Origin of the sequence: Streptomyces sp. ME19-01-6, from assembly GCF_033793745.1 — a bacterium.
In the GTDB taxonomy this organism is placed as follows: Bacteria; Actinomycetota; Actinomycetes; order Streptomycetales; family Streptomycetaceae; genus Streptomyces.
The window spans coordinates 57,672-115,342 of the sequence record NZ_JARAXF010000033.1; the positions used below are offsets into that span (position 1 = coordinate 57,672).

Annotated in this window: 45 protein-coding genes and 4 pseudogenes (2 of these 49 cut by a window edge); 29 read left to right on the forward strand and 20 right to left on the reverse strand. The window is 73.0% G+C overall.

Annotation, left to right across the window (positions count from 1 at the left end):
* Positions 1–1,081: the 5' portion of an ATP-binding protein gene (locus PV419_RS42780; protein ID WP_319698349.1), read on the reverse strand. Its footprint begins 1,049 nt before the window's first position; the window shows 1,081 of its 2,130 coding nt (coding positions 1–1,081); its start codon is at positions 1,079–1,081; its stop codon lies off the left edge, out of view.
* 629 nt (positions 1,082–1,710) lie between these two features.
* Here PV419_RS42780 and PV419_RS42785 point away from each other — a divergent pair.
* Together PV419_RS42785 and PV419_RS42790 are read left to right on the forward strand one after the other, a co-directional pair.
* Entirely contained in the window at positions 1,711–3,999 is a 2,289-nt protein-coding gene (locus PV419_RS42785; protein ID WP_319698350.1) for an ATP-binding protein, read from the forward strand.
* A gap of 150 nt (positions 4,000–4,149) precedes the next feature.
* Entirely contained in the window at positions 4,150–6,057 is a 1,908-nt protein-coding gene (locus PV419_RS42790) for a pyridoxal phosphate-dependent aminotransferase (protein ID WP_415925503.1), read from the forward strand.
* Between the two features lie 81 nt (positions 6,058–6,138).
* Here PV419_RS42790 and PV419_RS42795 read toward each other — a convergent pair whose 3' ends face one another.
* Positions 6,139–6,555, reverse strand: a complete 417-nt coding sequence (locus PV419_RS42795; RefSeq protein WP_319698351.1) for a hypothetical protein — start codon at positions 6,553–6,555, stop codon at positions 6,139–6,141.
* Positions 6,556–6,684: 129 nt separating this feature from the next.
* Between PV419_RS42795 and PV419_RS42800 the strand changes: the two genes are divergently transcribed.
* From PV419_RS42800 to PV419_RS42815, 4 genes are all read left to right on the forward strand, one after another.
* Complete coding sequence (locus PV419_RS42800; RefSeq protein ID WP_319698353.1) at positions 6,685–7,545, forward strand: helix-turn-helix transcriptional regulator; 861 nt, start codon at positions 6,685–6,687, stop codon at positions 7,543–7,545.
* Complete coding sequence (locus PV419_RS42805) at positions 7,546–7,782, forward strand: DUF397 domain-containing protein (protein WP_319698354.1); 237 nt, start codon at positions 7,546–7,548, stop codon at positions 7,780–7,782. It abuts the gene before it with no gap.
* A gap of 48 nt (positions 7,783–7,830) precedes the next feature.
* Positions 7,831–8,640: an SAM-dependent methyltransferase gene (locus PV419_RS42810; protein ID WP_319698355.1), complete on the forward strand. Its 810-nt coding sequence runs from the start codon at positions 7,831–7,833 to the stop codon at positions 8,638–8,640.
* Between the two features lie 2,028 nt (positions 8,641–10,668).
* Positions 10,669–11,895, forward strand: coding sequence for a transglycosylase family protein (locus tag PV419_RS42815; RefSeq protein WP_319698356.1), 1,227 nt, complete (start codon positions 10,669–10,671; stop codon positions 11,893–11,895).
* 210 nt (positions 11,896–12,105) lie between these two features.
* On the opposite strand, the gene PV419_RS42820 is transcribed toward PV419_RS42815, so the two are convergent.
* Entirely contained in the window at positions 12,106–12,849 is a 744-nt protein-coding gene (locus PV419_RS42820; RefSeq protein WP_319698358.1) for a DUF429 domain-containing protein, read from the reverse strand.
* A gap of 92 nt (positions 12,850–12,941) precedes the next feature.
* On the opposite strand from PV419_RS42820, the gene PV419_RS42825 reads away from it, so the two are divergent.
* Positions 12,942–13,547 (forward strand): DUF4291 domain-containing protein, encoded by a 606-nt coding sequence (locus tag PV419_RS42825; RefSeq protein ID WP_319698360.1) that lies wholly within the window; start codon positions 12,942–12,944, stop codon positions 13,545–13,547.
* A 151-nt stretch (positions 13,548–13,698) separates the two neighbouring features.
* Here PV419_RS42825 and PV419_RS42830 read toward each other — a convergent pair whose 3' ends face one another.
* From PV419_RS42830 to PV419_RS42840, 3 genes are all read right to left on the reverse strand, one after another.
* Complete coding sequence (locus tag PV419_RS42830) at positions 13,699–15,510, reverse strand: ABC transporter ATP-binding protein (RefSeq protein ID WP_319698362.1); 1,812 nt, start codon at positions 15,508–15,510, stop codon at positions 13,699–13,701.
* Positions 15,507–17,225 (reverse strand): ABC transporter ATP-binding protein, encoded by a 1,719-nt coding sequence (locus PV419_RS42835; protein WP_319698364.1) that lies wholly within the window; start codon positions 17,223–17,225, stop codon positions 15,507–15,509. Before PV419_RS42835 ends, PV419_RS42830 begins: the two co-directional genes overlap by 4 nt.
* Positions 17,226–17,370: 145 nt before the next feature.
* Positions 17,371–17,961: an XRE family transcriptional regulator gene (locus PV419_RS42840; protein WP_319698366.1), complete on the reverse strand. Its 591-nt coding sequence runs from the start codon at positions 17,959–17,961 to the stop codon at positions 17,371–17,373.
* Between the two features lie 50 nt (positions 17,962–18,011).
* Between PV419_RS42840 and PV419_RS42845 the strand changes: the two genes are divergently transcribed.
* Positions 18,012–18,572: a GNAT family N-acetyltransferase gene (locus PV419_RS42845; protein WP_319698368.1), complete on the forward strand. Its 561-nt coding sequence runs from the start codon at positions 18,012–18,014 to the stop codon at positions 18,570–18,572.
* Here the strand turns inward: PV419_RS42845 and PV419_RS42850 are convergent.
* Positions 18,499–19,071 carry a VOC family protein gene (locus tag PV419_RS42850; RefSeq protein WP_319698370.1) on the reverse strand — a complete coding sequence of 191 codons (573 nt, stop codon included), beginning with the start codon at positions 19,069–19,071 and terminating at the stop codon, positions 18,499–18,501. The genes PV419_RS42845 and PV419_RS42850 overlap by 74 nt on opposite strands.
* Here PV419_RS42850 and PV419_RS42855 point away from each other — a divergent pair.
* Positions 19,052–19,225, forward strand: coding sequence for a hypothetical protein (locus tag PV419_RS42855; RefSeq protein ID WP_319698371.1), 174 nt, complete (start codon positions 19,052–19,054; stop codon positions 19,223–19,225). The two genes, PV419_RS42850 and PV419_RS42855, sit on opposite strands and share 20 nt — an antisense overlap.
* Positions 19,226–19,288: 63 nt before the next feature.
* On the opposite strand, the gene PV419_RS42860 is transcribed toward PV419_RS42855, so the two are convergent.
* On the reverse strand, positions 19,289–20,851 hold the full coding sequence (locus PV419_RS42860) for an SMI1/KNR4 family protein (protein WP_319698373.1): 1,563 nt from the start codon (positions 20,849–20,851) through the stop codon (positions 19,289–19,291).
* A gap of 158 nt (positions 20,852–21,009) precedes the next feature.
* Here PV419_RS42860 and PV419_RS42865 point away from each other — a divergent pair, with 158 nt between their 5' ends.
* Positions 21,010–21,426, forward strand: a complete 417-nt coding sequence (locus PV419_RS42865; protein ID WP_319698376.1) for a YchJ family protein — start codon at positions 21,010–21,012, stop codon at positions 21,424–21,426.
* 21 nt (positions 21,427–21,447) lie between these two features.
* On the opposite strand, the gene PV419_RS42870 is transcribed toward PV419_RS42865, so the two are convergent.
* Positions 21,448–22,029 (reverse strand): helix-turn-helix domain-containing protein, encoded by a 582-nt coding sequence (locus tag PV419_RS42870; protein WP_319698378.1) that lies wholly within the window; start codon positions 22,027–22,029, stop codon positions 21,448–21,450.
* Between the two features lie 11 nt (positions 22,030–22,040).
* Positions 22,041–22,343 carry a hypothetical protein gene (locus tag PV419_RS42875; protein WP_319698380.1) on the reverse strand — a complete coding sequence of 101 codons (303 nt, stop codon included), beginning with the start codon at positions 22,341–22,343 and terminating at the stop codon, positions 22,041–22,043.
* Positions 22,344–22,594: 251 nt separating this feature from the next.
* Here PV419_RS42875 and PV419_RS42880 point away from each other — a divergent pair, with 251 nt between their 5' ends.
* Together PV419_RS42880 and PV419_RS42885 are read left to right on the forward strand one after the other, a co-directional pair.
* Entirely contained in the window at positions 22,595–23,137 is a 543-nt protein-coding gene (locus PV419_RS42880; protein ID WP_319698382.1) for a hypothetical protein, read from the forward strand.
* 133 nt (positions 23,138–23,270) lie between these two features.
* Positions 23,271–26,816 (forward strand): phosphodiester glycosidase family protein, encoded by a 3,546-nt coding sequence (locus PV419_RS42885; RefSeq protein WP_319698384.1) that lies wholly within the window; start codon positions 23,271–23,273, stop codon positions 26,814–26,816.
* A gap of 540 nt (positions 26,817–27,356) precedes the next feature.
* Here the strand turns inward: PV419_RS42885 and PV419_RS42890 are convergent.
* Positions 27,357–27,896: a tyrosine-type recombinase/integrase gene (locus tag PV419_RS42890; protein WP_319698385.1), complete on the reverse strand. Its 540-nt coding sequence runs from the start codon at positions 27,894–27,896 to the stop codon at positions 27,357–27,359.
* A gap of 156 nt (positions 27,897–28,052) precedes the next feature.
* Positions 28,053–29,003 (reverse strand): helix-turn-helix domain-containing protein, encoded by a 951-nt coding sequence (locus PV419_RS42895; RefSeq protein ID WP_319698387.1) that lies wholly within the window; start codon positions 29,001–29,003, stop codon positions 28,053–28,055.
* A gap of 70 nt (positions 29,004–29,073) precedes the next feature.
* Between PV419_RS42895 and PV419_RS42900 the strand changes: the two genes are divergently transcribed.
* A complete protein-coding gene (locus PV419_RS42900; protein ID WP_319698389.1) occupies positions 29,074–29,397 on the forward strand; it encodes a cupin domain-containing protein in 324 nt (107 codons plus the stop codon).
* A gap of 215 nt (positions 29,398–29,612) precedes the next feature.
* Positions 29,613–29,981, forward strand: a pseudogene (locus PV419_RS53570) (hypothetical protein); the annotation flags it as partial.
* 107 nt (positions 29,982–30,088) lie between these two features.
* Here the strand turns inward: PV419_RS53570 and PV419_RS42910 are convergent.
* Positions 30,089–30,988, reverse strand: coding sequence for an MBL fold metallo-hydrolase (locus tag PV419_RS42910; RefSeq protein ID WP_319698393.1), 900 nt, complete (start codon positions 30,986–30,988; stop codon positions 30,089–30,091).
* Here PV419_RS42910 and PV419_RS53575 point away from each other — a divergent pair.
* Positions 30,986–31,156: pseudogene (locus tag PV419_RS53575) on the forward strand (ISKra4 family transposase); the annotation flags it as partial. The gene PV419_RS42910 and the pseudogene PV419_RS53575 overlap by 3 nt on opposite strands.
* A gap of 372 nt (positions 31,157–31,528) precedes the next feature.
* Positions 31,529–32,032, forward strand: coding sequence for a metallophosphoesterase (locus tag PV419_RS42915; RefSeq protein WP_319698395.1), 504 nt, complete (start codon positions 31,529–31,531; stop codon positions 32,030–32,032).
* A 19-nt stretch (positions 32,033–32,051) separates the two neighbouring features.
* On the opposite strand, the gene PV419_RS42920 is transcribed toward PV419_RS42915, so the two are convergent.
* From PV419_RS42920 to PV419_RS42930, 3 genes and pseudogenes are all read right to left on the reverse strand, one after another.
* Positions 32,052–34,022: an amino acid transporter gene (locus PV419_RS42920; RefSeq protein ID WP_319698397.1), complete on the reverse strand. Its 1,971-nt coding sequence runs from the start codon at positions 34,020–34,022 to the stop codon at positions 32,052–32,054.
* 583 nt (positions 34,023–34,605) lie between these two features.
* Positions 34,606–34,911: pseudogene (locus PV419_RS42925) on the reverse strand (DUF2264 domain-containing protein); the annotation flags it as partial.
* Positions 34,912–35,074: 163 nt separating this feature from the next.
* On the reverse strand, positions 35,075–35,257 hold the full coding sequence (locus PV419_RS42930) for a hypothetical protein (protein WP_415925504.1): 183 nt from the start codon (positions 35,255–35,257) through the stop codon (positions 35,075–35,077).
* A gap of 102 nt (positions 35,258–35,359) precedes the next feature.
* On the opposite strand from PV419_RS42930, the pseudogene PV419_RS42935 reads away from it, so the two are divergent.
* From PV419_RS42935 to PV419_RS42945, 3 genes and pseudogenes are all read left to right on the forward strand, one after another.
* Positions 35,360–35,545: pseudogene (locus PV419_RS42935) on the forward strand (IS200/IS605 family accessory protein TnpB-related protein); the annotation flags it as partial.
* Between the two features lie 295 nt (positions 35,546–35,840).
* Positions 35,841–36,335, forward strand: coding sequence for a hypothetical protein (locus tag PV419_RS42940; protein WP_319698399.1), 495 nt, complete (start codon positions 35,841–35,843; stop codon positions 36,333–36,335).
* A gap of 58 nt (positions 36,336–36,393) precedes the next feature.
* Entirely contained in the window at positions 36,394–36,945 is a 552-nt protein-coding gene (locus PV419_RS42945; RefSeq protein ID WP_319698430.1) for a methylated-DNA--[protein]-cysteine S-methyltransferase, read from the forward strand.
* Between the two features lie 16 nt (positions 36,946–36,961).
* Here the strand turns inward: PV419_RS42945 and PV419_RS42950 are convergent, their stop codons facing one another.
* Positions 36,962–38,983: an NAD-binding protein gene (locus PV419_RS42950; protein ID WP_319698401.1), complete on the reverse strand. Its 2,022-nt coding sequence runs from the start codon at positions 38,981–38,983 to the stop codon at positions 36,962–36,964.
* 432 nt (positions 38,984–39,415) lie between these two features.
* On the opposite strand from PV419_RS42950, the gene PV419_RS42955 reads away from it, so the two are divergent.
* From PV419_RS42955 to PV419_RS42965, 3 genes are read left to right on the forward strand one after another with little or no spacing between them, the layout of a single operon-like run.
* The gene (locus tag PV419_RS42955) at positions 39,416–40,828 is read left to right on the forward strand and encodes a family 2B encapsulin nanocompartment shell protein (RefSeq protein ID WP_319698402.1); all 1,413 of its coding nucleotides are present in this window, start codon (positions 39,416–39,418) and stop codon (positions 40,826–40,828) included.
* Entirely contained in the window at positions 40,792–42,099 is a 1,308-nt protein-coding gene (locus PV419_RS42960) for a family 2 encapsulin nanocompartment cargo protein terpene cyclase (RefSeq protein WP_415925507.1), read from the forward strand. The genes PV419_RS42955 and PV419_RS42960 overlap by 37 nt, the downstream gene beginning before the upstream one ends.
* Before the next feature lie 5 nt (positions 42,100–42,104).
* On the forward strand, positions 42,105–43,010 hold the full coding sequence (locus tag PV419_RS42965; protein WP_319698405.1) for a geranyl diphosphate 2-C-methyltransferase: 906 nt from the start codon (positions 42,105–42,107) through the stop codon (positions 43,008–43,010).
* A 52-nt stretch (positions 43,011–43,062) separates the two neighbouring features.
* Here the strand turns inward: PV419_RS42965 and PV419_RS42970 are convergent, their stop codons facing one another.
* Positions 43,063–44,424, reverse strand: coding sequence for an MFS transporter (locus PV419_RS42970; protein WP_319698406.1), 1,362 nt, complete (start codon positions 44,422–44,424; stop codon positions 43,063–43,065).
* Positions 44,425–44,503: 79 nt separating this feature from the next.
* A complete protein-coding gene (locus PV419_RS42975; protein WP_319698432.1) occupies positions 44,504–45,667 on the reverse strand; it encodes an XdhC/CoxI family protein in 1,164 nt (387 codons plus the stop codon).
* A 60-nt stretch (positions 45,668–45,727) separates the two neighbouring features.
* Here PV419_RS42975 and PV419_RS42980 point away from each other — a divergent pair, with 60 nt between their 5' ends.
* The 7 genes from PV419_RS42980 to PV419_RS43010 all read left to right on the forward strand — a co-directional run bounded on the left by PV419_RS42980 (position 45,728) and on the right by PV419_RS43010 (position 54,900).
* Positions 45,728–46,306 carry a (2Fe-2S)-binding protein gene (locus PV419_RS42980; RefSeq protein ID WP_319698408.1) on the forward strand — a complete coding sequence of 193 codons (579 nt, stop codon included), beginning with the start codon at positions 45,728–45,730 and terminating at the stop codon, positions 46,304–46,306.
* Positions 46,303–47,304 carry a xanthine dehydrogenase family protein subunit M gene (locus tag PV419_RS42985; protein WP_319698410.1) on the forward strand — a complete coding sequence of 334 codons (1,002 nt, stop codon included), beginning with the start codon at positions 46,303–46,305 and terminating at the stop codon, positions 47,302–47,304. The genes PV419_RS42980 and PV419_RS42985 overlap by 4 nt, the downstream gene beginning before the upstream one ends.
* Complete coding sequence (locus PV419_RS42990; RefSeq protein ID WP_319698411.1) at positions 47,301–49,445, forward strand: xanthine dehydrogenase family protein molybdopterin-binding subunit; 2,145 nt, start codon at positions 47,301–47,303, stop codon at positions 49,443–49,445. The genes PV419_RS42985 and PV419_RS42990 overlap by 4 nt, the downstream gene beginning before the upstream one ends.
* Positions 49,446–49,455: 10 nt before the next feature.
* A complete protein-coding gene (locus PV419_RS42995) occupies positions 49,456–50,088 on the forward strand; it encodes a TetR/AcrR family transcriptional regulator (RefSeq protein ID WP_319698412.1) in 633 nt (210 codons plus the stop codon).
* A 144-nt stretch (positions 50,089–50,232) separates the two neighbouring features.
* Positions 50,233–52,611, forward strand: a complete 2,379-nt coding sequence (locus PV419_RS43000) for a glycosyltransferase (RefSeq protein ID WP_319698413.1) — start codon at positions 50,233–50,235, stop codon at positions 52,609–52,611.
* Entirely contained in the window at positions 52,608–53,849 is a 1,242-nt protein-coding gene (locus PV419_RS43005) for an acyltransferase (protein WP_319698415.1), read from the forward strand. Before PV419_RS43000 ends, PV419_RS43005 begins: the two co-directional genes overlap by 4 nt.
* Before the next feature lie 145 nt (positions 53,850–53,994).
* Positions 53,995–54,900 (forward strand): siderophore-interacting protein, encoded by a 906-nt coding sequence (locus PV419_RS43010; RefSeq protein ID WP_319698417.1) that lies wholly within the window; start codon positions 53,995–53,997, stop codon positions 54,898–54,900.
* Positions 54,901–54,957: 57 nt separating this feature from the next.
* Here the strand turns inward: PV419_RS43010 and PV419_RS43015 are convergent, their stop codons facing one another.
* Positions 54,958–57,671 carry the 3' portion of an AfsR/SARP family transcriptional regulator gene (locus PV419_RS43015; protein ID WP_319698419.1) on the reverse strand. It continues 841 nt past the right edge of the window, so 2,714 of the gene's 3,555 nt are visible here — the last part of the coding sequence; the start codon falls outside the window, past its right edge; its stop codon occupies positions 54,958–54,960.

A 57,671-nucleotide genomic window follows, 5' to 3' on the forward strand; every position in this document is an offset into this window, starting at 1 on the left:
CGCGGTGGCGCCGCCGCAACTCCGCGGCCTGCCCGTATCCGGCCAGCCGCGCCCGGCCGTACTTCCGGATCGTCTCCAGCAGCCGGTAGCGGACCTCGTCGCCCCGCTCCTCCCGCACCAGAATCGACTTGTCGACCAGCCCGGTCACCAGGTCGAGCACGTCCAGGCGGTCGACGCCGTCACCGGAGCAGACCCGCTCCGCCGCCCGCAGGCCGAAGTCCCCGGCGAACACCGACACCCGGGCCCACAGGGTCCGCTCACCCGGAGAGCACAGGTCGAAGCTCCAGTCGACGGCCGCGCCCAGGGTCTCGTGGCGGGAGCGGGCCGCGGCGGCTTCCTCCGCCGCCGGCTCCCCTGCCGCCGACTCCCCCGCCGCGGGCTCCAGCCACTGGTCCAACTGGTCCAGCACCTGCTCGGGGCTGAGGGTACGCAGCCCGACCGCGGCCAGTTCGATGGCCAGCGGGAGGCCGTCCAGCCGCCCGCACAGCAGGGCCACGGCGTCGCCGTTGTGCGCGTCGAGGGTGAACGCGGGCGACACCCGCGCCGCGCGGGCCACGAAGAGCTGCACCGCCGGGTAGCGGGCCAGCGCCTCGGGGCTGTACCGCCGGTGCGGTTCGGGCACGGGCAGCGAGGGCACCCACAGGACCGCCTCCCCCTCCACCCGCAGCGGCTCACGGCTGGTGGCCAGCACGCACAGCCGGGGAGCCCGCCGCAGCAGGCGGTCGGCGAGCAGCGCGCAGGGCTCCACCAGATGCTCGCAGTTGTCGAGGACCAGCAGCGCACGCTTGCCGCTCAGATGATCGCCCAGCACCTCCACCGCGGGCCGCGCCGCCTGGCCCCGCAGCCCCACCGCGCTCGCGACGGTCTGCGGGAGCAGGCTCGGGTCCTCCAGCGGGGCGAGCTCGGCCGTCCACACACCATCCGGGAAGTCGCCGCGCACCAGCTCGGCCACGCTCAGCGCCAGCCGGCTCTTGCCCACTCCCGCGACGCCGGTGAGAGTGAGCAGCCGTGTCCGCCCGAGCAGCCTCCGGGCCCCGGACAGCTCGTTCGCCCGCCCCACCAAACGGCTCAAATGGTTCATTGATGCCATTCTTCCCATTTCACGCCATTTTCACGCAATATTCCCGGGTCCTGCGCGCTCCGGAAAGCCCAGGGCATAGCGCCTCTGATCAGCTAAGTAATCCTGTGTGTCCGCAAGTTGTGGGATCGGCTGGATCATCTCCCACCGTGGTGGGGTGGCGTAGGCGTGCAGGTGGAAGCCCGCGCCCAGGCGGCAGCGTGATCGGGCAGGCCACCCACGTCCAGTCCGCATACGACGAGCGCAGGGTCGGGGCGGGTGGGCAGCTGCAGCCGCAGCAGCGCCCGGCCGGGATCATCGTTGCGCTGTCTCCCCCTCACCGAGCGGAAGCCTCCGGCTCACCGGCGCCCCCTCGCCGCAGCCGTGATGCTGTCATCCGATCAACGACATGACTGCGGAAAGGCCACGCATTCGATCCACGCACCCACATACGACCGACGACACATCGCCGCGCATCACTGCAGATGCCCGAGGGAAAAGTGAGAGCCTGGAAGTGTCGGCCCGGTCGGCACGCTCGACGGCGTCCGCGGCCCGTCGGCCGGGATTGGCTCGAGGCATCCATGAGCGCGGTGGCATCAGGCACCTCGAACGGTCGGCACACCGGAAGGCTGCCGGCCGAGGTGACGAGTTTTGTGGGACGTCGGCACGAAACGGCCGAGGTCAAGCGGCTGCTGTCCGCCTCCCGGCTGGTGACCTTGACCGGGGTGGGCGGGGTCGGCAAGACCCGGCTGGCGCTGCGGGTGGCCGAGGACGCGCGCCGGGCGTTCCCGGACGGGGTGTGGCTGGTCGAGCTGGCCGCGCTGGCCGACCCCGGGCTGCTGACACAGAGCGTCAGCGAGGCGCTGGAGCTGCGGGACCACTCCTCCCGGCCCCCGGTCGAGGCCCTGGTGGACCATCTGCGGGACAAACAGGCGCTGATCCTGCTGGACAACTGCGAGCAGCTGGTGGAGGCGTGCGCGCTGCTCACCGGCCGACTGCTGCGCGAGGCCCCCCGGCTGCGCGTCCTGGCCACCAGCCGGCAGGCGCTGGGCACGGCCGGCGAGCAGACGCTGCCCGTCCCGGCGCTGGCGCTGCCGGACGCCGCGGGCCCCCGGCTGTCCCTCGCCGCCCTGGCGCAGTGCGACGCGGTGCGGCTGTTCGAGGAGCGGGCCGGTGCCATCCTGCCCGGGTTCGCCGTCACCGAGGCCACCCGGGACGCGGTGGAGCGGGTCTGCCGTCAGCTGGACGGCATTCCGCTGGGCATCGAGCTGGCGGCGGCGCGGCTGCGGGCGCTGTCCGTGCAGCAGCTGCTCGACCGGCTGGACGACCGGTTCCGGCTGCTCACCACCGGCTCGCGGACGGTCCTGCCGCGCCATCAGACGCTGCGGGCGCTGGTCGACTGGAGCTATGACCTGTGCACCGACAAGGAGCAGCTGCTGTGGGCCCGGGTCTCGGTGTTCGCCGGGAGCCTGGACCTGGAGGCGGCCGAGGCGGTGTGCGGCGGCGACGGCATCGGCCGCGAGGAGGTCCTGGACCTGGTGGCCGGGCTGGTGGACAAGTCGGTGCTGATCCGGGAGGACCACCCGGAGGCGGTGCGCTACCGGATGCTGGACACGCTGTGCCACTACGGCCGGGAGCGGCTCGCCGCGGCCGGGGAGGAGGCGGTGCGGCTGCGCCGCCACCGGGACTACTACCAGCGGCTGGCGGCCACGGCGCGCGCGGAGCTGTTCGGCCCCTCGCAGGTGCCGTGGTTCGACCGGCTCCAGCGGGAGTACGCCAATCTGCGCGCCGCGCTGGAGTACAGCTTCACCGAGCCCGGGCAGGCCCCGGCCGGGCTCGGCATGGCGACCGACCTGCTCTACCACTGGATCACCAGCTACTACCTCGCCGAGGGGCGCGGCTGGCTGGACCGCGGTCTGGCCCTGTGCCCCGAGCCGACCGAGGTGCGCGCCCGGGCGCTGTGGACCGACAGCTGGCTGGCCATCATCCAGTCCGACATCGACGCGGCCGCCGCCATGCTCGAGGAGTGCCGGGCGCTCGGCGGCCGGCTGCGGCAGGACGCACTCCTCGGCTATGTCGCGCTCTACTCCGGGATGATCGCCATGTGCCGGGGCGACACCGAGTCGGCGATCGGGCTGTACGAGGAGGCCGTGGCGCACCATCGCGCCGCCGGCGACCCCGTGGGGACGGTGCTCGCGCTCATCCGGCTCTCCCTGGCCCACTCCTTCCTGGGCGACTCGCCACGCGCCATCGCGGTGGGCGAGGAGTCGCTGGCGGTGTGCGACGCGCACGAGGAGGGCTGGCACCGGGCGTACACGACGATGGCGCTCGGCGTCGAGGTGTGGCGCCAGGGCGACCACGAGCGAGCGGCCGCCCTGGAGGGCGAGAGCCTGACCTTCAACCGCTCGCTGGACGACCCGCTGGGGGTCGGGGTCAACCTGGAGGTGCTGGCCTGGATCTCGGCCTCGCAGAGCCGGTACGAGCGGGCCGCCAGGCTGCTGGGCGCCCTGCGGAACATCTGGCAGACCATCGGCGCCCCGCTGTCCGGGTACGGCCACCTCGTCCGCTACCACGAGGCCTGCGAGGCGGACGCCCGCCGGTCCCTGGGCAAGCAGGCGTTCCAGGCGGCCGTGAAGGAGGGTGCCCGGCTCTCCTACGACGAGGCGCTGACCTTCGCGCTCCAGGACCAGCTGCCCACCCGGGCCCCGGCCGGAGAGTGCGAGCAGCCCTCGCCGCTGACGCCACGGGAGACCGAGATCGCGCGACTGGTGGCGCAGGGGTTGAGCAACAAGGAGATCGCGGCCGCGCTGGTGATCGCCCAGCGCACCGCCGAGGGCCATATCGAGCGCATTCTGAGCAAACTCGGGTTCAACTCCCGGGCCCAGGTGGCAGTCTGGGTCGCCGGACAGAACCGGCCCGAACAGGATGTTGAGGCGGAATGATAACCGCCCACTTGTTCCCCTGTCCCGAACTCCTCAAACACCCCACGAAAATCCTCAGTAGACCAACCTTTGAGGGATCATGCAGCAGGCTCTGGAGACAGAGCAGCAACGGTCGTGTTCGCACGGCCCCGTGACCGAGGAGGTCCTGCTGTGACTGTTGCCGCAGTCGGCAATTCCGGTAATGCCATGGAGCTCTTCCGTGGCACCAACCACAGCCCGTCCTATTTCTCGCTCTCCCGCGCGGGAGTGGGCCAGGACGTCGTCGACTTCTGCATCCCCTGCAACCCGTACTTCCCCACGCCCGCCATGTTCGCGGTGCTGGCGGTCCGGCTGCGGGACATCCTCACGTACTACCCGAGCTCGGCGGACACCATCACCGCCGAGCTGGCCAGCCTGCTCGGGCTGCAGCCGCAGACCATGGCGATGGGCAACGGCTCGACCGAGCTCATCACCTGGATCGACCACCTGATGGTCAAGGAGAGCCTGGCGGTGCCGATCCCCACCTTCGGCCGGTGGACTGACCAGCCGATGGAGACCGGCAAGCGCGTCGACATGTTCCAGCTCCCGGAGATGGACGGCTTCCGGCTCGACCCGGACGCCTTCGTCTCCTTCGTGAGGTCCCGGGGTTCGCGGGTCGCGGTGATCTGCAACCCGAACAACCCCGACGGCGGATTGCTGCCCCGGCACGCCGTCGTCGCCATGATGGACGCCCTCGCCGACCTCGATCTGGTCGTCATCGACGAGTCCTTTCTGGAGTTCGCCGACGCCGAGGCCTATCCGAGCGTCGTGGACGAGGCGGTGCTGCGGCCCAATGTCATCGTGCTGCGCAGCCTCGGCAAGAACTTCGGCCTGCACGGCGTCCGTTTCGGCTATCTGGTCGCCAATCCGGCGCTGGCCGTCCAGATACGCTCCCGGTTACCGAAATGGAACCTCAACTCCTTCGCCGAGGTCATCGTCTTCATGCTGAAGCGATACCAGCCGGAGTACGCGCAGAGTCTGCGCATGCTCAGCCGTGACCGGCAGGAGATGACCGCGTCGCTGGCCAACCTGCCCGGGCTGACGGTCTATCCCTCCCAGGGCAACTTCGTCTTCGTCAAGCTCCCGGAGGGCGCCGACGGCGCCCAGGTGCGCGACCGGCTGCTGTCCGAACACGGCGTACTGGTCCGCGAATGCGGCAACAAGCTGGGCAGCAGCAGCCAGTTCATGCGGCTGGTGGTGCGCTCCCAGCCGGATGTGCAGCGGCTGCTGACCGGGCTGAGCACGGTGCTGTACGGCACGGCCTGGTACGCCCCGCAGCCCTCCCTGGAGCAGCAACCGTCCTACGCGCTGGAGCAGCAGCCCTCGTACGCCCTGCCGCAGCAGGCGCCCCTGCCGCAGCAGCCCTCGTACGCCCTGCCGCAGCAGGCGCCGTACGCGCTGGAGCAGCAACCTCCGTACGCGCTGCCGGAGCAGCTCTCGTACTACGCCCTGCCGCAGCCGCAGTCCGAGCTCCAGCAGTTGCTCCAGTCCGCCCAGCAGCAACAGCAACAGCAACAGCAACAGCAACCGGCCCTGTACCCCGCCGCCCCGCTCCAGACGGCGCAGGGCACCTATGGCGTGTACGCGGCGCAGCAGGCGACGCCCGCGGCCTATCCGCAGTTCCAGGCGCAGCCGATGGCCGAGCTGACCCCCGCCGCGTACACCCCCGCCGGTCAGATGCCGCCCTTCCAGGCCCAGCAGACGACGGGCGCCTACGCCCGGCTGCAGGCCATGCAGCAGGCCCTGCAGCAGTCACCGCAGCCGAGTGCGCCGCAGCCCGCGCAGCCCGCTCAATCCGCAGCACAGCAGCCCTCAGGCGGCCGGATGACGGTCTACGCGCCGGACCCGGCCGCCGTCGGGACGGGCATGTCGACGGACGACACCCTCATCTACATGCCGACAGTCGTCACCGACTCCGTCCCCGGCCCGGCGCCGGCCGCGGCACGTCCGTCCATCGACAGCGACGACCCGCCCGGCGGGGGCGCCCTGCGCCGCTATCCGCGCCCCGCCGCGTATCTGCAGACCGACAACGGTTCATGACGGCGGGCAGGGGCCCCGGGGTCCGTCCACGGACGGGCCCCGGCCGGGCGAGACGCAGCTCCTGACGGGGCCGACGGGACGTTACGGCCCGGCCTGGCCCGGCCAGGCCGGGGAGATTCCGGCGACCGCGCATACGGCGATGTGCAGCACCAGCGGGTGGGTGTACGGCACGGTGCCGTCGGGCCGGTGGATCAGCCGGGGCGTCTCGGCCGCCGGATCCGACCGCCCCCGCGCATCGGTCACCACCGCGCCGACCGAGTACAGGGCGATCGCGGGCCAGTTGAGCCCACAGTCCGACCGCGGCGGGACGATCCACCACCACCGGCCGACGGCGGAGTAGACACAGCCCGCCCTGGGCAGCAGCTCCATGACTCGACGTCCATGCCGCTCCGGCAGGGCGATGGCGTCGTATCCGGCGTCGGCGGACAGCGTGGGCGGCAGCTCCAGGCGCTGTCGACAGCCGGGCCTGGGCGGCGCCGCGGGAGTTGACGGGATCACGACGCCACTATGCGTAACGCCTTGTGCACTTGGCAAGAGGCACTCTGAAAAGTGCAGAGTCGCAAGTGCAGTGTGTCCGCTCCATTCAGGGCATGACACACTTCGGGCATCAGCTGCGGGAGGTTAGAAGTGAGTGAACCGCGGTCCGCCCCGACCGTGGGCCAGGTCGTCCTCGGCAAGCGCCTGCGGGATCTGCGCGAGAGAGCCGGTCTCAAGCGCGAGCAGGCCGCCAAGGTGCTGCATGTGGCACCCGCCACCATCCGCAGGATGGAGACCGCCGAGGTCGCCCTCAAGATCCCGTACGTACGGATGCTGCTGGACGCCTACGGCGTCACCGGCGGCGAGGCCGAGGCGTTCATCGCCCTGACCGAGGAGGCCAACCGGCCCGGCTGGTGGCAGCGGTTCCACGACATCCTGCCCGACTGGTTCAGCGTGCACGTCAGCCTGGAGGGCGCGGCCGCGGTCATCCGCGCGTACGAGCCGCACTTCGTCCCCGGCCTGCTGCAGACCGAGGACTACGCCCGGGCCATCATGCGCACCGGCGCCGTCGGCCAGATCGACGCCGAGGAGTCCGAGCGGCATGTCGCCCTGCGCATGGAGCGCCAGGGACTGCTCACCCGCGAGGACGCCCCGCATCTGTGGGTGGTGCTGGACGAGACCGTGCTGCGCCGCCCCGTCGGCACCCCCGAGGTGATGCGGCGGCAGATCGACCGGCTGCTGACGGCCACCGAGCGGCCGAACGTCACCCTGCAGATCGCGGAGTTCTCGTCGGGACACCACCCGGGCACCTACGGGCCCTTCGTCCTCTTTCGCTTCGCTGTCCCCGAACTGCCGGACATGGTCTACGTCGAGTACCTGACCGGCGCCGTCTACCTCGACGAACGTGTCGAGGTGGCCTCCCACCTGGAGGTCCTGGACCGCATGGCGGCCCAGGCGGCAACCGCACGACGCACAAAGGAAATCCTCCGCGATTTCCGCAAGGAGCTCTGAATGGATCGCATTTACAACGGCATGCGCGCGGCCGACCTCGGCACCGAGGGCTGGCACAAGCCGTGGAGCGGCGGCAACGGCGGCAACTGCGTCGAGGCCAGGAAACTGGACGACGGCCGGGTCGCGCTCCGTCAGTCCACCGATCCGGAGGGCCCGGCGCTGATCTACACCCGCAGCGAGATCATCGCCTTTATCCAGGGCGCCAAGGCCGGCAAGGCCGACTTCCTGGTCTCCTGACGCGCCCGCACCCCCCGAACCACCGCGCCGACCCCCATGGAGCGCTTCATGTCAGCACCCGGGCCCGAGCCCACCAGAATCGACACCAGCAGGCCCCATCCGGCCCGCGTCTACGACTACATACTCGGCGGCAAGAACAACTACCCCGTCGATGAACAACTGGCCGTACAGGTCCTCGACATCGACCCCACCATCAGGAACTCCGCCAAGGTCAACCGGCTGTTCATGCACCGCGCCACCGAGTGGCTCGCCCGCGCCGGCACCCGCCAGTTCCTCGACATCGGCACCGGGATTCCCACCGAGCCCAACCTCCACCAGGTCGCCCAGCGGACCGCCCCCGACTCCCGCGTCATCTACACGGACAACGACCCCATCGTGCTGCGCCACGCCGAGGCCCTGCTGCGCAGCACCCCGGAGGGGGCCACCCACTACCTCGAAGCGGATGTGCGCGAGCCCGGGAAGATCATCGAGCTGGCCGCCGAGGTGCTCGACCTGAGCCGACCGGTCGCCCTCTCCCTCATCTCGCTCATGCACTTCATCCCGGACGAGGACGGCGCCTACGACCTGGTGCACGGCCTGATGGACGCGCTCGCCCCGGGCAGCCACCTGGTGTTCTCCCACGCCACCTCCGACGGCAGCGAGGAGGAGGCGGAGCGGGTCGTGGCCCTGTACCGCGAGGGTGGCGTGACCCTGCGGCCACGCACCCGGGCGGAGGTGGCGAGGTTCTTCCACGGCCTGGAGCCCGTCGGCCCGGCGCCGGTCCTGGTCTCGCACTGGCAGCCGGACGCCGCGGAGGAGGAACTCGCCCCCGACGGCCCGCCGGTCACCGTCTACGCGGGCCTGGCGCGCAAGCCCTGAGCCCGGCCGACAGCGGTCCCGAACGCCGACACCGCCCGCCGCCTTCCCGCGGCAGCGGGCGCCCGGATCAGCGGGTGCTGTCCGGTGTTCGACGGGCGGTCGGCGGCATGCGACGGCTCGGCGTGCGCCCCTCGGTCGGGCGTCCGGCGGCATGACGTACGCATGGATACGACACAGCACGTACGGCGGCGAGCGGCGGCAACCTCCGCGCAGCGTAGGCGCGGTGTGCTCCCCGGGCGGTGCGAGCCCGGCCGCGGGCCCTGACCGCTCACCGGCGGACGAGGCCCCGGCTAAAGAGGGACTGATGCCCTCCCAGGTCCCGACCGGACGGCGGGGAGAGTTGCTTATTCACAAGCCGCCGCGGCGGGCGGTCTGCGAAGGAAGTCGATGTGATTGACATGGTATGCGCGGCGGCGGGCCTCCCGCTATACGTGGACCGCCTTGTTCTCCGCCAGTTCCGGCCCTCGGCGGCGACCGCCTTTTCGGGAGAAGCACGGCGGTGCGGCGGATCTTTCCCTATCCCGCCCCTCGTCCCGTCCCTCGCGGGCGGCATCGTTTTGCGGCTCCGGCACGCACCACGGGCTCCGCCCCGGGGCCGCGGACTCGGCCGGAGCCTCGCACGGCAGAGCGGATATCGCCACGGCCGAGAAGGGACGGTTCACGCAAGGTCGATTTCACGGCCCGGACGTGTAGCGGCGGGCTCCGCCTCCGTCCCGGGCCCGGCCCGGAGGCCGAACGCCGCGCGGTGAGCCGCAAATCCATCCGGCCGGTAAGGAACCCGTCAGCCGCAAGGCACCATCCCACCTCCCGGCCGGGGCACAGTCCGCACAACGGGGAGCCGTAAATCGATACGGATGAGAAGGGACGCCTCGCACGCGGGGCACCGACGACGCCGATATAAGGTCTCGCCGCACAGTCGGCGCTACGCCTCGGGCCTGGGCCGGGGGCGGGAACTGTGCACGGCGTCCCCACACGACGCGCAGCGCACCCGAACCCCCAGGAAGGAGCGGGTCCCGGGCGGCGTCCCGTATGGCTCGTCGCCCACGGGGAGGCGCCGTCCCGGGCCCCGGACCGGGGCGGTGGCCTCCGCACGACGGCGCCACACGGGCTACCGCCCGCAAGGGGCGGCTCACGGGCCGCGTCGATAGCCGCTATACGACCCGCCTCGTCCGACAAGCTCCGCTCCGGGACCTGGTCCTGCGATCGAACCCCGCGCCAGGGACCGCAAATCCATCAGGCCGGGGCGGAACGGGCCACCGTCGGGCCCGGATCCCGATATGCGGTGCGCCGCGACTCGACGACGACCCGTCGAAACAAGAGCGACGTCCCTTCACGCGTGGGGCGTCGGCCGAGGGCCGCGGCCGGGGCGAACGCGCAGGCCCCCGCCGCTACCGGCCGCATGACGCATCCGCACTTCTTCTCCCCTTCTCCTCTCGTTCTTCTCTCTCCCGCTTCCCTCCCCCTTCTCTCCCTCGCTCCAACGGGTGGGCCCGGCCGCACGGTCGCGCATTTCCCCTCCCCTCCCGGCCGGATCTCCACGGCGGGAGCGGGGGGAGCGGCCCCGCGCGGGGGGCCGCGGATTCCGGGCGGCGGCGGAGTGCCGGCCCGGCGCCGCCCGGTCGCCCCCGCACCGCCCGTATTTCCTCCCGCACCGCGACCTGCGGTACCGATGGGGCGGGTAAACCAATCCCGCGGATTACCCGGCCGCCCGCGCCGGGAAAGAATCATTTCCCGGCCCGGCCCGGACGCCGCCGGGCCTCGGCCCCGGCGCGGGGCGGGGCGCGGCGAGGGCCCGCGGCGTCCAGGCCGCCGCCCGCGCCGTGCCGAGCCGTGCGCCCCCCGTCCTCCACGCGCCTTGCCGTGCACGGCTGAGGGGGCATCAGCTTCCCCGGGGGTGGCGTTCGACGGCGCGCGGCGGTCCGTGAGGCCCCCTGCGCCTTGTGACCTGCGCCGCCCGGCTGCGGTACTCGTACAGCCCGCCGGGGTCGCCGGTGGGCGAGTCGAACGCTCGTGGAGAGGAACAGGCCCATGGCCCAACGAGGAAGTCACCGCCGTTCCGCACCGACCAGCCGGATCTCGCCCCTGTGTGCCGCCCTCACCGCGGGCAGCGTGGGCCTCGTCCTGCCGTTCCTGGGCGCCGATGTGGCCACCGCGGCCCCCTCGGACACCTGGGACAAGGTCGCCGAGTGCGAGAGCGGCGGCGACTGGGACATCAACACCGGCAACGGATACTACGGCGGGCTGCAGTTCTCCCAGCACACCTGGGAGGCCTACGGCGGCACCAAGTACGCCGCCCGGGCCGACCTGGCGACCCGGACCCAGCAGATCTCCGTGGCCGAGGCGGTGCTGCGCCGCCAGGGCCCGGGCGCCTGGCCGGTCTGCTCCGTACGGGGGCGGCTGACCCGCGAGAGCCGGCCCGCGGCCGGCGCGAGCCGCGGAGGCTCCCACAAGTCCGCGGGATCCGGCCACTCCACAGGGTCAGGCCACTCCGCGGGAACCCGCCACCGCACCCCTGCCCCGCGGCGGCACACCACCGGCTCCGGGCCGTACCGGGTGACTCCCGGGGACACGCTGTCGCACATCGCGCTGCGCGAGTCCGTGGGCGGCGGCTGGAAGGCGCTCTACCGCGCCAACCGGCGCACCATCGGCCCCGACCCGGACAAGATCTATCCCGGCCAGCGGCTCGCCCTCCCCTCCCGCACCGGCAAGGCGCGCACGGCGGCGGCGCACGGGAAGCAGCCGCATGCGAAGCAGCCGCGCTCCGCGCGAAGTAGCCACCAACGGGCCGGCAAGGCACGGGCCACGACATCCGGCACCACGGCCCACGGTGCCCGGCGGCCCGCCGCCCAGCGCCGCCAGGTGACCCCGGTCGGCGGCCCGGTCGGCACGTCCTACGGCGTCCGCGGCCCGCGCTGGGCCAGCGGCCACCACACCGGGGTGGACTTCGTGGTGCCCGTCGGCACCGGGGTGCGCGCGGCCTCAGCGGGCGTCGTGGTGACCGCGGGCTGGGGCGGCTCCTACGGCTACGAGGTGGTGATCCGCCACTCCGACGGCCTCTACACCCAGTACGCGCACCTGTCCTCGCTGGCGGTGCGCCCCGGCCAGACGGTGGACGCCGGCCTGCGGATCGCCCGCTCCGGCGCCACCGGCAACGCCACAGGACCGCACCTCCACTTCGAGGTGCGCACCGGCCCGCGCTACGGCTCGGACGTCGACCCCGTCGCGTATCTGCGCTCGCACGGAGTCACCGTCTGACGCCTGGCGGGACCGGCGAACGGGAGGCCGCCCGGAGGAGGGGGCCGGGCGGCCCCTGTTTTTCGAGGCTCGTTCGCCCCCAGCTACCGCTGGGAGGTGCCCCCGCCGGGGCGTCTCAGCCCCCGCGCTTCGCCCCGTACCGGGTCCGGTCGGCATCGGAGGACGCCGACCGGATCCGACCCGCGATCCCACCAGAACCACCCGGCCCGGTCAGTACCAAATGGCCACCGGGAGCCCGTCACGCGCCGTCTCAGGCGGGTCGGGCAGGCTCACCGCCGTGCCGAGGGCGATCCGGTGCGCGCTCCAGGCCGCCGCCGCGGCGTCCAGGACGTCGTCGGGCGGGACCCGGCCCGCCGGGCCGAGCTCATCGGCCACGGCGATGCCCTGCTCGCCGAGCAGCCGTCGCCGCTGGGCCTGGCCGTTCCAGCTCTTCTTGCTCCAGGCCACCGGACGGCCGCCGTTCATGGCCGCGAAGGAGACTTCCGGGTGCACCTCGTACAGGCGCCGCTCGCCACCCTCGCGGCAGGCGTTGGCCTCCCGCAGCTTCGTCACCAGGCCCCAGGACTGGCGGGACAGCCCCGAGCCCGTGAGACGCCGGCAGCGCTCGTTGGCCGCGTCGTAATCGGACTCCTCCCACACCAGGCGCGGCGGTATCGGGAAGACCCGCGAGCGGTGCGGGGCCACCCGGCCGAGCGCCAGCTCGTCCGCGCGGCGCCGTCCCGCCTCCAGCAGCCCCAGCGGCATGTCGACCGCCACCACGGCGTCGGCCCCGGCGAGGCGGCGTACCCGCGCCAGCAGCGCCCCCAGCGCCGGATCCATGTCGGCGCCCGCGAACCGGCCGTCGCGCAAGGTCACCGCCACCCAGCCGGCCGGGCAGGCGTCCACCCCCACGACATGCGGGGCCCCGCCTCCGGCGGCAGAAGAGGCGTCGGACACGTCGTTTTCGGAACCCATGCACCGTATCTGACCACGCGGCCCGGCCGCGCCGCCCGGCATTGCCGTAATTCGCTGGCAGCCGACGGCCCGCCCCCGCCACCCTGGTGGCCATGCAAGAACCGCGCCATCAGATCCGCGCGCTCCACACGGAGTCCACGGTCACCGTCTACCAGGCATACGCTCCGCACCTCGGCCTCCCCGCCGCCCGCGACGGCCGCTTCCCGGCCGCCTGGAAGCGGGACCGGATGACCTGGATCAAGCCATCGTTCCTGTGGATGATGTACCGCTGCGGCTGGGGCGCCAAGGAGGGGCAGGGGACCGTCCTGGCCGTCGAGATCACCCGCGACGGTTTCGAGTGGGCGCTCGGCCGGTCGTGTCTGTCGCACTACGAACACGGGCTCCACCCCGACCAGGCCGCCTGGAAGCGGGCGTTGCAGGCCGCCCCCGCGCGCGTCCAGTGGGACCCCGAGCGCGATCTGCGGCTGCGGCCGCTCCCGTACCGCTCGCTGCAGCTCGGTCTCTCGGGCGAGGCGGCGCGCCGTTACGCGGACGAGTGGACGGTCTCGATCACCGATGTGACCCCGCTGGCGCACGAGATCCACGCCCTGGTGCGCCGGGACGAGCTCGACGCGGCGGCGAAGCTGCTGCCGGAGGAGCGCCCGTACCCGGCCGGGGACGAACTGCTGGGCCATCTGCGCGCGCCCGTGGCGTGCTGAGCGAGGAGAGACGGCTGGCGGGCGCGCGGTTCCCGCGGTGGGCGCATCTGCGCGTGGAGCGGTTTCCGCCACGAGCGCGGCCCGGAGCGAAGCGGCTGAGCGTGGCGCCGACGCGCCACCCGCCCGCTCCGGGCAGCGCCCGGCCTTCCCGCTAGCCCGCTGTCCCCTTGTCCCCGGCTTCCGGGGTTCTCGAGGTTTCCGGGGTTGCCGGGCTGTCCCTGGTTCCCAGGGTTTCGAGGCCGTCCCCTGTCTCCAGGGTCGGCAGGGTTTCCCGCGACCGCAGCCGCCGCATCTCCGGGCAGCTCTCCAGCAGTTCGTCCAGCGTCCCGCGGCCGGCCACCCGGCCCCGGTCCAGGACGACGACCTGGTCGGCCCGGGCCAGCACGGCGGGCCGGTGGGAGACGACCAGCAGGGTGGCGACACCGGTGATCCGCTCCCACAGCAGTTGTTCGGTCTCCACGTCCAGCGCCGAGGACAGGTCGTCCACCACCAGCAGGTCGGGTGAGCGGACCAGGGCGCGGGCGACCGTCACGCGCTGGGCCTGGCCGCCGGACAGCCGCATGCCCCGGGGGCCGACCATCGTGTCCAGGCCGTCGGGCAGCGCGGCCAGGTCGCGGTCGAACACCGCGGGCCCCACCGCCTGCTCGATGCGCTCGGGATCCCAGCCGAGCAGCAGGTTCTCCCGCAGCGTGGCGGAGAACAGCCGCGGCACCTGGCCGACGTAGGCGACCCGGCCGGGCACCAGGAAGGCGCCGGGGTCGGCCACCGGAGTGCCGTTCCAGTGGATCGTGCCGGCCACCGGTGGTTCCAGCCCGAGCAGGGTGCGCAGCAGGGTCGTCTTGCCCGAGCCGACCGCTCCGGTGATCACGGTGAGGGTGCCCCGTTCGATCTCCAGGTCCACCCCGTGCAGGCCGTGCCGGGCGGCCAGCCCCCGCGCCTGAAGTGTTGTCAGCGGGTCGTCGTGGGCCGCCGGGACCGCGGCGGGGTAGTCCCGGTGGAACCAGACGCCGGTGTCGCGGGACACGCTGTCGCCGGAGCCGGTCAGCCGGGTCAGCCGTTCGGTGGAGACGGCCGCCTGGGGCATCCGGGCGAGGATCGAACCGACGGTCCGCGGCAGCGCGGTGAGCCAGCCGATGTACGTGGTGAACAGTGCCAGGTCGCCCGCGGTGAACTCGCCGCGGCGCATGGCCGGGGCGGCCAGCAGCAGCACCAGGCCGACGCCGATCTCGACGCTCGCGCCGGTGGCGGTGGTCACCAGGTCGGTGGCGAGCCGGTCCTTGACCGCCGCGTCACGGCGCAGCCGGTTGTGCGTCCGCAGCCGCTCCAGCGCCGCTTTCTCGGCCCCGGCGGTCTTGATGGCGAGCACGCCGGTGAAGATCTCGCCGAGGTGGCCGGTGACGGCGGCGCCGCGCGCGGCGGCCTGCCGGTGCAGCCGCCCGGTCAGACGGTTCAGCAGGCGGCTCGCCGCCCCGATCGCGAGCGCGGGCACGATCAGGGCCAGCGTGGCGGCCGGGTGGATGGACACCATGATCGCCAGCGCGGCGGTGCTGAAGAGCGCGGCTCCGGCCAGGGGCACCGACTCGTCCACCAACTCCACGACGTCGGCCGCGTCGTCGCGCAGCCGGGCCAGAGCCTCACCGGACGAATGCGGTACCCGCCCTCTACCCCTCAGGATGGAGCGCAGCACATTGCCCCGCAGCAGGGCCGCCGCCGCGCTCCACCAGTAGTCGCCGTACGTCCAGGCGATGACGATGGTCAGGCCGCGGACCAGCTCCGCCCCCACGAAGGCCGCGCACAGCAGCAGGGGCACTCGGCCCACGGTGAGGTGGTCGAACATCCGCTGCAGGATCAGCCCGCCGACGAGCGGCAGGGCGCTGGCCGGCATCCACAGCAGGCCGCCGATGAGGTAGCGGCGCAGATCGAAGCGGACCAGGGTGGCGGTCACCGCCGCGAGGGGGCTCATCGGCTCACCCCCGCGAGCATCCGCGCGAACCGGCTGGCGGGGTCGGCGAGAAGCTCCTCCCGCCTGCCGTGTTCGACGACCTCTCCGTCGGACAGGACCGCGATCCGGTCCACGCGGGACAGCGATTCGAGCCGGTGCGCGATGAGCACCCCGGTCCTGCCGGTGAGCAGCCGGGCCGTGCTGCGGCCGATATGGCGCTCGGTGGCCGGGTCGAGCCGGCTGGACACCTCGTCGAGCACCACGAGCCCGGGGTCGGCGAGCAGGGCCCGGGCGAAGGCCAGAAGCTGTGCCTGGCCCGCGGAGACCTTGCCGAGCGGGGCGTCGAGATCCCAGGCGGGGAGCCCCACTTCGGCCAGGACGGCCCTCAGCCGGCCGTCGTCGTATCCGGGGCGGAACAGGGTGAGGTTGTCCCGGACGTCGGCGGCGAACAGCTGCACGTCCTGGGTGACCACGGCGACCCTGTCGCGGAGCGAGGCGGTGTCCACCTCGCTCAGGTCCAGGCCGCCGACCCGGACGGCGCCCGCCGTCGGGTGGTACAGCCGGGCCACCAGGCGGGCGATGGTGGTCTTGCCGCTGCCGCTGCGGCCGACCAGGCCGAGCGTCTCCCCCGGGGCGAGGGTGAGGGTGATGCCGCGCAGCACCTGCTCGCCGTCTTCGCGGTCGTACGCGAAGTCGACGCCGTCCAGCTCCAGCCGCAGCGGCCCGCTCGCGGGCAGCTCCTTGGCGGGGGCCAGGAGGGTCAGTGTGCGGCGCTCGGCCAGCAGGTCGCCGATGCGGACCACTCCGGCGAGGGCGGTCTGGTAGTGGCGCAGTTGGTCGATCAGCCGCTCGAACGGGGTGCGGACCATCAGCGTGTACTGGAACAGCAGCACCGCGGTGCCGATGCTGAGGGTGCCCGACAGGCCCGCCATGAGCGCCGTGCCGGTAGCGAACGCCACGCTGGTGGCGGCCAGGACGGCGCTGCCCACCGCGCTGGCGCGCCGTCCGGTGCGCCACAGGACGGCGCTGGCCTGGTGGAAGCGGCGGACGGTGTGCTCGCCTGCCCCGTTGGCGCGCAGGTCCTCGGCTCCGGCGAGCCGTTCCTCCAGGAAGCCGAAGAGCGCGGCACCGGCCGCCCGGGCGCGGGTGGCGGAGGGTACGGCCAGGCGCTGGGCGTGGACCATGCCGAGGCCGATCAGCGCGCAGTAGGCCAGCAGGGCCACGCCGATGCGCGGGTCGACCGCGCACACCACAGCGATCACGCCGCACAGCAGCAGCACCCCGGCCACGACGTCCAGCAGGAACGCCACGACGAAGTCGGCGATGGCGGACACATCGCCGTCCACCCGCTCGATCAGCTCGCCGGGTGTGTGCCGGCCGTGGAAGGCCAGGTCCAGGCCGAGCGTGTGCTCGGCCAGGTGTTCGCGCAGCCGGTTGGTGCCGTCCCAGGCCGCCTTGCCGGCCAGCCAGGCGGTGACGGTACGGGCGCCCTGCCCGGCGACGGCCAGGGCGAGGTAGGCCAGCGCGGTGAGGGTGAGCGTGCGGGTGTCGTCGCCGGCACTCGCGCCGTCGACGAGCCGACGGGTGAACTGGGGTGCCGCCAGCGGCAGGGCGGTGGCGGCGGTGATGGTCAGGGCCAGGAGTGCGGCGGCGCCGCGGCCCGGCAGGAGGAAGCGGAGAACGTGCCTACCGGAGGTCGTCCTCCTTGCGGCGGGCAGGGTCGATGAGGTCGACAAACGTCATGTCCTTCGCGCGGATGGCGGGGGTGGGGTGAGTGGACATGAACGTGTGCCTCATCGGGCCTCCTCGTACGGCGGGTCTGCCGACGGTGAGTAGAGCAGGGGGCTCACCGGGCGGGCAACCGATTTTCGCCGGGCAGCGTCAGGGTGCGCCGTTCCGCCGGGGCTGGGCCGCGCGGGGCCGCATGATGAGCGCGGCGACCAGGTAAACGCACGGCACGCGCGCGGGGTTGGCGTAGGCGTGGGTGACGTCGGCGGCGAAGTACACCGAGTCTCCGGCGTCGAGGTCCATCGTCCTGCTCGCGAGGGTCAGCCGCAGGGTCCCCGACTCCACCACGACGAACTCATGGGAGCCCGGGGCGTACGCGGGGAACCGGCCCGCGTCGCAGCCGGGCGGCAGTGTGGTGCGAATCCACTCGAAGTTCACGCCGGGCACCACGGGGGTGAGGACGGTCCGCCGCCACCCTCCGGGCTCCTCGACGGTGTCCTGGTCGGCCGCCCGGCGCACGATGACGCGGCTGTCCTCGGGCTCGGCGACCAGCTCGGCGAGCGGCACGCCGAGGCCGTCGGCGATGCGGGCGAGGACGAGGACGGTGGGCGCCTTCTCGCCGCGCTCGACGGAGGACAGCATGCTCACGCTCACCTCAGCCGTCCCGGCCAGCTGCTGAAGGGTCAGGCCTCGCTCGTGCCGCAGTCCCTGGATGCGGGTGCCCAAGGTCAGGAGATCCAGCATTCCTCTATAATAACAACTGATTCCTCTATAGCGAAAAGAGCGCCGCGACCATGACACCCCCGAAAGCGACCATCCGCCCCGCGGTCCACGCCGACCTGAAGGCCGTGTCCGACATCTACGCGCACTACGTCCACCACACCGTGGCCACCTTCGACGAGACCCCCCGCTCCGCCGCCGACTGGGGGCAGTGGCTGGACGATCTCACCGGCCGCGGCCTGCCCTTCCTGGTCGCCGAAGTCTCCGGCGCCGTGGCCGGGTTCGCGTACGCCGGGCCGTGGCGGCCCAAGCCCGCCTACCAGTACGCGGTGGAGGACACGATCTACCTCGCCCCCGACGCCACCGGCCGGGGCCTGGGCACCGCCCTGCTCAGCCCCCTGATCACGGAGGCCACCCGGGCCGGGCGACGACAGATGATCGCGGTCATCGCGGACACCGGCAGCGACGCCTCCGCCGCCCTGCACCGCCGGTTCGGCTTCGCCGACGCGGGTCGGCTCACCGCCGTGGGCCACAAGCACGGCCGCTGGATCGACACCCTGCTCATGCAACGGCCCCTGTCGGAGCCGGGACCCGATCACGAGCGCGGCCTGCCGCCCGCAGAGCGACGGCGATGAAGAGAAGCTGCTCGGGAATCCGGAACCACAACGGCGTGGCCGGATCCGTGTGCGGCGCCTTGAGCGGGGCCGGCAGCATGGCGGCGTATCGGTCGGTGATCGCGTCGAACTCGGCGTCGTCGGCCACCATCAGCACGGCGGCGAGGCCGCGCGCGCCGTTCGGGTGGCCGAGATAGCGCGGCTGGTGCACATACGCGCGGGTGAGGTGCTGGGCGATCCCCCCATAGCCCTCCGGGGTCGAGCGGGGGTCGATGTGCACGGCGCGAGCCCGGACGGTACGGAGCCCCTGCTCGGTGTCGATGTCGCGCTCCAGCTCCAGCACGCCCGAGGTGCGCAGCCCGGCGCCGGTCAGTCGGCGGTCGGCGGCTTCGGCGTTGTCGGTGTCGAGGTTGAGCAGTCTGAAGCCCTCGTACTCGTCGGCCATCGCCTTGGTGTGCCAGGGGTCGGGGGCGGATTCGTCGACGATGCCGAGCAGTTCGATGTACGACCCGCCGAACAACGCGCAGCGGTTGGCCGGGCACCGGAGCCTCGCCGGGCCGCCCGCCCAGCAGGTGCCGCGTCTCACCGACCGCGTCGGCTCCCTGGAGGGGGTCGACCGCATGGAGACGGCCATGATCACCTCCTACGCCAAGCGCGCCGCCCCGGCGCTGTGAGGGCCGCCGCCGTTTGTGGTGAGTATGAGACGGCGACACGCCGACGGTACGGCTCCTCGCTGACTACTGCCTGGTGAGAGTGGCGTGGGTACGGAGCGCGTCCTCGGTGTTCAGGCCGAGACGGGCCGACCAGGTCAGCGCCTCGTCGAGGGTGGCGTCCTCGTCGGCCAGGCGGGCGGCGGCGAGGGTGGGCGGTGCCTTGCCCTCGTCCAGCAGCGCGGTCCATTGCCGCGCTGTGAGGGCGAGGTAGCGCAGGTCGGGCAGGTCGGCCAGGACGGTCAGGTCACGGACATCCGCCCGGGAGAGGTCCAGGCAGCGCAGGTTCGGGATGGTGCGCAGCGGGGCGATGTCGACCGGGGCGGCGCTGTCCAGATCCAGGGAGGTGAGGCGGCGGTGGCCTTCGAGCGGGGTCAGGTCGCCGCCGTCCAGGGTGACGCGCGCGGACTCGACGGGCAGCGCGCGCATCGGCGTCAGGTCGGCGGTGGCGGAGCGGTTGAGGTGCAGCAGCCGCAGGTTCGGGGCTGCGGTGAGTGGAGTGAGATCGACCGGGCCGGCGGCGTCGTTGATGTGGATGGCCTGCAGGGCGGGCGGGATCTCGTCGGGGATCTCGCCGACGATCCTCTCGGGGCCGAGACGGCGGGCGGGCTCCAGCAGGGTGATGTACTCGCCGTCCTGCTCGTAGGCTCCCTGCTCCAACTGGATCAGGTGGTCACCGAGCAGCGAGGTTATCGAATCGGCGACGTAGGCCGGGCCGGCGTCGTAGTCACGGCCGATGCGGATGACCTGACCGAATCGGCCGTTCCGGGCCGGGGCAAGGTCCACCGCCAGGTAGTTGCCGTCCTCGCCGGTGGCGAACGGCAACCAGGCCGGGTGCCCACCGCAGCGCCGGACGGTGTCGGACGGGTCAGTGTCGAAGACGACCGAGTGCCAGGCCAACTCCCAGCTGTGCCGGGCCGGTTCGCTCCGTTCGGCGTGGACGGCGACCAGGTCCTTCAGCGCCATCCAGCCCTTGTCCCCGAGCAGGTAGCGGTGCTCGTGGTCGAGGGCGTCGCCGTCGGCGACCGAGTACAGCGCCCGCAGGTCGGCGGGCAGGGGCCGGCCGACGCGGCGCTCGGCCTCGTCGAGTGCGGCGGCGGACGCGGGCGGCGGCAGTTGCTCGGGCCGCCCCAGGATCGCGGCGCGCCGCTCCATGTACGCGCGGAACCGCGCCACCGCCAGCTCAGGATCGCCCTCCGGGGCGGCCGCGCCCTCCTCCTGCTCGAAACCGGGCTGGGGCAGCCGGTAGCCGGGGTCCAGAACGACCTGGAAACCGCCGCCCCGTCCGCGCAGGCTGGTGATCGCATCCGCGGTGGCGACCAGCCGGAACTCCCCGGACGGCCGGCACTCGATCTCCAGGGTGGTGCGCTCCCAGCCCCGGACCTTCCGCAGCGCCTCCGCCAGCCTGCCCAGCTCCCTGAAGGGGCTGCGCACCGGGTTGCGCCACAGGGGCGCTCCGGGGACGGCGTAGCCGCCGGACACCGAAACGCCGCCCCGGCCCGCCGTGCTGGCCAGTATCGCCCGCGTCCAGCCCGCCGGCGCACTCGCGACGATCTCCTCGGCGATCCGCCCCGCGGCGCGCTCAACCATGTCGTGCTCCCGTCCTGCCGGTCCTGCCGGTCATCATCGCAGCGACCGGTGACAGTACGGCCCGGCCATGACTTCTCGGCCCTCGCGTACCGCGCGATCGGCCGCTTGGCGCCGTGCCCCGGGGCCGGCAGGAGAGCGCGCCCCGTCACAATAGGCGCATGTCCCGACGCGCACGACGCCCGCAGCCGCCCCGCCCGGCGCCCTGCCCCTGCGGGCTGCCCGCAGCCTACGACGACTGCTGCGGCAGGCTGCACCGCGGCCAGGCCCGAGCCACCACCGCCGAACAACTGATGCGCTCCCGGTACAGCGCCTTCATCCGCCGAGACGAGAGGTACCTGCTGCGCAGCTGGCACCCCGACACCAGGCCGCCCGGCGTCGACTTCGACCCCGCGCTGCGCTGGCGGGGCCTGGACGTCCTCGCCACGACCGAGGGCAGCGCGTTCCACACCACCGGCACCGTCGAGTTCCGCGCCCACTACACCGAGCGCGGCCGCGCCGGCGCGCTCCATGAGAACAGCCGCTTCGTGCGCCACGACGGGGACTGGGTCTACGTCGACGGCATCATCGGCGCCTGAGCCGCGGCCCGGCGAAAGTCGTCATGGACACCGCGGAAAGACCGAGTCCCTGAAATCGCTGGGCGACGTCCCGTAAGCCGCGCGAAAAGCACGGCTGAAGTCCGCGGGGTGCCGGAATCCCCACCGGAGGGCGGTGTCGCCTATCGTCCGGTGCCTCAGCCGCGGGTCGGTGAGGTCGGTCCGGCACCGCTCCAGGCGGCGGCGTCGAATCGTGGCGCTCACCGTCTCGGGCTGCGTCCGGAACAACTGATGGAGCGTGCGCACGGAGATGTGGTGGTACGCGGCGATCGCGGCCGGCCGCAGTTCGGGATCGCCCAGGTCGCGCTCGATGAACGCGTTGACGCGTACGAGGAACACCTGCTCGCGGGTCTCCACGGGCAGGGCGTCACCGACGTCGAGCAGGCCCGCCAAGAAGGCAGCAGCCAGATCGGCACCGATGCTGCCCATACGGTGGAGTTCCGCGAGGCTGCTATGGGCAGCGCTGTCCTGGAAACCGGACAGGAAGTGGCCGAGCAGCACCCCCGCGGCAGATCGCGCGACGAGAGATCTGCTCAGCAGCTGATCCGTTTTGTCGAACGGCAGCGGCAGAGAGGTTCTGGGCAACTGCATCAGGGTCACTCGATGCCGGCGGCCGTTCTCCCGGGGGAAGTCGGCTCCCGTTGGATCGTGCCGCCCCGCACCAGGAACAGGAAGCAGTTCTCCGGGCCGTGACGCCGGGTCTGGGCAGGTCCACGACGGGCCGACAACGGTGAGAAGGCAAAGGTCGCCACCCGGGTGCCGGGCAGGTCGACAGCGGCGACGCTCCCGCGGAAACCGTCCTCCTGCTCGCTGGTCAGCGCCACGGACATGACGTCGCTCTCCATCATGTGCCACCACCAATCGAGCCGGTCCCGCGGTGGCACTTCATCGGTGGACACCGACACCAGTGGCCCCGGTGCGCCCGGCCGCGACTCCCCTCCAGTCGACATGTGCACACAGAGATGATCCCGACCGGGACAAGGCCGCGTACAGGCGGTTGTCGGTCAAAGCGCCCGGCCCCCGGGAACGGCCTGCCCCACCCGCGCGGTATGCCAACAAAGACTGCGCGGAGTGCCAACGCCTGCGGAGCCGGTCGGCGCCAGGCTCGCCTCGCACCGGATCGTTCTTCTCCACGATCAAGGGGACCACTGTGCGTTTCCAGTTCCATGGAGCTGTACGGCGTGCCGTCACCGCCGCCGCCTCACTGGCTCTGTGCGCGGGCGGCCTGGTGGTGAGCAGCGCGGGAACCGCCCACGCCGCCGCCATCTGCGCCGGCACGAAGATCGGCACGCTGGAGTTCTACACCGGCTACACCTACCTGTACTACAGCAGCGCCACGGGTAAGAACTGCGCCTACACCGTACCGAAGTCGGGCAGCGGGACCCGGCAGTTCATGCAGGTGACCCTCTTCCGGGCCAGTGACAACGTCGGGGTGTGGGACGACGGCTACTACACCCAGTACGCGGGCCCGGTATACCTGGACGCCCGTGGCACCTGCGTCTCCTTCAACGGCCAGGTCGCTTCGTCGGCCGGCAACTCCGGCTGGGGGCACTGCGGCGCCGTCGCGGCTGCCACCGACGCCGGCGCCCTGGTCCTGGCGGGGGCTGGCATGGTGGCCACCTCGGCAACCGCGCACGCCGCCTCGTTGATCGGCAACCAGTCGGCGACGCGAGGCCCCGGCCACTGCGGCTGACAGACCCGGGGCGATGGGCGGCGATGTTTCCCAGGATGTTGCCGACGACTTCTGGCGCACGGTCAACTCCCCCCGGAATGCTGGGGCGCTGTGCGTGTGATCCACGCGAAGCCGAGGGTTTTCTGGAGTTGCCGTGCCCCCTGTCGCTCTCGCCAGACCCGTGGCGGTACTGGCCGCGGTGTCCGCCCTGTTGCTGGGCGCCGCCGGTCAGGCCGTCGCTGACAGCACCCCCTCCCCCGCTCCCGAGCCGCTGCCCCGGTCCTCCGCCGAGATGCTGCGGCCCATCGCGCCACCCGCCGCCAGTGGGCGCGGTGACGCTTCGGTGCGGTCCGTCGTCGACGGCGACGGCATCGAGACCGCCCGCAGCTCGCGGCCGGTCGCCCCCGGGGTGAAGCTGACCTCGTACGACCGGCTGGAGTCCGACAAGTGGCTGCGGGTCGACTCGCTGTCGGTGGACCTGGGGAGCGGCACGAGGGTCGACTACCTCTACCCGGGCGAGGTCGCCGCCCGCGAGCCGGTCTCCGAGCTCGCCGCCGAGCACGACCCGGGGCCGGGCCGCCGTACGGTCGCCGCCATCAACGGCGACTTCTTCGACATCAACCAGACCGGCGCGCCCGAGGGGACCGGCATCAGCGCGGGCCGCGTGGTCAGTTCGGCCTCGGCCGGCGCTTCCGGGGGCCGCGCGGTCGGCATCGGGCCGGCCGACGCGGGCCGGGTCCTCCAGCTGTACTTCGACGGCACGCTCACCCTCCCCGACGGCCCGCACCCGCTCGCCGCCCTCAACTCGGCCAATGTGCCTGCCGGGGGCATCGGCGCGTACACCGCCCAGTGGGGGGAGGCGGACCGCGCCCAAACCGTCGACTCGGCCGGGGCGGGGCGCACCGCCGAAGTCTCGGTCGTGGACGGCAAGGTCACCTCCGTGGCCACCAGGCCCGGCAAGGGGGCGATACCCCCCGGCACCACCGTGCTGATCGGCCGGGACGCCGGAGCCGACGCGCTGGCGGGCCTCGCCGTCGGCGACGCGGTCTCGTGGGAGTACCGCCCGCGCCCCGACAGCGGCGAGGCGCCGGAGGTGGCCGTCAGCGGCCGGGAACTGCTCGTCGTGGACGGCAAGGCGGTCGGCCACGACGGCGAGGGCAACAACACCGCCGCCCCGCGCACCGCGGTCGGCTTCTCCCGCGACGGCCGTACGATGCAGGTCCTCACCGTGGACGGGCGGCAGGCCGACAGCGGCGGCGTCACGCTCACCGAACTCGGCGTGATGATGAAGGATGCGGGCGCCTACAGCGCGCTCAATCTCGACGGCGGCGGCTCCTCCACGCTGGTGGCCCGAGCGCCCGGCAGCGACACGGCTCGGGTGGAGAACAGCCCGTCCGACGGCAGCGAGCGCACCGTCCCCAACGGCCTGGCCTTCACCGCCCCCGACGGCAGCGGCCGGCTCAAGGGCTTCTGGGTGGAGACCGCGGCCGCCCCCAGGGCGGCGCCCACCGTCGACCCGGTCAAGGGCGGCCACCCCGAGCGGGTCTTCCCGGGGCTGACCCGGCGGCTGACCGCCGCCGGATTCGACGAGACGTACGGGCCCGCCGAAGGCGCTCCGGCCTGGCGCTCGGCCGACCCCCGCATCGGGCGGGTGAGCGCCGACGGCACCTTCACCGCCCGGCACAGCGGCGACGCGAAGGTCTCGGCCCGCCGCGGAGCCGCGAAGGGCGACATCGAGCTGACCGTCCTCGACGACCTGGACCGGATCCAGCCCACCACCCGGCTGATCGGCCTCAAGGACGCCGAGGCCACCGGCCGCTTCGGGGTGGTGGGCCTGGACGCGCACGGCACCAGCGCGCCGGTCGAACCGTCCGACGTCCGGCTCGACTACGACCACGACCTCTTCGACATCACCCCCAACCAGGACTCGGGGGACTTCACCGTCAAGGCGCACGGCGGGCAGGGCGCGGGCCAGATCAAAATCACCGTGGCGGGCACCACCACCCGGCTCGCGGTCACCGTCGGGCTGGCCGAGCAGCAGGAGGCCGCCTTCGACGACGCCGCGCAGTGGAAGTTCAGCCAGGCCCGCGCCTCCGGCTCACTCGCCGCCACTCCCGAGGGCCACAGCGGCACCGGGCTTGAGCTGACCTACGACTTCACCCAGTCCACCGCCACCCGCGCCGCGTACGTCAGCCCGCCGCAGCAGATCGCCGTCGAAGGCCAGCCGCAGTCGTTCGGGCTATGGATCAAGGGTGACGGCAAGGGGGCGTGGCCCACGCTCCACCTCAAGGACGCGGCGGGCTCCGACCAGTTGCTGCGCGGCCCGTACGTCACCTGGACCGGCTGGCGGCACGTCGACTTCACCGTCCCGGCCGGCGTCTCGTATCCGCTGAAGGTGGGCCGCTTCTATCTCGCCGAGACCGGCGCCACCCGCCAGTACACCGGCCGCATCACCATCGACGACCTCACCGCGCAGGTCCCGCCCGCCGTGGACCTGCCCGCGCAGACGGCGTACCCGGACCCGCTGATCACCACCGCCGCGCGCGCCGAGGGCCGGGACTGGCGGTTCGCGGTGATGTCGGACGCCCAGTTCGTGGCCCGCGACCCGGACAGCGCGATCGTCGCCCAGGCCCGCCGCACCCTGCGCGAGATCAAGGCGGCGCGCCCCGACTTCCTGGTCATCAACGGGGATCTGGTCGACGAGGGCTCCCCCGCCGACCTCGCCTTCGCCCGGAAGGTCCTCACCGAGGAACTGGGCGACGCCGTGCCCTGGTACTACGTGCCGGGCAACCATGAGGTGATGGGCGGGAAGATCGACAACTTCAAGGCCGAATTCGGCCCCGCGCACCGCGTCTTCGACCACCGCGGCACCCGCTTCATCACCTTGGACACCTCCAGCCTGAGCCTGCGCGGCGGCGGCTTCGACCAGATCCGGGAGTTGCGCGCCCAGCTCGACGCGGCGGCGAAGGACCCGGAGGTCGGCTCGGTGATGGTGATCGAGCACGTGCCCCCGCGCGACCCCACCCCACAGCAGGGCAGCCAGCTCGGCGACCGCAAGGAGGCGGCGCTGCTGGAGGGCTGGCTCGCCCAGTTCCGCCGTACGACCGGCAAGGGCGCGGCGTTCATCGGCGGCCATGTGGGCGCCTTCCACGCCTCGAGGGTCGACGGCGTGCCGTACCTGATCAACGGCAACTCGGGCAAGAACCCGGCCACCCCGCCCGACCAGGGCGGCTTCACCGGCTGGTCCATGGTCGGCGTCGACCAGGTCTCGCAGCACCAGCAGGCCCGCGCCCGGCAGGCCCCATGGGCCGGCGGACCCGACTGGGTGTCCGTACAGACCCGGCCGCATGTCGAAGGCGCTGCCGGGCTGACGGTGACCGCCCCGGCCGAACTGCCCGCCGGGCAGGACGCCGCGGTCACCGCGACCGTGCTCCAGGGCGAGGGCGCCACCCCCCGCCGGGTGCCGGTCGGCTTCCCGGTGAGCGCGGACTGGACCGGATCGCCGAACCTCTTCGTCGGCGACCCGGACGACGCCCGGCACCGGCCGCGCTACGTCGCCGCGTACGACCCGACGACGGGCCGGCTCACCGCATTGCGCCCGGGGTCCGCGACCCTCTCGGTGACGGTGAACGGGGCGGTGGCGAAGGCGAGCTTCACCGTCACGGCCCGCGCCGCCGGGGGAGCCGCCGCTGCGGCTTGACCCGCGGGGGTAAGAGGTGAGGGCCCGCGGGGGCTGCCCGAAGGGGCGATCCCCCTGCGGCCCCTCCCCAACGGGGCCGGCCCCACCCCCCGTGTCCCGGCTGGCTGTCCACAGGCCCACACGCGATCGGGAACCCCACGCCATGGTGCGGCATGACGATCAGCAGCGAGGCCCTGAGAAGCGTGCGTGCCCTGGCCGCCAGGCAGGACTGGGAGGTGACGACCGCACAGCTCCGTGAAGCCGGTGCCCAACGGGGTCGGGCGAGACGCCCGGGGACCCCCGCTTTGTGCCCGGGTCCGAGCCGTCCTGCTCACCTGCGGCCCGCGCGCCATGGCGGCGGGCCCCACGGCCGCCCGGCCGCGACCGCCCCCGCCCGCACCTGCGCGGACTTCCTCCTCCAGCTCCAACGGGCCGAGGCGGTGAGCGTGCTGGACTCCTCCCTTCCCCCCGAGGGTGGCCGTGTCCTCCGCATCGACGTGGGCTGGCCGGCCCAGATGCCAAGCCCCCCGGCAGCGCCCTGCGCGGGGTGCACGGTCACCGTCAGAGCCAGACGCGGCGGAGCTGTTCGAAACGGGTGGGCAGCGGGGGGCGCCGGGCGGCGTAGGTGGCGTTGGTGCGGTGGACGAAGCGGCGCCAGGACAGCACCAGGCCCTGGCGGGTGATGGGCAGCCCGGCGGCGACGGTGACCCCGTTGTCATGGGTGTGGTGCACCGTCAGCAACAGCGCCCTCGGCACCGTCCCCTCCAACTCAGCGCACAGCTCCTGACGCACCCGCAGCCACCGCCGCAGCACGATGACCGTGCTCGGATCCAGGCCGTGCCGGCGCGGGACGCGGTGCTTGCCGTGCTCGATGGTCACCCAGCCCGCGTCCAGGTTCAGCGCGTCGGTGGTGCAGCGCAGCAGGTCCCCGTACCGGGCGCCGGTGGCCCGGGCCAGCCCGACCACCACGGCCAGCCGCACCGTCTCCGGCCGCGTCCCCTGCTCCAGCGCCTGCACCGACAGCAGCCGCCACACCCACTCCGCCTCCGCGGCCGACACCACCGGCCGCGGATACCGGTCGCCCGCCGTCTCCCCCGCCATCTGCGCCCGCCTCTCCGGACCCGGCTCGGGCCGCTTGGCACACTATTTCTCACACCTTACTTCCCACTCCCGACAGCGGACATGCCGTCAGGCCGCGCAGCCCCCTGATCGCACGTGGAGGGCCCCTCAGGCGCCTGGCCACGAGTCTGTGCCATGTCAGTGGCAGCCGAAGGAGCGCCGGTAGGCGGCCGGTGTGGTGCGCACCATGGCGTGGAAGCGTCTGCGGAGGTTGGCGGCCGAGGACAGGCCGACTCTGACCGCGATCGTCTCCACGGGGAGATCCGTTTCCTCCAGAAGGGCCTGGGCCGCCATGACGCGCTGCTGGAGCAGCCATCGGCCAGGGCTGACGCCGAGTTGACCGGCGAACCTGCGAGCGAGTGTGCGCGGCGCGATCTTGGCCTGTGCGGCGAGGTCGTCGACGGTGAGGGGTTCGTGCAGCCGTTCGGTGGCCCAGTCGAGGATCGGGGCCAGAGATTGTGGTGGGCGGTCGGCGGGGGCCGCTGTGCTGTACTGCAGTTGCCCGCCCTCGCGGTGCGGGGGCATGACCATGTGCCGGGCGATGTGCGCGGCGAAGGCAGCGCCGTGGTCGGCGCGGGCCAAGTGTAGGCACAGGTCGATGCCGGCGGCGGTGCCCGCGCTGGTGGCGATGTCGTCCAGGTCGATATACAAGGTGTCGGGCTCGACCCGCACGTCGGGGAAACGGCCCGCGAGCTCGCCGGCGAGCCGCCAGTGGGTGGTTGCCCTGCGGTGATCCAGCAGCCCGGCCTCGGCCAGCAGAAAGGTGCCGGAGCAGATCGCGACAATGCGGGCGCCGCGCCGGTGGGCTTGCTGGACCGCATCGATCACGGCGGGCGGGGCGGCCCCCTCACGGCGTTGCCAACCGGGGATTACCACCGTGTCCGCCGCGTTGAGTGCCGTGAGATCCTCGCTCACCAGCATGTCGTATCCCGCCAGGGTCGGCACGGCTCCCGGCTGCTCGGTGCACACCGCGAACTCGTAACGTCGCGGCAGGCCAGGGCGGCGCACGCCGAAGACCTCGGCCGCGCACGCCAGCTCGAACGTGGACTGCGGCGGCAGGACCAGCGCGACAACCCGGTGAACACTCATGGCAGAAAAGTACCTGCGGGCGTCAATCCAGACACTGGCCGGAGAGGAAGTCCGCCGCCACGATGGGGTCATGACGCAAGATTCGAGTGATGTCCAGATCATGCACGTCGACGAGGCCGAACCCGTTGAGGTCGTCCCCGGGATCATCCGGCGGCGGCTGCCGGCCACCGAGTGGGCCCGCGGTTGGATGTACGACTTCGCGCCGGGAACCGAATGGCCCGAGGTGGATGTACACGAGGGCGAGGAACGCTATTACGTGATCTCAGGCGAGTTCATCGACCGGGGGCAGCGGCTCGGGCCGGGCAGCTATGTCGTGTTCGCGCCGGGCAGTACGCATCGCCCGCGTACGGAGAACGGCGCGCGCATGCTGGGCATCAGCATCCTCACCCCGTAGCCGGTTCGTCATGACGCGCCAGCCGGAGGGCGCCGGCGCAGCACCGGCGCTCCGTACGGCGGGAACGCGCAGACCGGCCGTGCATGCCGCCGCCGGGCCACGGCCACCACGTCCATCCGACGGCGACCGGCGTGCAGTGACCCGTCGAGTCCGCGCAGTAACCTCGCGACAGCGCCTTCCGTTCCCTCTACCGCCCCTTCAGGGAGAGCAGCACGGTGAGGTGCGAGAACTTGGAAGAGCGCTACGAGTCCGAGGCCGGCGATCGGCGCCGACAGGCCGCCGATCTGAGCACATCGCCACCTACTACGCGCTGGAGAGCCGCCTTGGCATTCGGTCTCGATCGGCGGTCGGGTCCGTCAGGAGGGGCGCGCGGGCGCCATCATGGACACCGCCGGTCGGCGGCCGTTGGGCTGAACCTCGAAGCTGAGCTTCGCGTCCTGCCCGGCCTCCACCAGGCGTTCGGCGAGATCTGGGGTCCGCGCAACGTCGCCGACAAGGTCAAGGACGTCAAGATCTTCCGCAATCGGGAGGTCGGCGTGCTGCACCTGCACGCGGACCGGATGTGGCTCCAGTCCGGAGGCGGCTGCCGCCTCACGGTCTTCAGTCCCGTCGACGACGAGACCGCCGAGAAACGGGAGCGTCTGCATGCCCTCGCGGCCCGACCCGCGCCGAACGGCTCGGACGGCCGCGGTCACGCCGAGATGAACGGCTCCGTCAGATGCGGCGTCGCCAGGTGCAGCGTGGCGTCGGTTTCGCGGCCGAGCATGCGCTCCCTTGAGTGCCTGGCCGCCTCGGGGTCGATTTCGTGCGAGTAGGCGAGCTCGGGGTGGAGCAGTTGGAGCGCGTGCACCAGGAGGTCGCCGGTGACGAGCGCCGGCTCGCGCCCGTCGGCGACCAGCACGCTCTGGTGCCCGGGCGTGTGACCGGGCGTGGCGACCGCGCGCCCGGCGCGCAGTGGCGTGTCCCCGTCGAGGAGCCGGAGCCGACCGGCCGCCTCGAGCGGGTCGGTGAGGGACTCGCGAAGCTGCGGGTTGAGCGCGTCGAGGGCGTCGAACTCGGCCCGCTGGAGCAGGTACTCGGCGTTCGGGAAAAAGGGTCGGTGACCGCTGGTCGCGCCGCCGGGCGAACGGGCGCCGCCCACCGCTCCGCCGGTCGAAGCGTTGCCGCCCACCGCGCCGCCCGCTGAGGGAACGGCCGCCTCGGTCACGACCGCCCACCCGACGTGGTCGGTGTGCAGATGCGTGAGCACCACGGTGTCGACCTCGGCCGGGTCGATGCCCGCGGCGGCGAGCGACTCGGGGAGCGCACCAGGCACGGGCGCCCACGAGCCGGCCGGGCCGTCCGCCGGACCGATCCCGGCGTCCACGACGGTGAGGCCCTTGTCGCCGCGGATCGCGTACGCGCGGAACTGGAGCCGCCAGCGGCCCTCGGCGTCGACCGCGCCCGGGTCGTAGCGATCGGCCTCGGCCCAGTGAGCGGCCGTGGCCTCGGGGAATGCCTCGGCGCGCGGGGAGAAGAACGGGCCCTCGCCGTCGGCGAGGGCGATGATCTCGGTCGAGCCGATCCGGAGGCGGGGAACGCTGAGGGACACGGCCGCGATCCTGCCATGCCTTGCTCGTTGCCGCCTGTTCGCGGTGTTGGGCAGGCCGCCGCCGCGATCGAGCGACGGTGCGGGAAGTTGCGGGGCAAGCGCCGCCTCAAAGAACTGGTGGTCGGCTCCGCCGTCGACACCGCCGCCTCCTACGCGGCGAAGACCCCGGCCACCGGATAGAGGTGTAGCGCACCGGCGGAGCGGCCGCCCGCAGGTCCGAGGGATACTCCTTCGCCGCCCAGAGCCCGCCACCCGGCGACCAGCTCTCCGACACATCCGCGAACAGCTTGCGCGGTGACTGGAGCTGCGGACCCGAAGAACGTCCCCCCGCCGCCCGCGCTCTCCTCGCCGTCTCCGTCGTCCTCGGCAACCAGGTCGTCCAGCAAGGACCGCGTCTTCGCCGACAGGCGGCCCACGGTGGAAGCGCAGAACCGTTCCCGCGAGCCGGTCACGCGACAGTTCCACCCCGCACATCTCAACGGCCAGCCACTTGGCGAGCTGATCCCGTGGCTTCGGATACAGGGCCGGTATGGTCGCCGGGTGCGGCTGCTGCTGATGTCCGACACCCATGTCCCGCTGCGCGCCAAGCAACTCCCCGAGGAGCTGCTGGCGCAGGTGGCGCGCGCCGATGTGGTGATCCACGCCGGGGACTGGGTCGACACCGCCACCCTTGACCTGCTGGAGGCGCGCTCCCGGCGGCTGATCGGGGTGTACGGCAACAACGACGGCCCGCCGCTGCGGGCGCGGCTGCCGGAGGTGGCGTACGCGGAGCTGGACGGGGTGCGGTTCGGGGTGGTGCACGAGACGGGGCCGTCCCGGGGGCGGGAGACCCGCTGCGCCGCGCGCTTCCCCGAGCTGGACGTCCTGGTGTTCGGCCACAGCCACATCCCATGGGACTCGGTGGCCGAGGACCGGCTGCGGCTGATCAACCCCGGCTCCCCCACCGACCGGCGCCGGCAGCCCTCCTGCACCTATATGACGGCCGAGGTCTCGTCGGGGCGGCTGACCGGCGTGGAGCTCCACCGGCTGCCGCCCCGCGGATGACGTCCTAACCCGCGGCCGCTCAGCCCACGTGCACATGCGGGCGCCGGCCGCGGTCCGGCTCGGCCTCGCGGAGCACCTCTCTGGTGACGGGCGCGACCTCTCCCTGCCCGAAGAGGAAGAACCGCAGGAAGTGGGCGAGGGGGTTGCCCTCGGTCCACTCGAAGTAGATGTGCGGCCGCTGGCCCGTCAGATCCCGTACGTGCAACAGCACCCCGGCGAGCGCGTTGGGGATGGAGGAGCTGACCACCGTCAGCACACGGAAGCGCCCGTGCAGCACCTCCCCGCACACCCGCAGCTCCGCCTCGAACTCCGACGGGTCCGAGACGGTGACCTCGACGAAGATGAGGTCTTCCTCGAGCGGCAGGTCGTTGTCGTACCTGATCTGGCGGAGCTTGTCGCGGTACTCGGCCACGTCGCGGCGGTCCGGCTCGTTCGCGATGAACCGGATGGTGCGGTGGGCCATGTCGCGGACGAACCGGTCGGCCATGGGGTCGAGGTCCACCTGGGTGACCCTCAGTTCGAAGGCGCGGGCGACCCGGGACATCAACGAGAGCCCGATGATGCCCGCGATGAAGCAGGCGCCGATCTTCACGCCGTCCGGCCGCTCCACGACATTCGCCGCCGTGGTGTACACGAAGACCGCCGCGATGGTGGCGAAGGCGGCGGTCCAGCGGCGCTGCCGGGCCTTGCGCGCGGCGATGGTGACGGCGATGGCGGCGGAGGCGATGAGCACCAGCACCCCGGTGGCGTACGCGCCGCCCTGTGCGTCGACATCGGCGTCGAAGATCCAGGTCACCAGGAACGCGATGAGGATGAAGACCAGCACCATGGGCCGCACCGCGCGGGCCCAGTGCGGCGCCATGCCGTACCGCGGCAGATAGCGGGGCATCAGGTTGAGCAGCCCTGCCAGGGCCGAGGCGCCGGCGAACCAGAGGATGACGATGGTGGAGACGTCGTAGACGCTGCCGAAGCCGTTGCCCAGGTACTCATGGGCCAGATAGGCCAGGGCGCGGCCGCTTGCGGCCCCGCCGGGCTCGAACTCCCGGTGCGGGATGAGCAGCGTGGTGATGAAGCTGGTGGCGATCAGGAAGACGCTCATGATCAGCGCGGCCGTGGTCAGCAGCTTCTTGGTCCTGTGGATCCGCCCGGCCGGGCGCTCCTCGGTGTCGCCGGGGTCCCCTTCGACATGCGGCATGACGGCCACGCCGGTCTCGAAACCGGACAGGCCCAGCGCCAGCTTGGGGAAGACGATCAGCGCAACACCGATCATCACCAGCGGGTTGCCGTGCTCGGTGGTCAGCGCCCGGGTCCAGTCCGCGACCACGTGCGGCTCGGTGAGCACCCGCTCCAGACCCACCACCACGACGATGAGGTTCAGCGTCAGATAGATGCCGACCAGCACCACCGCCAGCCCGATGGCCTCCGTGAAGCCCTTGAGGAACACGGCGCCGAGCAGGGCGATCAGCACGAGTGTGACGGCCACTTCGTGGCCGTGCAGGGCGCCGCCGACGTTGGGGTTCTCGACCAGGTGGGCGGTGGCGTCGGCCGCCGAGAGGGTGATGGTGATCAGGAAGTCGGTCGCCGCGAACCCCAGCAGGACCAGAACGAACAGCTTGCCCTGCCAGAACGACAGCAGCCGCTCCAGCATCGCGATCGAGCCCTGGCCGTGCGGGCTCTCCTCGGCCACCCGCCGGTACACCGGCAGCGCGCCGGCGACGGTGACCAGCACGAGCACGAGCGTGGCCACAGGGGAGAGCGCGCCCGCCGCCAGGGCGGCGATGCCCGGCTGGTAGCCCAGGGTGGAGAAGTAGTCCACACCGGTCAGACACATGACCTTCCACCAGGGCCGCCCCGGGTGTTCGACCGGCAGCTGGGCGTGCGGGCCGGGCTGCTGCTTGGCCAGGTCGGCCAGGCCCTCGAGCATCCAGGTGCGCAGACGCCGCCGCATCCCTCCCCCGGCGTCGTGGCCCGCACGGGCGGAGCTGGCCATCACGTACTCCTGTCGAACCATGGGGTCGAACCGGCCGCTTCGGCAGACGGCCAGGTCAGCGTACGCAACAGTCGGGTCCAAGCCGGTTATGGCACACCGCGCGCGGCCGGGTGCGGCGCGCCGGGTGTCATGCGGTCTCCTCCGTCACCCGCGGCACGTCCCCGTCCGGGCCGCCGCCGAAGTCCACCACGGTGGTGCCTCCGTCCGGCCAGCGGGCCGTGACGGGCTCCCCGCTCACCTCCGCGGTGACGAGCCCGGTCAGGGGCGGGGCTTCGGGGTCGGCGGTGAGCGAGGCGAGGGCGGCGAAGACGGTGCCGGACTCCCTCGCCGACGGTGCCGGTGAGTTCGGGGACCAGGCCCAGGGCCCGTACGCGGTGCCCTGCGGGGCCCTGCGCACGGCGGAGCTCCGCCAGCCGTGCAGGGGCAGCAGCCGGCCGGTCACCGCGGCCCCCGCCAGGCATGTCTCCCCCGCCGGGCCGGCCCCGTCCGCCTGCTCGGCGGCGGTGCCCGGCGGGACGGCGACGGCCCAGCCGCTGTGGTGGACCGCCGTGCCGGCGGGGACGTTCACCGTGCGGTGCACTCGCAGCCCCAGCGGGTAGCGGGGCAGAAAGCTGTACGGGTCGGCTCCGCCGGCGCCCGCGACGCGCAGGGCGGCCAGCAGGAACGTGCGGGCGAATCCTTCGAGGCCGTCGGGGCGCACACCGGATCTCGACGGCGGCCCGGGCAGGTCGATCAGGCCGTGGCCGGGGGTGGCGTACCGCAGGGCGGCGCGCAACATCCCGTCGGCAGCGGCCTCCCAGTGGGCGCGGCTCAGCCCGGTGTGCGGGCTGAGCGCGCGGTCGTCGGCGGGGAGCGGAAAGGGGAGCGGCGCGGTGGGTGTGATGGGCATGGCGGGCGGGGTCTCCTCCTCGCGTCTGTGCTGGCTGGCCCGGTGTCCGGCCTCGGGCGTCAGATGTCCGGCGTCACACCTCAGGCCGAGCGGTCGAGGATCTCCGGGCGTACCGGATGGGCGAACGCCGGGCGGTCGACGCGCGGGCAGCCCCAGCCGGTGATCAGCAGTTCGGCGGTGGCGAGGGCGTGCTGGGCGGCCGGGTGGTGAAGTCGTCGAGGACGAGTCCCGGGTCGAGGGCGGTCAGCCGGGCCGGCCGGGCCGGCGCCGCAGCGTCGAGCACCTGCTGCGCGGTCCTGGAGGCCATGGCCAGGACGGCGCGCGGACGAGGGTGCGGTGGGATCACTTGACGCTCCCTGCGGACGCCTCCAGGACCTCGTTCGGTACGTAGCCGCTGATGAGCAGGCGGGCGAGGCGTGACCTTCGCCGGTGATGGTCGTGGGGGGAGGTGGCGGCGCCGTTCGTGGTGCCCGGCCCCTCGGGGGTCGCGATCCGTACCCGGCTCAAGGACCTGACCGCCGAGGACGAGAGGGTGCTGAGCCTGGTCGGCGATCTGCTCGGTTCGCTCGCCTCCCGTGATCTGAAGGTGCGGTGCGCGGCCGGGCTGGAGCATGACGGTGAGCAGTGGGCCGAGGGTGAAGCGGGAGTCTTGTCCCACCGCCCGTTTCCGCCGTCCGCGCCGGTCACGTACAACCGGTTGCGCCCGGCGTGATCGACTTTCTCAGAACCCGGCCATGGTAGCGATCATTCGATCAGTACCGAGGGGCCCCCGGGTGAGACCGGCGGCTGAAGGAAAAACAACGAGGTGTTGAACGGGCCATTGAACGGGAGGCAGCCGTGGCACGTACCACCCTTCGTGCGCCGGTGCGCGGCGCACGACGCCGACCTGACAGCGGCCCAACAGCTGCCCGACGCTTGGAGACCCGATCGTGAACGAGCCGGCCACCCCTCCCGTACAAGCTCTCCCGGGCGGAGAAGCGGAACTCCGCCTCGTACTCCATCTGTCCTGGGAGGACATCGCCAGGCTCGGCCAGGAGGCCGGCCGGCTGGCCGCCCAGTTGCAGCGACCGGTGAGCCTCGACGAGGCCGTGAGCCACCGGCTGCGTGGGCGGCCGCCGGCCGCCGCCCACGCCAAGCCCGCCCCGGACCGCGGCCAGCCGCTCGCCGCCCACGCCCCGGCCCACGCCCCGGCCGCCGCCGCGCCCCTGACGGGCCGCTCCCCCGGCGAGCAGGCCCGGCAGGCGATCGAGAAGATCAACGGCTCCGTCCAGCCCTACCAGGGCGGCGCCGAGACCACGGGTGCACCGCCCGGCCCGGCCCCCGAGGCGATCCCCAGCGACGCCCGGGGCATCCTGGAGCGCCCCACCCGCCCGCCGTCCCCCGTCAACGGCATCAGCGACCACGGTCAGTTGCGAGGCGCCTGACGACACCCGGCCGGGACCGGGTGTCGGCGGTGCCCAGTAGGGTCGTTGGGTGAACGTGATGTGGGTGACCGTGGAGACGCCGCTCCCCACCGGGCCGATGCGGGTCGGCGTGACCGACCGGGGTGTGGTGGCGGCGGCCTACACCCCGCAGGGCGCGGCCGGTTTGCCCGCGGGGGCGCTGATACCCAAGGCCTCCGGCGACCGCAGGGCGGTGGCGGTGGTCGGCCGCTTCGCCGACTACTTCGCCGGGCGGCGGCGGGAGTTGGCACTGCCGCTGGACTGGAGGCTTACGTCCGGGGCCCAGCAGGCCGTGCTGCGCACGCTCCAGCAAACGGTCGGTTTCGGCCACACCATTACCTATGGCGAACTCGCCGAGCGCAGCGAGGCGTTCGCGGCGGCGGACCCGGAACAGCGGGCGCTCGCCGCGCGCACGGTGGGTTCGATCATGGGCTCCAACCCGATCTCGCTGCTGGTGCCGTGCCACCGCGTGGTGGCCGCCGACGGTATCGGCGGGTTCGGCGGCGGGGAGGCGGGGCTCGCGGTCAAGCGGTGGCTGCTGACCCTGGAGGGATCCCTGGCCCCCACGCTGGACTGGGCGGGCCCGTCCTGACCCCATAGGCCCTGTCTCAGGCCGGGCCCGGGGAGGCGGGGCGCACGACGGGTTCCCTCCGGCTGGACACCGGCCCGCGCCCGAGGAGTTCGCCCAGGCCCTGCCGGGTCGCGGCCAGCACCACGCGGTCCTGGGGCCGCAGGACGTACTCCGGCGGCAGGTCCCACACAAGGCCCCGCTGCCGCCCGCTGCCGTCGTCCGGGGGCGCCACGGCCAGATCGCGGAGCCGGCCGCCGGCGTCCGCGGTGTCCAGGGCGACCACCCGCCAGGCGCCCGGTCGGAACGCCTCGGCGACGGTGCGGTCCTCCAGTTGCGGGTGGCCCGCGACCGGCAGCGCGGCGAAGAGCAGGACCCGCCGCTCGACCGGTACCGCGCCGAGGATCTGGCGCCCCATCATGGCGCCCGCGAAGGCCGGGGCCGCCAGGGTGGACACGCTGCGGCTACGGGTCAGCGCCTGCGGGTGCGCGGCCCGCAGGGTGCGGTAGACGGCGGTGGCGAAGCGGTCGTCGTACAGCCGCATGGCCACCCGCAGGCCGGGGTCGATCGAGCGGGCGTACAGCGCGGCCTCCAGGTTGGTGGTGTCGGAGCTGGTGACCGCGAGCAGCGCGTGTGCCCGGTCTATCTTGGCGGCCTCCAGCACGCCCTCCTCCGTGACGTCCCCGAGGACGGTGGGCACCCTCAGCCGGCGGGCCAGCGGAATACCGCGGGCCTGGGGGTCCTCCTCGACACACACCACGGGGATGTCCAGCTCCCGCAGCCGGGCCAGTACCCGGGTGCCGACCTTGCCGAGGCCGAGCAGCACGACATGCCCGGACAGCCCCCGGGGCGGCCGGCGCAGGGCGGAAGCGGTCCGGAAGGTGCCGAGCCCCTCCAGCGTGGCGGCCACCAGGACGGGCAGCAGCATCAGTCCGACCAGCCCGGACAGCAGTTGCAGAATCTGCCGGGCGAGCGGCTGGCCGAGCGCGGGGTCGCCGGTGCCGAGGATGTCCAGCAGCGTCAGATAGGCGGCGCGCAGCGGATGTTCCCCGGTGATCTGCCAGGACGCGACGGCGAGGGCCAGCAGCGCCGCGGCGAACCCCACGACGGTCCGCCGCAGCCGCCGGGAGAACAGCGAGCCGAGCGGCACTCCCCGGCCGCCGAGCCGGCGCGGGGGCAGCGCGGGTCCGGTGTGTGAGACGGCCTCCAGCACCACCGTACGGCGCCCGGTCGCGGCGGCCACGGCCTGGTCGTCGGGCAGCATGCGCGGCCCTTCGGCCCCGCTGCTGTCCGAACCCTCCAGGCCCGCCGGGTCGTTGGTGGTCGAGGAGAGCAGGGCGAGGGTGCACAGCCCCGGGTCGGCGATCTCGTCGCGGCCGGGCGGGGTGTGGATGGCGGCCCGCAGCAGCACCCCGTCGGCCTGGATCACCTTGCTGGTGCCCGCGACGGCGGTGGCCGCGAGCGCGGGCGCGGCGGTGTCGGCGTCCGACAGGACGGTGGTCGAGGCGTCCGGCGCCGTCGCGCCCTGCCCCGGGTCGGCGACCGCCGCGGCCTGGTCGAGCAGTTCCCGCAGATGCTCGCCGAGCTTGCGGTTGTAGAGGCGGATCACCAGCCGCAGCCGGGGGTTGAGACGGCGGGCGCGCAGCGCGGCGTGGATGTTGGTCTCGTCGTCGTCGTAGACCAGCGCGAGGGCGGCGGCCCGGTCCACTCCGGCCTCGGTGAGCACCTCGTCGTCCGGCTCGGCCGCCTCCAGGACGCGTATGCCCGCGCCCGAAGGCGCGGTGACGGGCTCCGGCGGGGACAGCGACGGGCGGCCGACGGCCGCCGTCACCCGCCCGAAGAGCGCCGCGGCCCGCGCCCGGCCGCGCCCGGCCCCCGGCGCCACGGTCCGCGCCGGGAGTGGCTCCCAGGCGGAGGGCGTGGCGGGGATGACGACGGTCACCCGCTCCCCGTAGACGTCCTTGAGTTCGGCGGCGAGGCGGTGGGCGAGCGCGTCGTCGCCGCAGACGACCATGTGCGGGCCGGACGGCTCCGCCGGCGGCTGCTGAGGCAGGGTGGGCATGCTGAGTAGAGCCTCCTGGGCCGCTCGGCGGTTCCGGCCGGACACGCGGGGGATGACATGGCCGCGACCCGTCCGTTGATCATCAAGGTACCCGCTGGCCGGGGGAGAACCGAGCCTTGAAAAAAAGCCGGGTTAATCGAATGGACGTGCCGCTGTCGAAAAGAGGAGCGAGCGCAACAGGCCATCGCATGCCGACTGAGCGTGGCCGAATGCCATCGGCCACCCGGGCAAACATCGTGCGGGGTCAGATCATCTTATCGAGTTAATGCCAACGGCTTCCCAGGGTCAGCTGGGCACACCGGTCGTTACTGTTCCCCGGGATCTGAACAAATCCCCGGATGTTTGCTCCCTCCTTTCCTCTTTCCCGGTGACGCGTTTCCCGGTGACGCGCACGCACGCCGGCCACCGCCCTTACGAAGGAGAGTTCGCCCGATGACTGTTGACACCAGCCCGGAAGCACAGCCGGAGCCGCCTCGGCAGTCCAGCCTGAGCACGGCGGCTGCCCGTAACCTCGCCACCACGACCAAGTCCGCCCCGCAGATGCAGGGGATCACCTCTCGCTGGCTGCTGCGGACGCTCCCCTGGGTGGAGGCCAAGGGCGGCACCTACCGGGTGAACCGTCGGCTGAGCTACACGGTCGGCGACGGGCGCGTGGAGTTCGTTCAGGATGGTGCCGACGTCCGGGTGATCCCCCGCGAGCTGGGCGAACTGGCCCTGCTGCGCGACTTCGAGGACGTGGAGGTGCTGACCGCGATCGCCGGCCGGTGCGTCCAGCGTGACTTCCGCGCCGGCGAAGTGCTGGTCGAGCACGGCACGCCCGCCGAGCAGCTCCATCTGATCGCCCACGGCCGCATCAGCCAGACCTCCGTCGGCAAGTACGGCGATGAGGTCGCCGTCGCCGTACTTGCCGACGGCGACCGGTTCGGTGAGCACGCCCTGTTGGACGGGGACGGCCGGTGGGACTACACCGCCACCGCCGAGACCGCCGGCACCCTGCTCACCCTGTCCCGCGCCGACTTCGCCGCCGTGCTGTCCGCGACGCCGAGCCTCCAGGCCCATATCGAGCAGTTCAGCTCGCGTCTCCTCCAGCGGCAGACCCGTCACGGCGAGGCCGAGATCGCGATGTCCGCCGGCCACACCGGCGAGCCCGAGCTGCCCGGGACGTTCGTCGACTACGAACTGAAACCGCGCGAGTACGAACTCTCCGCAGCGCAGACCGTTCTGCGGGTCCACACGAGGGTCGCCGACCTCTACAACGGGCCGATGAACCAGACCGAGGAGCAGCTCAGGCTCGTCATCGAGGCGCTGCGCGAGCGCCAGGAGCACGAGCTGATCAACAACCGGGAGTTCGGTCTGCTCCACAACGCCGACTTCAAGCAGCGCATCCAGACCCACTCCGGCCCGCCCACCCCGGACGACCTCGACGAGCTGCTCTGCCGCCGCCGCGGCTCCAAGTTCTACCTCGCCCACCCCAGGACGATCGCCGCGATCGGACATGAGTTCAACGCCCGCGGGCTCTACCCGAACCACGTCGACCTCGGCGGGCAGCAGGTCCCGGCCTGGCGCGGCGTCCCCATCCTGCCCTGCAACAAGATCCCCATCACCAAGGAGAACACCAGCTCGATCCTCGTCATGCGCACCGGCGAGGACAACCAGGGCGTCGTCGGTCTGCGCCAGACCGGTCTGCCGGATGAGTACGAGCCGGGCCTGTCGGTGCGTTTCATGGGCATCGACGAAAAATCGATCATCTCCTACCTCGTCACCACCTACTACTCCGCCGCCATCCTTGTGCCGGACGCGCTCGGCGTATTGGAGAACGTGCAGATCGGCCACAGGCACAACTAGTCAACCCGCCCTGCACCTGCCCGGCTGCCGCGACAGCCCGGGCCCTCCGGGCCGGCCGAGCGTGCCCGGGATCCGGGACAGCCACCCACCCCACCAAGGAGCCATGGATGCCCGCCCCTGAGCTTCCCCCTCCGCAGTCGAGCTTGCCTGCGGCTGCTTCCCAGGTCGAGGCGCCGAGCACCGTCCTGGAACGGATCCTGCGGGGCCCCAGTGGCCTGGGCACGGCGAGCCTGCACCTGGCCCGGCGCGAGGAGCCGCCGACGCCGCCGGAGCCGTCGGCGGCTCCGGCGGAAGGCAATCCGGTCCCGGGCCTCTACCACCACCCGGTGCCGGAGCCCGACCCCGCGCGGGTGGAGGAGGTCAGCCGCAGGATCAAGGCCTGGGCGTTGGACGAGGTCGACCTGTACCCCGAGGACTGGGAGGACCAGTTCGACGGCTTCTCCGTGGGGCGCTACATGGTCGCCTGCCATCCGGACGCTCCCACCGTCGACCACCTGATGCTCGCCACGCGTCTGATGGTCGCCGAGAACGCGGTGGACGACTGCTACTGCGAGGACCACGGAGGCTCGCCCATCGGCCTCGGCGGACGCCTTCTGCTGGCACACACCGCCCTCGACCCCCTGCATACGACAAAGGAGTACCAACCGCGGTGGGCGGAGTCGCTCCATTCGGACGCGCCTCGACGCGCCTACCGCTCCGCCATGGAGTACTTCCTCCAAGCGGCCGGCCCCTCCCAGGCCGACCGGTTCCGGCATGACATGGCCCGTCTGCACATGGGGTACCTCGCCGAGGCAGCCTGGGCCCAGACGGACCACGTCCCCGAGGTGTGGGAGTACCTGGCCATGCGCCAGTTCAACAACTTCCGTCCCTGCCCCACCATCACCGACACCGTCGGCGGCTATGAACTGCCCGCGGACCTGCACGCTCAGCCCGCCATGCAGCGGGTCATCGCGCTCGCCGGGAACGCCACCACCATCGTGAACGACCTGTACTCGTACACCAAGGAACTCGCCGGCCCCGGTCGGCATCTGAACCTGCCCGTGGTGATCGCCGAACGTGAGGGCACCTCCGATCGCGAGGCGTATCTGAAGGCGGTCGAGGTCCACAACGAGCTCATGCACGACTTCGAGGCCGAAGCCGCGGCCCTGGCAGCCGGCTGCCCCGTCCCGAGCGTGCAGCGCTTTGTGCGGGGCGTGGCCGCGTGGGTCGACGGCAACCACTACTGGCACCAGACCAACACCTACCGCTACAGCCTGCCCGACTTCTGGTAAGAGGAATGGACTTATCCGTGACCAGCGCCGATCTCACCACCGTCGCCACCTCGACCACGCCCTCCATGTTCATCCCCGCCCCGATGACGCCCTACCAGGGGGACATCGCCCGCTACTGGGACGGCGAGGCCAGGCCCGTGAACCTGCGTCTCGGCGATGTCGACGGCCTTTACCATCACCACTACGGCATCGGCGACGTCGACCACGCCGCCCTCGGCGACGCCGACGACAGCGAATACGAGAAGAAGCTGATCGCCGAGCTCCACCGCCTGGAGTCGGCGCAGGCCGAACTCCTCCTGGACCACCTCGGCCCCATTGGGCGCGACGACACGCTCGTGGACGCCGGGTGCGGCCGCGGCGGCTCGATGGTCATGGCCCACCAGCGCTTCGGGTGCAAGGTCGAGGGCGTCACGCTGTCGGCCAAGCAGGCCGACTTCGCCAACCAGCGTGCCCGCGAACTCGGCATCGAGGACCACGTCCACGCCCGCGTCTGCAACATGCTCGGTACACCCTTCGAGACCGGGCAGGCCGCGGCCTCGTGGAACAACGAGTCGAGCATGTACGTCGACCTGCACGACCTCTTCGCCGAGCACTCCCGCATCCTCGCGGTCGGCGGCCGCTACGTGACCATCACCGGCTGCTGGAACCCGCGTTACGGCCAGCCCTCGAAGTGGGTCTCCCAGATCAACGCGCACTTCGAGTGCAACATCCACTCCCGCCGGGAGTACCTGCGCGCCATGGCCGACAATCGACTCGTACCGCAGGCCGTCATCGACCTCACTCCCGCGACCCTGCCCTACTGGGCGCTGCGGGCCACGTCCTCACTGGTCACCGGCATCGAGGAAGCGTTCATCAACTCCTACCAGGACGGCTCCTTCCAGTACGTCCTGATCGCAGCCGACCGCGTCTGACCGCCTGCCGACGGAAAGGGCCGGGCCCGTCCCTGACGGGTCCGGCGTGTCCTCAGCCGGTGTAGCGCCGGAAGGAGGGGACCGCGGCGGTCAGGGCGAGCATGGTCACGGCGACCAGCAGGCCGCCCGCGGTCACCGCCGCCCGGGGGCCGAACAGCGAACCGGCCGTGCCGTGCAGCAGGTCGGCCAGGCGCGGGCCGCCGGCCACCACGACCGTGAAGATGCCCTGCATCCGGCCGCGCATGTCGTCGGTGGCGACCGACTGCAGGATCGCCCCGCGGAAGACCATGGAGACCATGTCGGCGACCCCCGCCACGGCCAGGAAGGCCGCCGCCCACCACAGTTGGCCGCTCAGCCCGAACCCGGTGATGGCCAGCCCCCAGACCACCACGGCGGCGCTGACCATCAGCCCGTGCCGGCGGGCCCGCGAGAAGGTCCCCGACAGCAGCCCGCCGACCACCGCCCCGATGGGTATGGCCGCGAACAGCAGCCCGAGCGCGAACCCTTCGCCCCAGGGCGCGTAGGTGCTCGACGCCAGCTGCGGGAAGAGCGCCCGCGGCATGCCGAAGACCATCGCGACGATGTCCGCGAGGAAGGACAGCAGCAGCACCCGTTGGGCCACGATGTAACGGAACCCGTCGGCCACCTCCCGCCCGCCGGCCCGCCGCCGGCCGCGCGCCTTGCCCTCGTTGGCCGCGTTGCCCCCGTCCAGCGGGGGCAGCGCGGGCAGCCGCCACACGGCCCACAGGGTGACGCACAGCGCGACGGCGTCGATCAGATACAGCGTGGACAGGCCGATGAGCGGGATCAGCGCCCCCGCCAGCAGCGGCCCCAGCACCATGCCGGTCTGCGCGACGGTGGACTGCAGGGCGCCCGCGGCGGGCAGTTCCTCGGCGGGGACGAGCCGGGCGATCGAGGCACTGCGCGCCGGGAAGTTGATGCCGAACAGGCCCTGCTGGGCGGCGAGCAGCACCATCAGCAGCCCCACCGAGTGGATCCCGGCGGCGGACTGCGCCCAGAACAGCACCGAGATGACGGCGATGCCCACGCCTGTGACGAGCATCAGGGTCCGCCGGTCCACCCGGTCGGCGACCGCGCCGCCCCACAGCGCGAAGACCACCAGCGGCAGCAGCCCCGCGAAGCTCGCGTAGCCGACCCAGGCCGAGGAGCCGGTGAGGTCGTAGACCTGCTTGGGCACGGCCACCGCGGTGAGCTGGCTGCCGATCGTGGTGATGGAGGTGGACGCCCACAGGCGGCGGAACGGACGGTGCCGCAGGGGCCGCACGTCCATCACCCACCGCCGCCACCCCTTCCGGGCCGGCCCCTTCTCACCCGGCCCGTTCCCGCCCGGCCCGGCGGGGCGGCTCTCCTGCGCCTGGCCGGAGTCCTCCTCGGTGTTTCTCGCGGTCTCCACGGCTGACTCGATTCCCCTTACACCCATCTCCGGAAACGGACCCATTGTGGCCCCTCCCGGCCCGCGCCGTACGGCCGTCTCAGCCTCCGGCCGCCGGATGGATCTTCCCGGTGCGCGAGGTCAGCCGGGTGCCGCTGCCGCCCCAGCGGTCGGCGACGATCTCGGCGGCGATGCTGACCGCGGTCTCCTCGGGGGTCCGGGCGCCCAGGTCGAGGCCGATGGGCGAGGCCAGGCGGGCCAGGCGGTCCTCGCCGAGGCCGCGCTCACGCAGGCGGCGCAGCCGGTCCTCGTGGGTGCGGCGGGAGCCCATGGCGCCGATGTAGCCGAGCGGGAGGCGCAGGGCGACCTCGAGCAGCGGCACGTCGAACTTGGGGTCGTGGGTGAGGACGCAGACCACGGTCCGCTCGTCCAGCCGGCCCGCCTCCGCCTCGGCCCGCAGATAGCGGTGCGGCCAGTCGGTCACGACCTCGTGCGCCTCGGGGAAGCGGCGCCGGGTGGCGAAGACGGGGCGGGCGTCGCAGACGGTGACGCGGTAGCCGAGGAAGCCGCCGATGCGGGCCAGTGCCGCGGCGAAGTCGACGGCGCCGAAGACCAGCAGCCTGGGCGGCGCGGCATGGGCGGATACGAACAGGGTGAGCTCCGCGCCGAGGCGCCGGCCGTCGTAGCCGTGGCGCAGGGTGCCGGTGCGCCCGCCGGCCAGCATGCCGCGCGCGGCCTCGGCGGCCGCCGCGTCCAGCCGCTCGGAGCCGAGCGACCCGGTGGTGGAGTCGGGCCGGACCACCAGGCGACGGCCCAGCCTGGCCTCGGGGTCGGGGCCCTCCACGGCGACGCAGGTCACCTCGGCCACCGGCGCCCCGGCCCGGATCGCCGCGGCCACCTCGCCGAACTCGGGAAAGCCGGTGGGGTCGATCCGCTCCACGTAGATGTCGATGACTCCGCCGCAGGTCAGCCCGACCGCGAAGGCGTCGTCATCGCTCACCCCGTAGCGCTGGAGCGCCGGTGTGCCCGAGGCGGTGACCTCCTGGGCGAGTTCGTAGACCGCGCCCTCGACACAGCCGCCCGAGACGCTGCCGACGGCGGAGCCGTCCGGCCCGACCAGCATGCTGGTGCCCGGCGGCAGGGGCGAGGAGCGCCAGGTGTCCACGACCGTGGCGCGGGCGAAGGGCTCACCCGCCCGCCACCATCGGTGCGCCTCCCCGACCGCCCGCGGCAGCTCCCCACCCGGCGTCCCGACACCCGGCATCTCCGCCTCTGGCATGCCCGAAGTTCCTCAACTCATGTAAGAGATTGATACATTGGATGTATGAGCCTCTCACATTCGTCTCCGAGTAGCGACATCACCTTGCGCATCAACGGCACCGAACACACCCTGACCGTGGACAACCGGACCACCCTGCTCGACGTGTTGCGTGAGCGGCTGGGGCTGACCGGCGCGAAGAAGGGCTGCGACCACGGGCAGTGCGGCGCCTGCACCGTCCTGATGGACGGCGAGCGGATGAACAGCTGCCTGATGTTCGCGGTGGCGGCCGAGGGGCGGGAGATCGTCTCGATCGAGGGGGTGGCGGACCTGGCAGTCGGCGCGGAGCTGCACCCGGTGCAGCGCGCGTTCCTCGACCACGACGGGCTGCAGTGCGGCTACTGCACCCCGGGCCAGATCTGTTCGGCCATCGGGGCGCTCGGCGAGGCCCGGCGGGGCTGGCCGAGCCAGGTGACCGCAGACACCGCCACCGACACCGCCACCGCCGCGGGCATGGGCGTGGGCGCGCTGGACCACGAGGAGGTCCGCGAGCGGATGAGCGGCAATCTGTGCCGCTGCGGCGCGTACGGCGGCATCGTGGAAGCGGTCCTGGAGGCGGCGGGCGCGGACGGGGGCGCACGATGAGGGAGTTCGCCTACGTACGCGCCGCCGACGCCGCCGAGGCGGCCGCGCTGGTGGCGGACCGGCCCGACGCGGTGTATCTGGGCGGCGGTACCAACCTGGTGGACCTGATGAAGCTCGGCGTCGCCGGACCGGGCCTGGTCGTGGACGTCTCGCGGCTGGACCACGACCGTATCGAGCACCAGGCCGACGGCTCGGCGCTGATCGGCGCCGCGGTGCGCAACGGCGAGCTGGCCGGCGACCCGGGCGTCCGGGAGCGTTTCCCGCTGCTGTCGCAGGCGCTGCTGGCGGGCGCGTCGGGGCAGCTGCGCACGGTCGCCACGGTGGCGGGCAATCTGCTGCAGCGCACCCGCTGCGGCTACTTCCAGGATGTGACCAAGCCCTGCAACAAGCGCGAGCCCGGCTCGGGCTGTCCCGCGATCGAGGGCGCGCACCGCGAGCTCGCGATCCTCGGCACGTCCGAGCACTGCGTGGCCGGCCACCCGTCCGACATGGCGGTGGCGCTGGTCGCCCTGGACGCGGTGGCTCGGCTGCGCTCGTCGGACGGCACCACGCGCGCCGTCCCGGTGGAGGAGCTGTACGTGCTGCCCGGCGATACGCCGCAGCGGGAGACCGTGCTGGAGCACGGCGATCTGATCACCGGGGTGGAGCTGCCGACGCCACCGCCGGGCGCGGCGATGGCCTTCCGTAAGGTACGCGACCGCCGCTCGTACGCCTTCGCGCTGGTCAGCGTCGGCGCGGCGGTGAGTATGGACGAGGCGGGCCGGCTGGCGGACGTCCGGATCGCGCTCGGCGGAGTGGCGCCGCGCCCGTGGCGGGCCAGGACGGCGGAGTCCCTGCTGCGGGGGCAACGCCCCGACGAGGAGACGCTGCGCGAGGCGGCGGGGGCCGAGCTGGCCGCGGCCCGCCCGCTGCGGGACAACGCGTTCAAGGTCGACCTGGCCATTGACCTGATCGTCGCCGCCATCCGCGACCTGGTCGCGAGGAAGGACCGCGCATGACCACCGTCGAGCAGACGATCGGCGCCCCGCTGACCCGTGCGGACGGCCCCCAGAAGGTCACCGGGGCGGCGCGCTACGCCTATGAGTTCCCGATCCCGGACATCACCTATGTCTGGCCGGTGCAGTCCACGATCGCCCGCGGCCGGGTGACGGAGGTGGACCCGTCCGCGGCCCTCGCCCTGCCCGGGGTGCTGGCGGTCCTCGACTCCGGCAACGCCCCGCGGCTGAACGCGGACGCGGAGGTGGGCGCCGACCTGTTCGTGCTGCAGTCCCCCGAGGTCGCCTACCACGGCCAGATCGTGGCGGCGGTGGTGGCCACCTCCCTGGAGTCAGCGCGCGAGGCCGCCGCGGCGGTGGCGCTGAGCTACGCGCCCGAGCCGCACGATGTGGTGCTGCGCGCGGACCACGAGGCGGTGTATGTCCCCGAGCGGGTGACCGACGGCAGCCCCGGGTTCGTGGAGCGCGGCGATGTGGAGCGGGCGCTTGCGGCCGCCGCGGTGCGCACCGACGCCACGTACACCACCCCGGTGGAGCATGTGAGCCCGATGGAGCCGCATGCCACCATCGCGGCCTGGGAGGAGGACCGGCTGACCCTGCACGAGGCCAGCCAGGGCCCGCACATGGCCGCGCAGGTGATGGCCGGGCTGTTCGGGCTCGACCCGGGCGAGGTGGAGGTGGTCGCCGAACACATCGGCGGCGGCTTCGGGGCGAAGGGCATTCCGCGTTCGCCGGCCGTCCTGGCGGCGCTGGCCGCCCGGGTCGTACGGCGGCCGGTGAAGATCGCGCTGACCCGGCAGCAGATGTTCGCGCTGGTCCCCCACCGGGCGCCGACGATCCAGCGGATCCGGCTCGGAGCCGAGCGGGACGGCCGGCTGACCGCGATCGACCACCAGTCGGTGCAACCGCGGTCAAGGATCGTGGAGTTCGCCGACCAGACGACGTCCTCGACGCGGATGATGTACGCGGCGCCGGATGTCCGCACCACGGTGAAGCTGGCGCCGCTGGACATCATGACGCCCGCCTGGTTCCGCGCCCCCGGCCACACCCCGGGCATGTTCGCGCTGGAGTCGGCCGTCGACGAGCTGGCCACCGAACTGGGCATGGACCCGGTCGAGCTGCGGATCCGCAACGAACCGGAGCTGGACCCGGACACCGGCAAGGCGTTCAGCAGCCGCGGCCTGGTGGCGTGTCTGCGCGAGGGCGCCGCGCGCTTCGGCTGGGAGCGGCGCGATCCGGCACCGGGGGTCCGCCGGGAGGGGCGCTGGCTGGTCGGCACGGGTATGGCCGCCTCGCACCACCCCGACTACACCCGGCCCTCGACGGCCACCGCGCGCGCCGAGCCGGACGGGAGCTTCGTGGTGCGGATCGGCGCGGTCGACATCGGGACGGGCGCGCGCACCGCGCTCGCGCAGGTGGCGGCGGACGCGCTCGGGGTGCCCCTGACCCGGCTGCGGCTGGAGATCGGCCGGGCGTCGCTGGGCATGGCGCCGTTCGCGGGCGGCTCGATGGGCACGTCCTCGTGGGGCTGGGCCGTCCACAAGGCGTGCCGCGCGCTGCTGGAGGAGGTGCGCGGCTACGCGGGCGTCGTCCCGGACGGCGGCCTGGAGGTGGTGGCCGACACCACCGAGGACGTCCAGACGCGGGCGGAGCTCTCACGCCACACCTTCGGCGCGCAGTTCGCCCAGGTGCGGGTGGACGGCGACACCGGCGAGATCCGCGTCGACCGGATGCTGGGAGTGTTCGCGGCCGGGCGGATCCTCAACCCGACAACGGCCCGCTCGCAGTTCCTGGGGGCGATGACGATGGGGCTCTCGATGGCGCTGCTGGAGGTCGGCGAAGTGGACCCGGTGTTCGGCGACTTCGCCAACCACGACTTCGCGGGCTACCACATCGCCGCCAACGCCGATGTGCCGAAGCTGGAGGCGCATTGGCTGGACGAGCGCGACGACCGGCTCAACCCGGTCGGTGCCAAGGGCATCGGCGAGCTGGGGATCGTGGGCTCGGCGGCGGCGATCGCGAACGCCTTCCACCACGCCACCGGGGTGCGGGTGCGCGATCTGCCGATCCGTATCGAGCGGTCGCGCGAGGCCCTGCGGACGATGCGCGACCGGGCCGGGAAGCGCGGATCGGGCGTCCGGTAAGGTCAGCCGGATGGCACGCAGCGGGGGCAGAGAGCGCGGCGCCTACCACCACGGCGACCTGGCCGCCGCGCTGGTCCGGGCGACGCTCGAGATAGTCGACGAGGTGGGGGTGCGCGGCTTCTCCGTGGCGGAGGCCGCGCGCCGCACCCAGGTGAGCCCTGGGGCGCCGTACCGCCACTTCGCCGACCGGGACGCGCTGTTGGCGGCCGCCGCCCTGGAGGTCTCGCGCAGGCTGCAGGCGATCCATCTGCAGGCCATGGCCACCGCCTCCTCGTCCCATGAGCGCCTCGCCATGGTCGCCGGCAGCTATGTGCGGGCCGCCGCCGTCCACCGGGGCGGCTTCGATCTGCTCTTTGCCCCCGGCCTGCGCGCCCACCACCTGGAACTGCGCGACAGCACCCGGGAGTTCATCGACCTGCTGCTGCCGAGCGCGTTCGAGGTGGTGCCGCCGGGCCAGGGGGCCCAGACCGCCGTCGAGCTGCTCGAGGCGCTCTCGGCGGTGGCGCGCGGCTATGTCGCCCTCCTGCTCGACGGGATATTCGGCGACCCCGGCGCGGTGGCGGCGGAGGTCGCCACCCGCGCCACGCGGGCGGCCCGCGCCCTCGTGGACGGCTACGGACTCCCGGACACGACCCCTCAATGAAAGCGTCACGGTCTTGTACGTGCGGTGTCACAGTGATCAACTGAGACTGGTGTGACCGACCGGCACCCCCACAACTCGCCGGTCGGTAAAAACAGTTGAGTTCGGTCCGCCCCCCACGATCCGAACAGGATGGGACCCACGTCTATGCCTGAACGTCTGGGCCAGGTGCTCGTTTCGCACCGCCCCGTGCCCACCACGTACCCACCGCCCGCCGCCCGCCCCACCGGCCATGTGCTGGCCGTCGGCATGCCGGGGCCCAGACTCGACCGGCTGACCGACACCCTGCGCGGGGCCGGGCACGAGGTCAGCCACGCCCTGCCCGGGGACGTCAATCTGCAGGTCCAGCAGGCTCCCCCGGACGCGATCGTCGCGCTGGACGACCAGCCCTCAGAACACGGCGGACACGACGGACACGGCGGACAAGGCGGCCTCGAGCTGATCCGCGAGGTCCGCGCCGTCCCCGCGGGCCGCGCGCTGCCGCTGCTCATGGTCACCGCCGCCCCCGGGCCCACCGGCGTCGCGGACATGCTGCGGCAGGGCGCCGACGACTGCGTACCGGACAGCTCCGCCCCGGTCGAGCTGGCCGCCCGGATCGAGGCCAAGCTGCGCCGGGTCCCGGTCCCGGTGGAGAATCTGCTGCTCGACCCGCGCACCGGGCTCTACTCCCGCCAGCACTTCCTCGACGAGCTCGGCCGGGAGCTGCAGCGGCCCGTGGCCGGCCGGCGCGCCGGGGTCATGGCCGTGGTGGAAGTGGCCGAGATGGGCGTCCTGGAGTCCCGGCTGGGACCACGGGTGCGCCGGGAGGTCGCCGAGCGGCTGGCCGGCGTGGCGGAGAAACTGGGCGGCGTCTGCGACCGGTTCGGCTGGGACGACGACGGCCGTCTGCTGATGCTGTTGCCCGGCGTGGACGAGGAGGCCGCGCGGCGCAGCCTGCAGAAGTTCGCGGGCACCGTGGCCGGCACCCGGTTCATCGTCGCCGACGAGAACGTCCGGCTGACGCCCGCGATCGGCTGGACCCCGCTCGCCGAGTGCGCCGGCCACCACCAGGCCGTCGAGCAGGCCCGGGACGCGGTGACCGAGTCGCTGCGCCACCGGGATCTGCGCCCCGTGCGCTACGCGCCGTGGATGCGCGGCGCGCCGCGCCGTCACCGGCGGCGGCGTCCGCTCTCCTTGGCCCTGCGCCCGCTGATATCGGCGCTCTCCCCGCTCCTGGTGCTGCTGCTGGGCGTGGGCGTGCCGTTCGTCCTGTACCAGCGGATGTACGAGCTGGGCTGGGACCTGGGGTCGGCCATGTACTGGGTGGTGGTGGCGGGCCTGCTGCTGTCCGCGGTGCTGATCGTGGTGGAGTGTCTGTTCGCGCTCGACTCGGTGGACCGGCCCGACCGGCCCGCGCAGCCGTACCCCCCGGCCAGTGCCGTGATCGCCGCCTATCTGCCCAATGAGGCCGCGACCATCGTCGACACCGTCGAGTCGTTCCTGCGCCTGGAGTACCCGAACGACCTGGAGATCGTGCTGGCGTACAACACGCCGCATCCGCTGCCCGTCGAGGACACCCTGCGCGAGATGGCCCGCCGCGACCCCCGGCTGGTGCTGCTCCCGGTGCCGGGCTCCACCTCCAAGGCCCAGAACATCAACGCGGCGGTCAGCCGGGTGCGCGGCGAGGTGGTCGGGCTCTTCGACGCCGACCACCACCCCGCCCCCGACGCCTTCCGGCAGGCCTGGGACTGGCTCTCGAACGGCTATGACGTCGTCCAGGGCCACTGCGTGATCCGCAACGGCGACAGCTCCTGGGTCGCGAGGCTGGTGGGGGTGGAGTTCGAGGCGATCTACGCGGTCAGCCATCCCGGCCGGACCCGGCTGTACGGATTCGGCGTCTTCGGCGGCTCGAACGGCTTCTGGCGCGCCGATCTGCTCGCCCGCACCCGGATGCACGGGTCGATGCTGACCGAGGACATCGACTCCTCGTTGCGCGCGCTCGGCGAGGGCGCGCGGATCGCCATGGACCGTACGCTCATCTCGCGCGAGCTGGCGCCCACCACGCTCAGGTCGCTGTGGAACCAGCGGTCGCGCTGGGCCCAGGGGTGGCTGCAGGTCTCGGTCCGCCACCTGTGGCGGGCCCTGCGCTCCCCCGCCTTCACCCTCCGTCAGAAGCTGGGGCTGCTGGTGCTGCTGGGCTGGCGTGAGGTGCAGCCGTGGCTGACCCTGCAGATCCTGCCGGTCCTGATGTACGCGGTGTGGAAGGCGGGCGGCCCCGGAAGGCTCGACTGGGCCGTGCCGGCCTGTGTGCTGGCCATGCTGTTCACGCTGTCGGCCGGGGTGGTCCAGGCCGCCTTCGCCTGGCGGCTCGCGGTGCCGGAACTGCGCCGCCGCAAGGGGTGGTTCTGGCGGTATCTCCTCGTGTCGACCTTCTTCTACACCCACTTCAAGAACATCGTGGCCCGACAGGCGTGTCTGAAGGAGGCGGTACGGGACCGGCAGTGGCGGGTCACCCCCCGGGCGGCGAAGGAGGCGGCGAATCGATGAGCACGCACACGGTGACCGTGAACTCCGTCCCCGCCACGCGGCGGGCACCCGCGCCGCCCCGGCCGCCGGAGGGGGCGCCCGCCCGCCGCCGGGCCGGCGAGATCGAGGGCTACCGCGGCCTGGCCGCGCTGAGCACGGTGGTCTTCCACGTCTGGCAGCAGTACTACACCTACGACCGCGACGGCTCGCACCCGCCGGTCGGCAACCGGTACCTCGGCTCCCTGATCTCCCTGGAGGTGATCGACCTCTTCTTTGTGATGTCCGCGTATCTGCTGACGCTGTCGTACGCGCGCGCCGCGATCGACGGGGGCTCGACCCGCCCCGCCCGGGCGTTCCTCTTCCGGCGGGCGATCCGGATCCTGCCGCTCTACTTCCTCGCGGTACTGGTCGTCTGGGCGAGCCGCAATCCGGAGCTGCCGGGCAACTGGCGGGACCTGGTCGCGCATCTGACCTTCACTCATGTCTTCGACCGGGAACAGATCTTCTACACCATCGGCCCCACCTGGTCGCTGTCGCTGGAGGTGCTGTTCTACCTCGCGCTCGTCGCCCTCGGCCCGCTGGCGGTGCGCGCCTGCCGGCCTCTTCGCCGGCGCGCTACGCGCGTCGCGCTGTGCGCCGGAGGTTGTCTGCTGCTGTATGTCGCGCCGCTGGTGTGGATCGCGGTGGCCCGCTACGGGTTCGAGGTGCCGCACACCGACTGGCCGGTGTACTTCGGCCCGCAGGCCCGCTTCGGCGGGTTCGCGGCCGGCATGGCGCTGGCGGTGGCGACGGTCGGCCTCGGCGAGCGGGGGCGGCTGGGCAGGCGCGCGGCGCCGGCGCTCCAGGTGGGCGCGGTGGTGGTCCTGTATCTGCTGTCGCTGTACTCGGCTCCGGAGAACGCCGCGTTCACCTTTTACCACCCGCTCGCCGCCCTGCTGTGGACGGTGCTGCTGTTCGGCACCCTGCACGTACGGCGGCGCACCCGGCTGCACCGGACGCTGACGGCCCGCGGGCTGACCTGGCTCGGGCTGATCAGCTACAGCATGTTCATCTGGCACGAACCGATCATGCTGGCCCTGTACGACGGCGGCCTGCTGCCGCCCGCGGGCCCGGCGGGCTTCCCGCTCGCCGTGGCGGTCGTGCTGGCGGTGGCCACGGTGGGCGCGGTGGTGAGCTACTGGGTCATCGAGTATCCGGCGAGCCTGCTGGGGCGTCTGCGGGACGGGAAGGGGCGGCCGCGCACGTTCTATCCGGAGTAGGCCGCCCATCCGGAGCCTGTAGGGCTGTAGGGGGCTGTAGGCAAGCTGTCGACCGGTTGTAGGGAGCGGCTGGGACTGTCGAGAGCGCGGGCGGCGCACCCGGTGTGCCGCCCGGTCCACGTCCCCACAGCCTTCAGGAGGTTCGGTGCAGCAGTCGTCGCCGGTCCGGTTCATCCAGGTCACCGAGGTCCAGCGGATCACCCCGCGCATGGCGCGCGTGACCTTCGGCGGGGACGACCTCGCCGACTTCGTCTGTGACGCGCCCGACCAGCAGGTCAAGTTGTACTTCCCCAGGCCCGGCCAGTCGGCGCCCCGCCTCCCGGAGCCCGGCGCTGACGGCGATGTGATGCGGTGGTACCACGCGTACCAGGCGATCCCCGAGGACGAGCGGCCGTGGATGCGCAGCTACACCATCCGGGCGCACCACCCACGGCGCCGGTCGTTGGACATCGACTTCGTCCTGCACGGAGATGGGAACGGAGAGGGAGACGGGGACAGGAACGCGGGCCCGGCGACGCGCTGGGCGCGGGCGGCCAGGCCCGGCGACACGCTCGGCATGTTCGGCCCCTCGGCGGCCTTCGCCCGCCCCGTGCCGCTCGGCGCGGCCGACTGGACGCTGCTCGCCGGGGACGAGTCCGCGCTGCCCGCGATCGGCACCCTGATCGAGGCGCTGCCCGAGGGCGCCCGCGCGGTGGCGTACATCGAGGTGCCCGACGCGGCGGAGGAACAGCGCTTCACCACCGCGGGTGAGGTGGAGGTGCACTGGCTGCACCGGAACGGGCGCCCCGCCGGAGCCGGCGGGCTCCTGCTCGACGCGGTGCGCTCGGCCGCCTTCCCGCCCGGCTCGCCTTTCGCATGGCTGGCCGGTGAGGCGGGGGCGGTACGGAGCCTGCGCCGGCACCTGGTCGACGAGCGCGGCATCGACCGGCGGTCGGTCGACTTCACCGGCTACTGGCGGCTGAGGCTCACCCAGGACGACGCCCCGACGGAGGAGGACCTGGCCGAGGCGCGAGAGCGGGTGGCGGACGCGCAGTCCCAGCCGAACGGCTGAGGCCCTTTATGCGGCCCCTTTATCCATGAGGCGTCTTTATCAAGGGCTCGGTGTGCCTCACACGAGGGCGGCGGCCTCCTTCACCTCGAGGCCGCCGCCCTCGGCGTACGCGCGCTCGTACGTCCGCGCGTCCAGCGCCCGGCGCAGCTCCGCCTCGGCCCGCTGCCGTACCTCGGCCGCGGCCGAGAAGGAGCGGAAGCAGAAGCCCTCCATCACGGGCCCGTGGTCGTAGGCGCCCAGCAGTCGCGCCCCGTCCTCCGCCGCGCCCAGGTGCGCCTTGGCCCAGGCCGCGCTGATGAACTGCTCGGCGATCAGATGCGGGGCGATGAGATAGGCCAGGGTCTCCAGGGAGCGCACGGCCCGCCGGAGGTGCCCCTGAGCGCGCTCGTACGCGCCGTCCAGGCAGTCCAGCCAGCCGTGCAGGCCCGCCACCATGCCGGTGAGGAACGCCGGGGTGGCGGCGGGAAAGGCCTGCTCCAACTGGTCGAGCTGGTCCCGCGCGGCGCCCGTGCGGCCGGTGCGGCCGAGGCGCTGGACCAGTATCAGCCGGGCCGTGTCCAGGGTCTCCCCGGCGCACCGGCCCGACTCCGCCACCGCCTGGCGCAGCAGCCGTTCGGCCGCTGCCTCCTCCCCCGCGTCCCGGGCGGTCTCCAGTCGTACGGACGCCAGCTTGGCCTTGAGCGCCGGGACCTGGGGCTGCGCGCCGCCCCGCGCGGAGATCTTGATGGCGCGCGCGAAGTCGGCGGCGGCCTCCTCGTACCGGTTCCGCCACTCATGCGCCTCGCCGCGCGCGGACAGCGACTCCGCGATCCCCCACGGATCGCCGGCCCGCTCGAACCGCGTCAGCGCCTGGTCGGCATCGCCCGCCGACCGCTCGGGGCCGCCGGGGTGGTCGTACCTCAGCCTCGCGCGCAGCAGCAGGGCGAAGCCGAGCTCCCAGACGTGCCCCAGCTCCCGGCAGTCCCGCACCATGGCGTCCAGGCTCTCACCGAGGCTCGCGGCCTGACCGGTGAGCAGCCTCGCGGAGAACCACAGGAAGCCCGGCTGGCGGCAGGTCTGCGGCAGCCCCGGCCGGTACGCGTCGACGATCCCGCGCAGATACTCCTGGGCGCCCTCCCGGTCCGCCGAGGCGCCGCCGACCCCTCCGCCGCCCGCGAAGACCATCAGCCGCATCCCGCGCCTGGCCTCCCACAGCTGTTCCTCGGACCAGGGCGGCGCCTGGTCGGTACAGGGATCGGCCAGCGGTACGGCGGGCCGTACGGGCGGGAGGAAGGGGTCGGGGCCGAGCGCGGCGACGGCGGGCGCCCAGGAACGGGCGTCCCCGTGGTGGTTGCGCAGCTGCCAGAACCAGCTCATGGACAGCGCCAGGCACAGCGCCTCCTGCTCCTCCCGCAGCGCCACGGCCCGCCGCAGCGCGGCCCGTACGTTGTCGTGCTCCGCCTCGAACCGCTCCAGCCACCGCGGCTGCTCCGGCCCGCGCAACAGCGGGTCGCCGGTGCGGACCAGTTCCCGGTAGACGGTCACATGCCGCCGCTCGACGGCCTCCCGCTCCCCGGCCTCGGCCAGTCGCTGCGCCGCGTACTCGGCGACGGTCTCCAGCAGGCGGTAGCGCATCCCGCCCGGGCCCTCGGGGACGGCGAGCACGAGCGACTTGTCAACAAGGGAACTCAGGATGTCGAGGGTGTCCTTGGGGACGGGGTCGGCCCAGTCGCCCCCGGCGCAGACGGCCTCGGCCTCCTCCAGCGCACAGCCGCCCGAGAAGACGGCCAGCCGCCGCAACACCGTCCGCTCACCGTCGTCCAGCAGGTCCCAGGACCAGTCCACCACCGCCCGCAGCGTTCGCTGCCGGGGCAGTGCGGTCCGGTGGCCGCCGGTCAGCAGCCGGAAGCGGCTGTCCAGCCGGTCGGCGATCTGCCGCGGGGTCAGCACCCGCAGCCGGGCCGCGGCCAGCTCGATGGCCAGCGGCAGGCCGTCGAGCCGGCGGCAGATCTCCACGCAGGCGGGCCGGTCGTCCTCCGCGCGGAACCCAGGGCGCACCGCGGCCCCGCGCTCGGCGAGCAGCCGCAGCGCCACCTCGCGCGGCAGCGGCTCGACGGGCCGCACGCACTCGCCCGGCACGCCAAGCGGCTCCCGGCTGGTGGTCAGCACGGTCACGTCCGGGCAGCCGGTGAGCAGGGCCTGGGCCAACTCGGCCGCGGCGTCGACCACATGCTCGCAGTTGTCGAGGACGAGCAGCATCCGGCGCCGACCGCAGTGCTCCACCAGCTCGGCGAGGGAGCCGGACGCGGCTCCCCCGCCCGCTCGCAGCTCCCCGGCGCCGGGCCCCCGCAGCGCCGCATCGCGCGCCCCCAGGGCGGTCAGCACCGCCTCCGCCACGGTCTCTCCGCCCCGTACGGGCGCCAGCTCGGCCACCCACACCCCGCCCGGCCACGCCCCGTCCGCCCCGGCCCCGGCCGCCGCCTCAGCGGCCTCCAGGGCCAGCCGGGTCTTCCCGACGCCGCCGGGACCCATCAGGGTGACCAGCCGCCGGGTGCGCAACTCGCCGACCAACGCGTCCAGTTCCGCCTCGCGCCCCACGAAGGTGGTGAGCCGGGGCCGCAGATTCCCCGGCCCGCGTTGCCCCCCATCTCCACCACGCCCACCACGCCAGTCGTCCTGCCCCGCACCATCGGGCGCACCGTGCTGCCCCAACCCACCTTCGGCCTGCCGCGCCGTACCGCCTTCGGTGTGCCACCGCTCGCCGCGCGCGCCGTCCCGCTCCGCGCCGCCCC

Coding starts and splice junctions, on each gene's coding strand:
- PV419_RS42805 (WP_319698354.1), top strand. CDS start 7,546: ATGGATCGCATTTACAACGGCATGCGCGCGGCCGACCTCGGCACCGAG.
- PV419_RS42810 (WP_319698355.1), top strand. CDS start 7,831: ATGTCAGCACCCGGGCCCGAGCCCACCAGAATCGACACCAGCAGGCCC.
- PV419_RS42815 (WP_319698356.1), top strand. CDS start 10,669: ATGGCCCAACGAGGAAGTCACCGCCGTTCCGCACCGACCAGCCGGATC.
- PV419_RS42820 (WP_319698358.1), bottom strand. CDS start 12,849: ATGGGTTCCGAAAACGACGTGTCCGACGCCTCTTCTGCCGCCGGAGGC.
- PV419_RS42825 (WP_319698360.1), top strand. CDS start 12,942: ATGCAAGAACCGCGCCATCAGATCCGCGCGCTCCACACGGAGTCCACG.
- PV419_RS42830 (WP_319698362.1), bottom strand. CDS start 15,510: ATGAGCCCCCTCGCGGCGGTGACCGCCACCCTGGTCCGCTTCGATCTG.
- PV419_RS42840 (WP_319698366.1), bottom strand. CDS start 17,961: ATGCTGGATCTCCTGACCTTGGGCACCCGCATCCAGGGACTGCGGCAC.
- PV419_RS42845 (WP_319698368.1), top strand. CDS start 18,012: ATGACACCCCCGAAAGCGACCATCCGCCCCGCGGTCCACGCCGACCTG.
- PV419_RS42855 (WP_319698371.1), top strand. CDS start 19,052: ATGTACGACCCGCCGAACAACGCGCAGCGGTTGGCCGGGCACCGGAGC.
- PV419_RS42860 (WP_319698373.1), bottom strand. CDS start 20,851: ATGGTTGAGCGCGCCGCGGGGCGGATCGCCGAGGAGATCGTCGCGAGT.
- PV419_RS42865 (WP_319698376.1), top strand. CDS start 21,010: ATGTCCCGACGCGCACGACGCCCGCAGCCGCCCCGCCCGGCGCCCTGC.
- PV419_RS42890 (WP_319698385.1), bottom strand. CDS start 27,896: ATGGCGGGGGAGACGGCGGGCGACCGGTATCCGCGGCCGGTGGTGTCG.
- PV419_RS42895 (WP_319698387.1), bottom strand. CDS start 29,003: ATGAGTGTTCACCGGGTTGTCGCGCTGGTCCTGCCGCCGCAGTCCACG.
- PV419_RS42900 (WP_319698389.1), top strand. CDS start 29,074: ATGACGCAAGATTCGAGTGATGTCCAGATCATGCACGTCGACGAGGCC.
- PV419_RS42920 (WP_319698397.1), bottom strand. CDS start 34,022: ATGGCCAGCTCCGCCCGTGCGGGCCACGACGCCGGGGGAGGGATGCGG.
- PV419_RS42945 (WP_319698430.1), top strand. CDS start 36,394: ATGTGGGTGACCGTGGAGACGCCGCTCCCCACCGGGCCGATGCGGGTC.
- PV419_RS42950 (WP_319698401.1), bottom strand. CDS start 38,983: ATGCCCACCCTGCCTCAGCAGCCGCCGGCGGAGCCGTCCGGCCCGCAC.
- PV419_RS42955 (WP_319698402.1), top strand. CDS start 39,416: ATGACTGTTGACACCAGCCCGGAAGCACAGCCGGAGCCGCCTCGGCAG.
- PV419_RS42965 (WP_319698405.1), top strand. CDS start 42,105: ATGGACTTATCCGTGACCAGCGCCGATCTCACCACCGTCGCCACCTCG.
- PV419_RS42975 (WP_319698432.1), bottom strand. CDS start 45,667: ATGCCGGGTGTCGGGACGCCGGGTGGGGAGCTGCCGCGGGCGGTCGGG.
- PV419_RS42980 (WP_319698408.1), top strand. CDS start 45,728: ATGAGCCTCTCACATTCGTCTCCGAGTAGCGACATCACCTTGCGCATC.
- PV419_RS42985 (WP_319698410.1), top strand. CDS start 46,303: ATGAGGGAGTTCGCCTACGTACGCGCCGCCGACGCCGCCGAGGCGGCC.
- PV419_RS42990 (WP_319698411.1), top strand. CDS start 47,301: ATGACCACCGTCGAGCAGACGATCGGCGCCCCGCTGACCCGTGCGGAC.
- PV419_RS42995 (WP_319698412.1), top strand. CDS start 49,456: ATGGCACGCAGCGGGGGCAGAGAGCGCGGCGCCTACCACCACGGCGAC.
- PV419_RS43000 (WP_319698413.1), top strand. CDS start 50,233: ATGCCTGAACGTCTGGGCCAGGTGCTCGTTTCGCACCGCCCCGTGCCC.
- PV419_RS43005 (WP_319698415.1), top strand. CDS start 52,608: ATGAGCACGCACACGGTGACCGTGAACTCCGTCCCCGCCACGCGGCGG.